Below are 57,063 nucleotides of genomic sequence, written 5' to 3'. Positions count from 1 at the left end.
TCTGATCCGGGAGGATACCGACGCTGCCACCGGCGGCCAGGCGCTTGTACAGGCTGCGCACGCCGGCGCCGTCGGCGCGGATCTGCTCCGGCGCCAGCGCGCCGCGCACCTTGCGCAGCAGACCCTCGATCGCGGCGATCCGCGGTGGCCGGTACAGGATCGCCATCGGCGTCTTGCGGCACAGCCAGTAATTCAGCAGCTCCCAGCAGCCCAGGTGCGGCGCCGCGATGATCACCCCCTTGCCCGCCGCCAGCGCGGCATCGAGCAGCGCCTCGCCGCGCACTTCGCGCACCAGCTCCAGGGCATGTTCGGCACCGCCGCCCCAGACCTTGACGATCTCGCTGATCGACTTGCCGCTTTCGGTCATCACCTGGCGCAGCAAGGCGGCCTGGGCGGCGTCATCCAGTTGCGGCCGCACGATGCGCAAATTGACCGCGGTGTTGTGCGCCGTGCGGCCACGCCGCCACAGCACCAGCCGGCCCAGGGTGCTACCCATGCCGTGCAGGACCCGCAAGGGCAGCAACGCCAGCAGGCGCAGGAGCAGATAGATCAGATAAATGTCGACACGCATCTCCGAAAGTGTAGACGAGCGCGCCCTCCGCCGGGCGCCGCCCTGCCGATCGAGGCGGGCGTGCAGGTTCTCGACCGGCCTGCGACGCCAACCGGACTTCGCTATGCTCTGCCGACTCCCGACTCTTCCACCGGTAGCGGCCCCGAATGATTGCCCTGATTCAGCGCGTCCTGTCCGCCAGCGTCCGCGTCGGTGACGAGACGGTCGGCTCGATCGGCCCCGGCCTGCTGGCGCTGGTGGCCGTGCAGCCGGACGACGGCGAGGCGCAGACACGGCGCATGCTCGAACGCCTGCTCGGCTACCGCGTGTTCGCCGACGACGCCGGCAAGATGAACCGCTCGCTCGCCGATACCGGCGGCGGCCTGCTGCTGGTCAGCCAGTTCACCCTGGCCGCCGATACCCGTTCCGGCATGCGCCCCGGCTTCAGCCATGCCGCAACACCGGAACACGGCCGGCACTGGTTCGAACGGCTGCTGAAACTCGCCCGCGAGACCCATTCGGGAGGGGTGGAAACCGGCCGCTTCGGTGCCCATATGTTGGTCCAGCTGGTGAATGACGGCCCGGTGACTTTCTGGCTCGAGACCGGCTGAATGGCGAAGCCTGTGCAGCAAACGGCCTTGCAGCCCTCCAGGTACGCCAATACCGTGATTTGGCGCGATTTTTGCCTGTCACAGCATAAGTTCTTTCCACTTGAAAACTGGCCAAAAAAGCAGCACATCGCTATAATGTCCGGTTCTTGCACCCCTCGGCGGTCGGTTAATTAATGAACAGCAAAGCTCCCCACGAGCAACAGTCGGAAATCAAGGCGCTCATCTCCAAGGGTCTGGAGCAGGGCTACCTGACGTATGCCGAGATCAATGACCACCTGCCCGACGACATCGTCGATCCGGAGCAGATCGAAGACATCATGGCGGTGCTCAAGGGCGTCGGCATCGAAGTGCACGACGCTGCCCCCGACACCGACACCATCGCCGATGGCGCCGCACCCGGCAGCAGCTCGGGCGATGACGATTCCGCCGCCGAGGAAGCGGTGGCGCTGCTGTCCGCGGTCGACGCCGAAGTCGGTCGCACCACCGATCCGGTGCGCATGTACATGCGCGAGATGGGCACGGTCGAACTGCTCACCCGCGAGGGCGAAATCGCCATCGCCAAGCGCATCGAGGAAGGCCTCGGCCAGGTCCAGACCGCGCTGGCCAGCTTCCCGCTGACCATCGAATTGCTGCTGGAAGAGTACGACCAGCATCTGGACGGCAAGCGCCGTCTCAGCGAAATCCTCGCCGGCTTCCTCGATCTGGAGGAAGCCGCCGACATCGCCCGCAAGGAGAAGGAGGCCGCCGCCCTGCTGGCGCCCGAACCCGAGCCCGGTGACGACGCAGACGGCGACGACGACGACGACGATGCGGAAGAGGAAGAGGCTGGCCCGACCGGTCCGGACCCGGAAGAGGTCAAGCGCCGCATGGAACTGCTGCGCGACTACTACGGCAAGTTCCAGAAGGCCGCACCGAAGGCCGCCAGCATCACCGACAAGAAGATCGTCAAGCTGCGCGACCAGATGGCCGAGGAGTTCCTCAAGCTCAAGCTGCCATCCGCGCTGATCGACGGCTTCGTGCGCAAGCTGCGTGAAGTGGTAGGCGACATCCGCCATCACGAGCGCGTGCTGCTGGACATCTTCGTCAAGCAGGTGAAGATGCCCAAGGCCGAGTTCATCAAGACCTTCCCCAGCAACGAGGGCAACCTCGAGTGGGTGGCCGAGCTCAGCCGCAAGCGCCAGAAATGGTCGCCGAACATCAAGACCCACCGCGAGGCGATCGACGCCGAGCAGGAGAAGCTCGCCGCGATCGAGCGCAAGCTGTTCCTGCCGCTGATCGACATCAAGGACATCAACCGCGCCATGGCCAGCGGTGAGGCCAAGGCCCGTCGCGCCAAGAAGGAAATGGTCGAGGCGAACCTGCGCCTGGTGATCTCGATCGCCAAGAAGTACACCAACCGCGGCCTGCAGTTCCTCGACCTGATCCAGGAAGGCAACATCGGCCTGATGAAGGCGGTGGACAAGTTCGAGTACCGCCGCGGCTACAAGTTCTCGACCTATGCCACCTGGTGGATCCGCCAGGCGATCACCCGCTCGATCGCCGATCAGGCCCGCACCATCCGCATCCCGGTGCACATGATCGAGACGATCAACAAGCTCAACCGCATTTCCCGCCAGATGCTCCAGCAGTTCGGCCGCGAGGCCACGCCGGAGGAGCTGGCCAAGGAAATGGAGATGCCCGAGGACAAGATCCGCAAGGTGCTGAAGATCGCCAAGGAGCCGATCTCGATGGAAACCCCGATCGGCGACGACGAGGATTCCCATCTGGGCGACTTCATCGAGGACGGCAACGCCAGCTCGCCGGTCGACTCGGCCACCGAGACCGGCCTGATGGAAACCGTGCGCGACGTGCTTGCCGGGCTGACCCCGCGCGAGGCCAAGGTGCTGCGCATGCGCTTCGGCATCGACATGAACACCGATCACACGCTGGAGGAAGTCGGCAAGCAGTTCGACGTCACCCGCGAGCGGATCCGCCAGATCGAGGCCAAGGCACTGCGCAAGCTGCGTCACCCCAGCCGCTCCGAACAGCTGCGTTCGTTCCTCGACGTCGAGTAGGCCGGCCGATCGTCAGCGACCCCGGACAACGCCCGCCTCAGCGGGCGTTGTTTTTTCCATGATTGCCACGGGACTGCCCGTGGCGATCCCGGTCCGTGAGTGCACTTCGTGAGTCAGCAACCCGCCCATGCCAGGGCCTCCCGCGCCGGGCTGATCTTCGGCGTCACCTGCTACACGGTGTGGGGCCTGTTTCCGCTCTACGTGGTGCAGCTGGAATTCGCCTCGGCGCTGGAAATCGTCGCCCACCGGATTCTCTGGTCGCTGCTGCTGTGCCTGGGCCTGCTGGCGGTGACGCGGCGGCTGCCCGAATTCGTCGCCGTGCTGCGCGCGCCGCGCCAGTTCGGCGCGCTCGCGCTGGCGGCCGCGCTGATTGCCTGCAACTGGCTGGTCTACGTCTATGCCGCCACCAGCGGCCAGATACTGCAGGCCTCGCTGGGCTACTTCATCAACCCGCTGCTGACCGTGATGCTCGGTGTGCTGGTGCTGCGCGAGCGCCTGCGCCCGGCGCAATGGCTCGGCGTCGGCATCGCCCTGGTGGCGATCGTGGTGATCGCCGTCGGCCAGGGAGGTCCGCCCTGGCTGGCGCTGGCACTGGCGGTCAGTTTCGGCTTCTACGGGCTGAGCAAGAAGCAGGCCGGCCGCAGCATCGCGCCGATCCCCAGCCTGACCGTGGAAACGCTGGTGCTGGCGCCGCTGGCCCTGCTCGCGCTGGCCTGGCTGGGCTCCCGCGGCCAGACCCACTTCACCGTGCACGGCACCCGCTCGGCGCTGTGGCTGATGTCCACCGGTGTCGCCACCACGCTGCCGCTGATCACCTTCGCCGCGGCGGCACGGCGGCTGCCGCTGAGAACCCTGGGCCTGCTGCAGTACATCGGCCCCAGTCTGCAATTCGTGATTGCCGTGGTCATCGCGCACGAACCGATGTCGCCATCGCGCTGGATCGGCTTCGCGATGATCTGGGCGGCGCTGCTGCTGGTCAGCATCGACGCGCTGCATGCCCAGCATCGGCGCCGCCGACAGGCCGCCGCGAACACCCCCGAGCTGGAGCCGCTCGGCTGATCGGCAGGTGAAGATATCGGGCGACGAGCCGCCCGATGGCGGCCGGCTCGGTTACCATAGCGGCACGGGCCTGTAGCTCAATGGTTAGAGCAGGGGACTCATCGAAAGGTGCCGCCACGCAGGAATGCGTGGACGGGAACGGGATGAATTCAGGGAAACCTCAGCGGCGCGCGATGCGCGGACGGTGGCAACCCTGAGCCAAGCCGGCGGTACACCGCCGGAAGGTGCAGAGACTACCTGAGGGCTGCAGTGCCCTTGATCACAGGCTCGAGCGTCCCGCACCCCACCCGCCCATGCGTCTTGCGCATCGGCGAAGGGTGAAGAGATAGTCCGCTCCGGAAGGAAACCTCCGGGACAAGCGAATCCCTTGGTTCCAGGTTCGAGTCCTGGCGGGCCCACCACATACGCTCGCACGTCATTGCGCGTTTTGGTCATCCCAGCGATTACTGTCAGTTTTGACACTTTTCGCTGGTAATCCGACTGACACTTTTCGCTGGTAATTGGCTGCAGCGAGCCAGGCAAGAGTTTGCGCGTTTGTGCAAATACGGTGTTCACGGAACACGTTTTTCTCGCAGACGGCTCTAATCTAGCTGTTCAGACGAGCGTATCGGCTCGCGGCCCCCATTTTCGCCTTCCGGGCCGCCCCTCCTGGGGTCGATCTACTGCACAGTGCACTGCACTGGCAACGTACCGTCGCTGGATCATCAGGTCGAGAGACCGCTCCCGACCCTAAGCAGACATTGTAATAACGGGTTCTACCCCGTTTTCGCGGACAGTTGAGTTAAGGCCCGATCCCGAATTTCGATTCTGCGTTGCATTCGGGGATTGTGGAAGCGCTCGATGTAAGCAAAGACATCGGACCGCGCCTCGGCCAGCGTCAGGTAGCGGCGGCGATGGACCCGTTCGCGTTTGATCATGCCGAAGAAACCCTCGGCCACCGCATTGTCAGCGCAATGACCGTCGGCGGTCCGCGCTGCTGACATGGCGGCCTCGGAGGAAGGCAGGGGTCGATGGGCAATCCGGACTGTCTGCTCAGTGCACGTAGTTGATGGCGATGGCCGGCGTCACTGATCGGCGCGTGTTGTGGCCCCCGGCCAGTACGCGCACACCCAGCAGCACGCCGATGTTGGGCGTCCAGCTGTATTCCACTGCAGGGGCGAAGCCCACGGTGTCGCTGGAGCCGGAGTCCACTCTCACGGGCAGCGGCAATGTGGCCGGGTCGAGCGAGTCGTCGATGCCAGTCACGTGGGTGCTGTCGTTATGGCTGTAGAGCAGGTCCATGGCCAGCACCCACCGCGTGGTGAGGCTGTATTCCAAGGATGTGTCGACGTAGAAGTTGTTGCCCGGATGCGCGCGGCCGCGGAAGGACGGGCCAGTGCCGTACACGCTCACGCCGTCCACGTCGGCATGGCCTGCCACCGTGCCCGAGACGTTGAGACGCATGCGCAGGATGCGTCCGTTGGGCATCCAGAAATAGCTCTGCGCGTTCACACCCAGGGTGGTGGCGTAGGCGCCGCGGCCCATGCCGTTGGCGGGCCGCGAACCCAGGCGGTCATAGCGGCCAGTGGGCAGCGCCTGCTGAAGCATCAGCGACACGGTGGGCACCCAGCTGCCCTCGTGGTAGCGGATCAGGCGGTACTGCGCCTGCAGGATCTGGTCGCCCAATCGAATACCCGAGCTGTTGGGCCCGCCGCTGACGCGGTTGTAGCCGATGATCGGGATGAAGCCGACGGTGAAGTCGTCGGTGACGCCATAGAGTACGTAGGCGCGTGAGCCGAAGGCATCCACCTTGTGGGACATCGCGTCATAGACGTAGGGCTCCACCAGTATGTGCCCGGGGGGGAGGGTTTCAGCGGAATTGGCCAGCATGGGTCCAGTCCACCAGGCGTCGTCGCGCGATTGGCGCTGCAGTGCGGCCGTGGTGACGTCCTGCGCCATGGCCAGCGGCGCCACCAGCGCCAGCAGCCATGCCCCATGGCACAGCCAGCATGCCGCGCCTTTTGCGTTGTCAATCCTGCTCAAGCCACGCCTCCACCGGATCGGCACCATGTCAGACGAACAGAGTAGGCAGCCAGGTGGTCGCTGCGAATAGCCACTTCGCTATGATCTGGCATGACCACTTGGAGTCTTCCGCCATGCCCCGTGCGTCCGCTTCGTTCCTGCCGCCCATTGCGCTGAAACCGGACAGCGGGGTGCCGATCTACCAGCAGATCTCCGACTGGTTCCGGCGCGCCATCGCCGGCGGCCAGCTGCGACCGGGACAGCGCGTGCCGTCCACACGCAGCCTGGCCGGCGAATTGCGTGTGTCGCGCCTGCCGGTGCTGAGCGCCTACGAACAATTGCTGGCCGAGGGCTACCTGCAGAGTTTCATTGGCGCGGGCACCCGAGTGGCGGCGACCATCCCACAGGAGGCGGCGAGATCCGCGCGACCGAAGACCCAGGCCGTGCTTCGCATCACGCCCAACGGCAGCGCCCTGCGCCGCGTAGCGCAGCGAGCAGCGGCGATGCGCGCGCCGGAGCAGACCTGGCTGGACAGCCAAGGCGCATTTCGCGTGGGCCTGCCGGCGCTGGAGCACTTCCCTCATGCCTTGTGGGCGAAGCTGCTGGCACGCCATGCACGCTCGCCGGATGTGGCGACACTGACCTACGGCGACACCCAAGGCTGGCTGCCACTGCGCGAGGCCATCGCCGACTACCTGGGCGCCGTGCGTGCGGTACGCGCCGATGCCTCGCAGGTGCTGATCACCACTGGCGCGCAGCATGGCGTGCAGTTGTGCGCGCATGCCTTGCTGGATGTCGGCGACAAGGCATGGGTGGAAGACCCCGGCTACCCCGGCGCAGGGCAGGCGCTGGCCGCCGTCGGCGCTCGGGCGATACCGGTGCCGGTGGACACCGAGGGACTGGACGTCGCCGAGGGAATCATTCGTGCGCCGGAGGCGCGACTGGCCTACATCTCGCCCTCGCACCAGTTCCCGCTGGGCATGACCATGAGCGCAACACGGCGCATGCAATTGCTGCAGTGGGCCGCCCACCAGGGCGCGTGGATTGTGGAGGATGACTACGACAGCGAGTACCGCTATGACAGCCACCCGATCACATCACTGCAGGGGCTGGATACGGACGCGCGGGTAATCTACGTGGGCACCTTCAGCAAAGTGATGTTCCCTGCCCTGCGCCTGGGCTATTTGGTGGTGCCCCGAGACCTGGTGCCCGCCTTCCGCGCTTGCCGTGACGCGCTGGACACCTGCACCGCCACGCTGACCCAGCTGGCCCTGGATGACTTCATCCGCGAGGGACACTTCGCGCGGCACATTCGCCGCACGCGCATGCTGTACGCGGAGCGACGAATAGCCCTGCTCAAGGCCGTCGCCCGGTACCTTCCCGGCACGCTGGAACCGGTCGGCGCCGAGGCCGGCATGCAACTCACGGCATTGCTGCCACCGGGCGTGGATGACGTGGCGTTGTCGCGGCGAGCCGCACGAGAGGGCGTGTCGGCGCGGCCCCTGTCGCCGTGCTACTTCGAGCCGCCATTGCGGGGTGGCCTGATCATGGGCTTCGGCGGGGTGGACGCGTCCGCATTGGACGAGGCAATGTGCCGGCTCAGGCGCTGCCTGTGAGTTAGCAGCACCCTGCGCCACGTTTTCGTCCACGGGCGCATCGGGCAACTCTTCAACCCAAACCCACAGCACCAGTTTCTTCTTGAGACCATCGTTCTTGTCCGCGCCCATACCGGGGGCATGGTGCTAGAACCTGACTCGGGCACCGGAACCCAAACGGCCAACTGCAAAGATGGGGTAGAACCCCCCTTGCGGATGACCAACTAAAGGGTTGGTGCCCATCTGTGCCGCTGAAGTCGCCCGAATATCGATCCAGGCGGGCGTGTGAACGGATGCGCGTCGCTACGCTCGATCTGCAAGCTCGCATTCAGCCCAGCACGTTTCATCACCCGAATCCATTCCGTGGAGTCCATGCCCCGGCTCACCTGCGCACAACCTCCGCCTCCTGTCTCGTCCTGCTGACGATCGGCAGCCTGTACTCCACGGAAAACTCTGCTCGTAACGATTTCGCCGTCGACTTCGTCAAAGTAGATGACAGCGGCCACATGACAGATGGCGACCCCGATCTTGTCGTCGATGCCTTCGGTTACGGGAACGATGTACTAGCAGCAGCCGACGCAACTGGTGCAGCAGTACACGACATAATGAACAGCACCGCAGAGACATCTTCCACGCGGCTTGCGAACACATTCGAGCGCGGCGTCTGTCACTCCAGTGCCCAGATCCCCACCCTAGCCGAGCTCCTGTGCGACTTCCCAAACATGGCCGGACGGGTCCGCGAAGGCTGCTGTACGGCGTCCCCAAGGCCGGTCGATAGGGCCGTTCAACAACCTTACGCCACGGTCCCGGAGAACGGCGCATGTAGCGTCCACATCGGCGACCTTGATCGTGAGCAAAACACGAGCACCCGCGGCCGCCGGAGCCACGGGTACGGGCACGACCAGTTCTGGCGCCTGCGAGATCTGGAGCAAGTTGACCGCTGTCCCCTCGAAATCCAGGACGCAGGAAACCTCATCCTCATAAACCACCTCGGGCTCGAAGACGCTTTCGTAAAAGGTCTTTGCCTGCGTGATGTCGTCGACAAACAATGTCACGACTTCGATTGCATTTGGAACTGACACCGATTTCTCCCTCTCCAAGGTCCCTTCACAACAGGTTATCCCGCTCTCGTCCCGGTGATCGACGGCGATCATGATGAGCCGCCGGATGGACCGAACGGAATCATCTCGGCTGAATCCGCAACATATTTCGCATGCCGGAAATCGCGGATAGACCGGATTTGATCCTTGCCCCATTCCAGCAAGACGAAGTAGGACGGCGTTACCGCGGCATCGTTCGGATCGAACACCAGTAGCGCTGGCCGGCCATCGACCAGGCCTGGAGCCAAACGCCAGTCGTCTACCCCGCTGTAGTTGTGGAAATAGCGGGAGACCTGACGCCGGCCTGCCATCCGTGTCTTGGCGACCAATTCGAGTCTGACGTCGTCTGCCAGCATGTCCCGAACGGCATCAAAGTCGCGGTCGTTGAAATGCCGGACATATCGGGCAAGCCTGCTCAACTCTTCCTCACTCAGCCGTGGGACGCTCTCATTCGGTGCCCCGGCAAGCTCGTGAATCCTGTTCCTGCCGCGATGCAAACTGGACTTGACCGCAGGGATGCTCGACTCTGTGATGTCGGCGATTTCCTGGAGGGAGTAGTCGAGGATGTCCTTGAGAATCGTGCACGCGCGCTGCGCGGCGGGCAAATACATGAACGTTCTGAGTCCCGCGGCAGCGACAAACGGGTCCGCTTCGGAGGCTGCGCTGTCGGCGATCATGTCCGGATCTTCCTCCGATTGCAGGTCGTACCGACGCCGCCGGCGCCGCAGGAAGTCAATGGTGATGTTGTGCGCAACGTGGAAAAGCCAGTTTTCAACGCTGTCGATTTGCTTGCCTGGAAGGACCTCGAGCGCCTTGACAAGCACATCCTGCATGAGGTCCTCGCCGTCGATCGCCGAACCCGCCATCCGAGCGCAATAGCGGTGAAGCTTCGGGCGCAGAAGACCGAGCGTCTCGTTGATGGCCCGGTGCTCTTCGTCGTGCCGGGGGATCGGATACGTCATCTGAAGAACCATATCAATCCGTTTTTGGCGCCATGCCATACGAGCCCACGACCTCGACGTCGGCGACCACTGGCCTTTCGCGCCAGCGCTCGCTGACGGCCTGCTGAAAGGCACGGAACGATTCGAGATCCGAAAGGCCCGTCGCCCCGTCGTCCTGTTGGACGAAGTGCATGAAAGTGCCATCGCCGCGGCGGAGAACCACATAGTGAAGCCCTCGGGGCGCGCGGGCATGCAGTTCGGCGAAAACCTCGCCGACAAGGCGCGCATTCTCTTCCGCGCACTCGGGTTTTGTCGCGTAGGTCACAAGCACCTGTTTCATCGTCCGTCCTCTTTGCAACACGTGAGACCTCATGGGGCTGTCGCCTCCCGACAGCATCATGGCGCCCATCGGTCAGGAAGGATGCATGCCCTCCTGTATAGGAAGACGTACGACACGAGTGAAAGGATTCGCTCTGAGTTGGATCGTCACTCCAGCCGGTGCGACGACCTCCCGCTCAAGCCTGCTCGGCCCGCAACGCGTTCTTCCTGCGCTCGATGGCCTTGCTACCTCCCGCCTTCAACCGCTTGGCGAACCGGGCGAGATCGTCGTCGGCGCGGCGATGTTCACTGCCCCAGACACCGAGTTCGATCAGCAACGGCAACACATCCATTCCCGCTTCGGTCAGCCGATAGACCACCTTCAACCTGTGCGCGGGATCATCATGGCGCGAGACGATCCCCTCGTCCTGCAGGGTCTGCAAGCGCTCCGCCAGTGTCCGCGACGAAATCCCCTCGTCCGACTGAAGAAACTCCCTGAAGTGCTTCTTTCCACCGAAAGCCAGGTCACGAATGATCAGGAGTGTCCAGCGGTCTCCCAGCAGCTCCAGGGACAGGTTGATCGGGCAGCCGGATCTTTGCTTGGTCGACATGTTCGGTTCCGTTTGTACATCACTTTACTATTGCAACCATTTTTCCTGCGTGTCAAATTCTCCGCCTGCAATTCACCTCCAGTGGCGAGGATGCCGTCCCATCCGAGCGAGAGGCACGATGAAAAGACTCGTTCTTCAGATGCAGATGTCGGTCGACGGCTTTGTCGGAGGCGATGTACCGCACGACTGGCAGGTCTGGGACTGGGGCAGCGATTGCCCGTGGGACGCGGACCTGAAGCGTGACTTCAATGTGTTTTTCCAGACCATCGACACGATCCTCCTGAGTCGCAAGATGGCCGAAGAGGGATATCTGAACCACTGGGCGGGCGCCGCGAAGCGGTTTCCCGAAGACAGGTTCTATGCCTTTGCGCAGAAGATCACCCAGGTCCAGAAGGTCGTGCTGAGCAGCAAGCTCGAAAACTCCCGCTGGGAGAGGACGACAGTGGGCCGCGGCGATCTCCCGCGCGAGGTCGATGTAATCAAGCGCGGCAGCGGCGGCAACATCGCGGTCTTCGGCGGTGTCGGCTTTGCCTCCGCGCTGATCGCTGCGGATCTCGTCGATGAATACCAGTTCTTCATCAATCCGGCAGCACTCGGCAGCGGTCAACGGCTCTTCGCGCAAACCGGCTTCCGCCGATTGAAACTGCTCGGCTCGAAATCCTACGACTGCGGCATCGTCGTCGATCGCTACACCCCGGCAGGCTCGTCGCAATGCCAACCGGAAGTGGATGCCTGAGGAGCGTCGGTCGACCCCTCTTTGGGAGCTGCCGCCGACACGACCGGTTCCTGATCCAGGTGCCGTGGCCTGGTTCCCTTCCCGTGCGTGACCGACTGTCGGCTCCGACCTGGCGCAAACCGTGGCCTCATCCGCATCCTTTGCGATCGCCGGATCGTCTCAACAGGGTGAATGGCGTGGCGTAACCGAGCCGCACCGAGTACAGAGCCCTGAAACTGAGAGGAGAAGCGATGCTGCTCGTAACCGGCGCAACAGGACTGAATGGGCAACTTGCCGTTCGTGAATTCGCCAGAAATGGGTCTCCGGCAAGGGCACTTGTCCGTGACTGCGCCAAAGCCAGGGCGGCAGGGCTCGACCGGCTGGCAGGCATAGAACTCGTCGAAGCGGACATGCGCCGTGCTGCCACACTTGGCGCGGCACTCGCTGGAGTTGAGCGGGTACTCATGATTTCGGGAGCCGCTCCCGACATGGCGGAAACGCAGTGCACCTTCATCGATGCGTGCAAGGCCGCCGGCGTGCGCCACATCATCAAGTTTTCCGGCAGTGAGCCGGGATCCGACCCAACCAGGTTCCGGTTCACGCGGATGCACGAAGAAATTGAAGACTACCTCGAGGGGTCCGGACTTGCCTGGACCCATCTGCGTCCAAGTCAATTCATGCAGGTCTATCTCCGGGAGGCCCACGACATTGCGACTACCGGCACGCTCCGCCTTCCATTCGAAGACATCGCGTTGTCACCCGTCGATGCTGCGGACATAGCCAGGGTGGCGTACCTTTTGCTCCGCGACGGCGGACACGAAGGCGAGAGTCTCGAGATGACCGGCCCCGAAGCCCTGACGATGGATGACATCGCGGGTCACATCTCGACAGCCATAGGTACGACCGTAGCCTATGTCCGCATCACCCCGGACGAGCGACGCCGGGAGCTGCTTGCCAGAGGCTTGCCGGCGTACTTTGTCGACGCGCTCGACGAACAGACGGAGGAGCGCCTGAAGAACCCCGTCGCAAAAGTGCTTGCAGCGACGCATCGGATGTTTGGCGTTCGACCAACGAGTTTCATCGAATTCTTGCAAAGGCATGCGGCCGCATTCAGCGGCAAGCCCACCTAGCCAGGCTTCTCGTCAAGGGTCCGGATCACTTGCCTGGGATCAATCTGCCAGGTGAAACGGCGTTTTGTGCACTGCTTTGCCCCAAGACGCCGATAGAAGCGGGCTGCATCGCGGTTCCACCCGGGCGTCTGCCACTGGACCTGATCGATACCTTCGCCTGCGCAAAAGTCGCGCAGGGCCGCTATCAAGCGAACGCCGATCCCCATCCCCCGATAGTCAGCCCGCACGTACAGACAGTCCATGTGCATGAAGGCGGCCGCTCGCCACGTCGAGAACTCTCGCGTGGCGGTCATATAGCCCACACTTTTATCGTCAACAAGAGCTATCCATGCGCAAAGGAGGCGGGGCGTCCTGAAGATCGCCTCGACCAGGCGCGATTCGTCGGCGTTTGGCGGTTCTGATCGTTCGAATCGTGCATGCTCATGCATCATTTCCAGCATGGCGTGCAGGTCGCTTCGTTTGGCCTTCCGAATTTCAAGCGCCATCGCGTCTTCTACCTCTGTGCCCGTTCGCGCGCCTTGGACAGCGCCGTGACCAGGCGCTCGATTTCGCTCTCACCCGTGTCCGGACTCGTGATACAGGCACGCAGCACCGGGCGTCCTCGAAGGGCCACCGTAGAGATCCAGGCTTCCCCGGACTGCACCACGTCATCCGCAATCGACTGCGAGTCCGCGGACGTGCCGCAAAAACAAATGAGAGGTAACCATGTGTGGTTGCAGATTTTCCAGCCGTCGGCTACCAGTGCGGCGCGCAACATATCTCCCATGGCGACCTGGCGCCTGATCGTGATCGCGTAGCCATCGAGCCCACGGCTGCCCAGAGCGAGGAAGAGCTTCAAGCCGATGAATCGCCGCGACCATTGGATGGAGGCCACGTAAGGCTGAAGGGTCGTTGAGGATGGCGGCATGTAGTCCGTGGTAACGGCGAACGCTCGCGCCAGAGCGGCTTCGTCCTGAGCCAGGTACATGCCTGCTCCCATGGGGACGGCCAACCATTTGTGAGCATCGATGGTGACACTGTCCGCGCGGTCGATTCCCGCATATCGCGATATCAGTTCGGGAACAATAAGACCCGCGCCCGCCCACGCCGCGTCGACATGAAAATGGGCGCCCACATCCCGTGCCACGTCCGCCAGCTCTGACAGGTCGTCAATCGCACCGTGAGCTGTGGTGCCTGCCGTCCCCACGATCAGCACCGGATCGAGGGCCGCTTCCTGATTAAGGGCGCGCCGCAGATCGGCCGCGCGCATGCGCAAGTCGTTCGCTGCAGGAATCAAGCGCACCGCATCGGCCCCCAATCCAGCCATCCTGGCCAGCTTGATCCAGGCCAGGTGCGCGTGTTCCGATGCATAGATGCCGGGGCGCCGGTCGTATCGAGGTACGCCTGCTTCGGCCCACTGCGGGTAGCGGCGCACCAATGCCGCCAACAGTGCGGTGTGATTGGCCTCGCTACCGCCACTGGTGAAATGCCCAACCGTCCTCGTCCAGCCGATGAGCGCCCCAAACTCGTTGATCAGTCGTTTCTCGATGGCGGCGGCGACTGGCGCATGTTCGACCACGGCAAGCTGAGGATTGACCACGCCCACGATCAAGTCACCCAGAACGCCCTCGACGAGCGCCGGAGGGTTGAACAGGCCGAAGTACCGCGGATGGTCGCTATGGACACCGCACGAGGCCATCCATTCCAGCGTATCGCGAGCCAACCTCAGTGGATCCGTGCCGGCATGCAGATCGAGCTTCCCGAGCCAGCGCTCGAACTCGTCGAGTCCACGCGTCGAGTTCACGGGTCGACCCGCTCGACCCTGCAGATAGGCGTCGGCTAGCGACGCTCCCTCCGTGAGCAGACTCATGGGGCGCCTGCGATGCCTTCTTCCAGCATGAAGCCTTCATCCAGCCATCCGGTAATGCCTCCCGTCATGATCTTCACCGGGCGGCCGAGCCGCGCCAGGCGGACGGCGGCACGGACTGCGCCGTTGCAGTGAGGACCCGCGCAATAGGTGACGAACAGCGTGCCCCGCGGCCATTGCGCCATCTTGGACTCGATGATCTTTCGGTGCGGCAAGCTGATCGCGCCTGCCACATGACCTTTCGCGTAGAGATCCGGGCTGCGCACGTCCAGGAGCACGAATCCGGGCTCATCCTTCTGCAGCGCGTCGTGGGTATCCCAGCAGTCGGTCTCAAAGGCGAGCTGCTTCTGGAAATGCTCGAGCGCGATGCGCGATTCCGCGGCTGCGACTTCGGTAACGTTGTTCGACACGGCACGACCTCCAACCAAAGGGTGAGGCCATTGTATTTGGCGGTATCGCGTGGAAAAATTGGCGTAAATGTCATTTAGCGATCATATTTCGCCAATCAACCGCCGCGTAGCCGTACTGGTCTACGACGGGCTCTGCATGTTCGAGTTTTCCAGCGCTGCGGAGGTGTTCGGACTCATGCGCCCGGAGGCCGGCCCGGACTGGTATCGATTCGAGACCGCTTCCATCGATGGTGGCCCCGTGGCGACCCAGTTCGGTGGCCAGATGACGCCAAATGGCGGCCTGCGCAAACTCCAGACCGCGGGCACGATCATCGTGCCGGGCTGGTCGGGGCAGGATGTGGCGGTTCCCGACAGAGTGATCAAGACGCTCAGGACGGCCCACGCCCGCGGCGCCCGCCTGATGTCCATTTGCTCCGGAGTCTTTGTCCTGGCCGCTACCGGGCTGCTGGATCACCAGCGAGCGACCACTCACTGGCGTTATGCGGCTTCCTTGCACGAGCAATATCCTCTGATCGACGTGGATCCGAATGTCCTTTACGTCGACAACGGGAGCGTGCTGACGTCGGCAGGCAGCGCCGCTGGTCTCGATCTTTGCCTGCACCTCATTCGTCGCGACTTCGGAAGCGCCAAGGCAAATATGGTCGCCCGGCGCCTCGTCATTCCCCCTCATCGGGAGGGCGGCCAGGCGCAATATGTTCCCCAGCCCATCGCACGTGACCAGCTGGCCGCGAGCGTCGGGATGACGGAGCGGACGTTCTTGCGTCGGTTCAAGGCAACAACGGGCACATCGCCCGGAGACTGGCTTACTGAGGTACGCGTGCAACACGCCCGTGGACTCCTGGAACGGACCACGCTGCCGATCGACCTTGTCGCCGAGCGCAGCGGATTCGGCAGCGCCATCACTCTTCGCCATCACTTTCGGTCGCGGCTGCAGACCAGCCCCGTCGCCTACCGAAACCGCTTCCACCAAACGGGTGCAAAGGAGTAGCGGTCGCTGGCCTGCGGGCGCGCCCTTCTGCCCGTTGACGTCACCGTGCCCTGGGGGCGCCAATCGCCATCCCTGCTGCCGGCGGCAGGGATGGGTCGTATTGCTCCCCGTGGCGCCCCGTCAGTTGCTTCGCCTGGCGGATCCCGGTTCCCCCATGACTCCGTGTTCCGGCGGAGGCCGACGCTTCGACCGACCGCAGACCCGCAACGACGATGGAGCGCCCTGCGACAGGCATGTCACACCCGTGGCGGCTGACTCGTCTTGGCGTGGAAGGTGGCATCTCCGCCGCCCTGGTGTTATCGACCGGTCGGTCGCTTTCGTCGTTCGAGTTATCCCGGTGACAAATCATGAACAGTGGTAGCGATTCAACCCGCTGTACGAGCGGCCTGTCCCAACGGCAGGTGCTGTCCGTGCTCGCCTTCACACCCCCAGGTCGAAACATTCCCGGAGACCATCGATGAGCAGATATCAGCATCCGTTCGCATCCAGCGCGCGCCCATGGAAGGCAGGTTTGGCAGCGATGATTGCCATGTCGCTGGCCGTGCTCGGCGTGGCGAATGCCGCTGAGGCGCCGCCTGCGCTCTCCGCCGAGAACCTGAAGCACGACACCCGGGTCCTGAGCAGCGATGCGTTCGAAGGTCGCGGACCGCTGAGCGCAGGAGAAGACAAGTCCGTCGCGTACATCACTGCGGCGATGAAAAAGGCCGGGCTCAAAGCGGGCGTTCACGGCAGTTATCTCCAACCCGTCCCGCTGCTCCAGACGGAGACCCTGATGAACCCCGCGCCACGTCTCCAGGTCGTCGGCGCGTCCGGCAGCCTGGATTTCGCCTATGGGCAGGACATCACGCTCAACACGCGTCGAGACACCTCGGAGATCAGCCTGAAAGGATCGGAAGTGATCTTCGTCGGCTATGGCGTCGATGCACCCGAGCGCCATTGGAACGACTACGACGGAACGGATGTCCGCGGCAAGACCGTGCTCATCCTGGTCAACGACCCGGACTGGCGAAATCCGCTGGGCAAGGGGCCGTTTGGCGGCGCCGCGATGACCTATTACGGGCGTTGGATGTACAAATACGAGGAGGCCGCGCGCCAGGGGGCTGCAGCCGCGATTATCGTCCACAGCGATGCTTCGGCCGGCTATCCCTTCTCGGTGCTGACCTCGAGCCTCAGTGGCGCGCGGGATTCGCTCGACCGGGCGGACGGCGGTGCCGGGCTTCTGGCTGTAGAGGCATGGATGACGCATTCGGCAGCCGAACGGCTGGTCGGCTTGGCCGGCCAGAACCTCCTCGAGCTGGAAAAGGCGGCCGCCCGGCCCGGCTTCAAGGCTCGCCCGCTCGGCATCGCCGCGAACTTCACCTTCAAGGTGAAATCGCGGCATGGCGTCTCCAGGAACGTCCTGGGCTTCCTGCCCGGCGAGCGGCATCCCGACGAGTACGTGCTGTATACCGCGCACTGGGACCATCTCGGCCACTGCCCGCCCGACCAGAGCGGCGACGACATCTGCAACGGTGCCGTCGACAACGCGTCGGGCGTGGCCGGCCTGCTCGAACTGGCACGCGCCTTCAGGCACGCAAAGGCGACCAGCCGATCGATCCTCTTCATGGCGACGACCGGAGAGGAATACGGCCTCCTGGGTTCCGAATACTATGCGACCCACCCGATCTATCCGCTGGCAAAGACGGTGGCGGACATCGACATGGACCCGCTCAGCTACATGCTTGGACGAACACGGGACATCTCGCTCATCGCCGATCAAACCGAGCTGGCCGCGGTCGTCCGCCACGTCGCCGCCGCCCAGGGTCGGGTGGTGACGCCCGACTCCTCACCGGAAGCAGGCATGCGCTATCGCTCCGACACCTTGAGCTTCTCACGCGCCGGCTTGCCGGTGGTTGTCCTCGGAAACGGAATCGACGTGATCGGCAAACCGCCCGGCTGGGGAGAAGCGAAGCTCGCGGACTATCTGGATCATCACTACCATCAACCTTCGGACACCTACGATCCCCACTGGGACTGGTCGGGCGCCGTGCAGGATCTCACCCTCTATTTTGGTATCGGCGCGCAGCTCGCCAATGGAACGAGCTGGCCGAACTGGTACGCCAACGACGAGTTCCGCGCCGCGCGCGACGCGGTGCTGTCGGCTGGATGCACAGAAGGGGCCGAGTCGCACGCATCGGCTGCATGCAAGCAATTCGGACATTCGGGACGCTGACATCGGGTTCGCTTCCGGCTTGTTCCCTTCAAGTACCGGTTGCCGGGAGCTGACTCCTCGAGCGCCGCGCACCTTCTGCCCGACCTCACATATTGAGCGACGCATGCACTCCGGCCGGCCAGCGCCAGGGCTGCATGGAATCGGCCGAATCCGTCAGACCCCGGCGCTGACTGGCCAAGGCGCCCTAGTGCGCTGGCGCCGCCGTCTGCTTCAGCAAGGCGAAAACGGAATTCGCCACTGCCTCGGGCTGATCCAGCTGGATGTCATGTGACGCATGGCTGACCACGATTCGTTCGCCGCGCGTCGTCGTGGCCAGGATCTGTGCCTGGGTCTTGTCCCTGGCCGCATCCAGCTTCTTGCGAAGATCGGCGGGGGCATCCGCATAGGTGTCGGTAGCAGCCAGCACGATCATGGGTGTCGAGCCATGGGACTCCTTCGACGATACCGGCTGGCGGTACACCGCCACATTGTCCTTGAGCTCCGACATCAGCGTGCGCCAGAACGCCGGTTTGTACTTGTAGGCGGCAATCGCGGCGTTCACCCTGGCACTGGCAAGCGGATTGGCACCGGCCACGCAATGCTCGAGCGCAGGTGGAGGTGACGCCAGTTGATGTCTCTCTGCACCGGCTTCGCATTGGCGAATGAAGGCAAACCGCTGATTGCTCATCTGTTCCTCCTGCCTGGCCCAGTCTGGAGCGACTGCGGCGACATCCTGCGCGGGAGGATCAATCAGCACCATGCCGCTGACATCGATGGGGTAGCGCTGTGCATATTGCCTGACGATGTTGCTCCCCCTTGAATGGCCCACCAGCACCAGCGGAGTCTTCAGACCTGCGTGATGGATCAGTGCATGCAGATCCGCAACATCGGCGGCGAGATTTCGCGGCAAGGGGCCCTCATCGCTGAAACCATAACCCGCCCGATCGTATGAGCACACTTTGCTCGATGCCGCCAACAGCGGCTGCAGCTTGAACCAGGTGGTGGTGTCGGCATGTGAGCCGGCCTCCAGCAGCACTGTCTGCGCACCACTGCCCTCGCAGCGAAGATTCAACTTGCGGCCAGGCGCTATCGTGATGAGCACTCCCGGCTGCGCGTAGCGATCTGGAATGTGCCGTGGAACGGCGATGTCCGCCGCTCCACGGGCATGTACGCCACCGACCAGCACCATCCACAAAACTGCACAACCCGCCTTCAATCGTTTCAGTTTCAAGGTCATCCCCTCGATGAGCCGCAACTCGGCGAGCTGCCCGGCGTGAGTTTTCATCGACTCGGAAGAGCGGGAAAAGTTCTCCGGAATCTCCGACCGGTTCTCAAGTTTGGCGAACGTCAGCCCACGCATGACCGGTACGCCCCGTAAAGCCCGCGCCGAACCGTGGCGATCAACGACACGGTCGCCACAGCGAAAAGATATCGTCGCTCGCCTTGGTGGAGATCGACTGTCGCGAGCCACACGGCTCCCCGGGTGGCCATCGGTGTGGACTACCGCCGATTCAGCGACTGACGAACGAAGGCATGCGTGACCGATGCATCGAAAGGGTTGCTCAGGCTGCCTGCGCCGCCGCATTCGTCGCGGGCACGGCGAGCTGTCTGAACCGTCGGTCGATCTCCGCGGCTGTCAGATGCGGCTTGTCGTCCAGCCACCAGCCGAGCAGGCCGAAGAACGCACCGGCGACGAACCGGACGACCGGCTCGCGCTGCGCCGGCATGGCCCGCAATGCGGGCAAGGCAAGTTTCACGTCCTCGCGCACGAGCTCGATCAGCAACTCCTGGAGGCGGCGTTGCACGGCGGCGCCGCTGCGCTTGCCGACCATGGCCCGGAACACGTCGCGATGCTCGCTGACGTGCTCGAACATCTCGCGGCTGAAGGCGAACAGCCGTTCGTCCTGCCGGGTACGCGCCTCGCGCTGGCGTTGCTTGAGCAGCACGCGCAGTTCGTCGAAGCCGCACATCAGGAGTTCTTCCTTGTTGCTGAAGTGTGCGTAGAACGTCGTGCGGCCGACGTTGGCGCGGTCGATGATCTCCTGCACCGACAAGGCCTCGAATCCCTTTTCCTTGACCAGCTCCAGCAGCGAGGTGCGCAGGAGTTGCTGCGTACGCTGGATCCTCCGGTCTTCGCTTCTGGTCATCGCCTGCCTCCGGTTTGCGAACAATGTGCCGTGCCGTGTTCGGTTCGGAACACATCCGGCCCGCTTGTACTGGCCCGCCTGGTGGGTCGCGGACATCATGCCTTCAATGAGACATATATTCGATAACGAACACAATGTTTCATTTCCCGAGCCACCGAACATCTCGAATGTGAATGCCTCGCGCCCACCTGACGGCGGCGCGCGTGTCCGGGCAGGCGATCGCCAGCCATCCCGCGAGCTGTTGACGATCCTGGGTGCGCGCAAGAGCCTGCAGCAAGCCAACACGGTCGGCGTGGAAGGCCATGCCCGGGCAGATCCGGACCCGCCAGCTGGATGGCCGGATGCGCTTCGGCAAAGTGCCGGCGCCGATCGCCAACAAGCGCGCACGGAAGCTGTGGGCATCGTCCAGCACCGCGCAGCCCTGACACGCACGACGTCGAAAAGAGGACAACATGATGAGCAGCATCGGCTCGAAAGCTCAGGGCAGCAGTGCCAGGCGCTCGGCGTCAACTGGAAGTCTCTTGCGGAATGACTGGATTTCGGCCGCGGACATCCGTTTCAAACTTTCTTGAGTTGATGGCCCCCACTCGAAAGCGTAGTTTTCGGCGGATATCCCTGCATTTGTGAGGTGAGTGATGAGATGGAGCTGTGTTGCATTGGTGGCCTTCGCGTTGACATGTACTGCCGCGGCGCAGGCGTCGTCGGGTGTGTCGTCGGAATCGTCCGCGCCCGTGATCCATACCGAGGATGTCTACCTCTTCTACACGGTTTACGATGCCGCCGGCGGGCACCCCACGGCCCAGCAACTTCAGCATGAATATATGGATCCAGGTTCGGAAGGGTTGCATCGTCTTGCCGAGCTGCGCAATGTCACGGGCGCTTCGATCGCAAAGACCCTGGCAGGACATCCAGCGCTCTACTCGGATGCCAAGCGCTGCATGGCCGTTCTACCTTCCGTGCGTCGGCGACTGGATGCCGCGCTCGTCAAGCTGCGGCAACTCTACCCACCCGCCGAATTCGCTCCGGTGACCATCGCCGTCGGCCGGGGAAAGCCCGTCGGCGTCACGGATGCGTCCGGTGTCATGATTGGCCTCGAGGCTCTCTGCGCGATCAACTACTTCGAACCAAACGTAGAGGACCGTTTCGTGCATGTGCTCGCACACGAATACGCCCACGTCCAGCAGGCCATAAAGGCGCCGGCGTTCTACGACGATCCGAAGCCCACGGTGCTCAAGGAATCGCTGATCGAAGGGGCGGCCGAATTCACCGGCGAGTTGATCTCCGGCGGTGTCGCCAACACCGATCTCGAGGCGCGCGCGCGGGGGCATGAAATGGCCATCGAAACCGCCTTCGTCGCCGACGAGGACAAGACCGATCTTTCCAGCTGGCTGTACAACGGCACGTTGACCAAGCCGGGCGACCTGGGATATTGGGTCGGCTATCGCATCACCAAGGCGTATTACCAGCATGCCAGGGACAAGCGCCAGGCGCTCCGCGACATTCTGGAAATGACCGACGCCAGGGCGTTCCTGGCCAGGAGCGGCTGGTATCCGGGCATTCGGCTGCACTAGACCTCGAGGGCCCGGCCAAGAACGAGGTAGCCAAGCCGGCCTTGATCGCCGCGGGAAAGCATGCGGCGCCGGCATCAACGCCTGGCGACCGCGGGTCGATAGCGTGGTTCCTGGTCCTCTCCGTGCTGATCAGCGGCATCTTCTGGGTCTTGATGATCGAGGCGGGGCATCCGGGGGCTGGCGGCGGCCATTACGTCGTCGGCCTCATGTGGGCGCCAGCCGTGGCGGCGTTTTTCGCCCTCCGGCTTCGCCGCGGCGACACCCGCTCGCTCGGTCTGTCATCGAGCGGCGGGAAATCCATGCTTCTCGCGTACGGCTTGCCGCTGTTCTACGCCTCGGTGGCCTACGGTCCGGTGTGGGCGCCGGGGCTGGGGTTTTTCCCCGATCCAGCAGCGATGACCCGGCTGTCCGCGCGGCTCGGCTGGCGGCCTCTCGGCGCGGCAGGTTTCGTCCCGCTGTATTTCGTGCCGATCGCCACGACGGGAATCATCCCGGCGATCGCCCACGCGCTCGGGGAAGAGATCGGCTGGCGAGGCTTTCTGGCACCCGCGCTCGTCGGGCGCATGGGTTTCACGGCTGGCGCCATCGTCACCGGCATCATCTGGACGGCGTGGCACGTACCGATCCTGCTTTTCGCCGATTACCACGGTGCGACACCGTGGCGGTTCGGCTTGCCCTGCTTTGCGGTGATGGCGGTGGCGCTGAGCGTGATCCTCACGTGGATCCGCCTGCGGTCCGGCAGCGTGTGGCCTTGCGCGATCCTCCATGCAAGCCACAACCTCTTCATTCAGGCGTTCTTCACGCCGCTGACGGGATCGATGGGCCGGATCACGCCGTACATGATCGACGAGCTCGGGGTAGCCGTGCCCATGGCCGTTCTCGTCCTGGCGGTGCTGATCTGGAATCAACAACGGCGAGTGGCCGGACCGGTTGGCTGACAGGGACCTGAAGGCAGTCGGCCCCATCCAAGGCATGCTTCGCGCGCAGCCGTCGCCTGCCTCCGGTCGGCGAACAACGTGCCATGCGGTGTTCGGCTTGGAACACATCCTGCCCGTTTGTGCTGGCCCGCATGGTGGGGCGCGGACATCATGCCCGTACTGAAAACATCTTCGATAACGAACATCATGTTCCATATCCGAGGCAGCCGAACATGTCCAACATGATTACAGCGCGCGCGCCCGGCGTCGGCACGCGCATCCGGGCAGGCGATCACCTGCCGCCGCGTGAGCTGGTGACGATCCGGGGGCGACGCATCCGCATACCCGATGCACATCGCATGGTGCACCTGCAGTTCCGCCGTTTCGCGGGTTGTCCTGTCTGCAAGCTCCATCTGCGATCGGTCGCCCAGCGTCACGACGAGCTGGCGAAGGCCGACATCCTGGAGGTCGCGGTGTTCCATTCGTCGATCGAGACCATGCGCCGTCACGATCAGGCGCTGCCATTTCCCGTGGTGGCCGATCCGGAGGGGCGGTTGTATCGGCAGTTCGGGGTAGAGGCATCCCTGCGCTCGGTGCTCGATCCGCGCGCCTGGGTATCCATTGCGCGTGGGCTTGCCACGTTCGGGGCGGGGCGCGAAGCGGGCGAGTCGGCGCTGGGCTTGCCGGCGGACTTCCTTATCGGCCCCGATGGCGAGGTGCGGGCATGCAAGTACGGCATGCACGCGGACGACCACTGGTCCGTCGACGAGATTCTCGAGCATTCCTGGGCAAGGGACTGGGAGGACGCCGACCCATTGGCGATCCACGCTGCGGACGTAGCGGCGCCGAAGGGAGGCAGGGTCAATGGGTAACCCGACCTCCGATGCGTTCCGTCTGCCACTGTCGCGCGCGTTCCGGGCGGCCCTGGCGATCCTGCTGCTGACAAGCGTGCATCACGCCTACGGCGCCTGCATCTATCACACCCCCTGGCGCCTTCACGTCGCCCTGGTGGCCGCGCTGACGGCGCTGATGCTCTGGAGCGCGGTTTTCGTGGCTCGGAATCGTCCCGAAGGGCTCGCAAGCGCCATCGCAACGGTGGCGTTCTGCCTTGTCGATGCTCTCATTCCCGTGATCGGGATCGGCTTCTTCGAAGGCGGCTACAACCACGTCCTGAAGAACGCACTGTATTTCGCGGACGCCTCGCCGATGCTTATGACCCGGTTGTTCCCACCACCGGCCTACGAGCTCCCCAACGATGTGCTGTTCGAGGCCAGCGGCGTCATGCAGTTCGTCGTGGGCATGGTTGCCGGCTACCAGCTGTATGGTTTTATCCGGCAGGGATGGGGCGCCTGCGACGGCGTTCCTACCGGTCCGGCCGGATGATGGCCTTCGGGGATGCCGGGGTCGAGGTGACGGATGGCAGGTGGCCCGACGGATTTCACGCGGCATAGTGAACAGCCTCGTCGCGGGCGCCGAAGACCGCAGCGGGGCATCTTTCCTGCACGAGGTACAACGATGATCCGGTCCTTTCTGACACTGCTGCTCGTGTGCTTGTCGGTTCCCGCAAGTGCGTCGGCCTTGCGTCAGTCGTTCGATCTTCGGGTGCCCCAGGCGCCGACGCCGGTGACGGTCGGCGGGCAGCGACAGCTGGTCTACGAGCTGCAGGCCACGAACTATGCCGACGTCGACCTGGTGCCCACGAAGCTTGAGGTGTTCGACGCGGATGCGATGGGGACGCCGCTGGTGTCGTGGGCGGGCCCCACGCTGCTGGCGCGCATGGCGATCGCCGGTACCGACCGGTCGCCGGGCGTGAACGGCCTGGTCACCGGCATGCAGGCGGTGATCTATGTCGAAGTGGCGCTGCCCGCGGGCGCCCGGATGCCACGCCGGCTGACCCATCGGCTGGTCTTTGCGCACACGCGCCAACCGGGCGAGGTGTCGGGCGGCGACGTAGCGGTCGAGCGGCGTGCGCCGGTGACCCTTGCGCCGCCGCTGCGCGGTGGACCATGGGTCGCGATCTACGATGCGTCCGTGCCGCGGGGACATCGGCGCGTGCTGTTCGCGCTCGATGGAAGGGCAAGGATTCCTGCACGTTTCGCGATCGACTGGTTCCGACTGGATGCGCGCGGGCATCACGCACGCGGCGACGAACAGGAGGTGGCGAACTGGCTCGGTTACGGCGAGGCCGTGCTGGCGGTGGCCGATGGCATCGTAGTCGGCACCCGGAACGACTATCCGGAGAGCCGCACGTTGAAGAACCCCAGGCATCCGCTGAGCGAGGCCAGCGGCGACTTCGTCTCGCTCGCCCTCGGCGATGGCCGCTATGCGCACTACGAGCATCTCCGACCCGGCAGCGTCCGGGTGCATCCCGGAGAACGCGTGCGCCGCGGCCAGGTCATCGCCGCGCTCGGTTTCAGCGGCGATTCCACCGGTCCGCACCTGCATTTCCACGTCAGCGACGGCGCCACACCGCCGGCCGGCGAAGGGCTGCCATTCGTCATCGACCGCTACGAGGCGCTCGGCGCTTACCCGGATCTCGACGATTTCGATGCCGGCAGGCCGTGGCGGGCATTGCCCGTGGGCAGCGTGCGCGTCCGGCGCGAGGACATGCCTGCGGCCAGCGCCGTGGTCGACTTTCCGTGAGGCGAGTCGGGCTCCGGTGCAGCCGGCGAGTCCACTCCGGCGCGGGACGGCCAGGCCTGCCGATCGCCCCGCGATTCGGGCGATGCATGAATGGAGCGCCATCGCCGATGTCACGCTGGCGGAAGTTGCCTCGTCATGACTTGTGTATCCACCGGAGGAAGCTCCTCATGACTGAAAGACTCGACCTTTTCGCCGCCGCCCCTGCCCTGATGAAGAGCTGGCAGCAGGCCTCGATCGCCCTCTCCCAGGCCGCCAGCCTCGAGCCGCGCCTTGTCGAGCTGGTAAAGATCCGTGCCTCCCAGATCAACGGTTGCGCCAACTGCATCAATCTTCATGCCACCGAAGCACGTGAGCATGGCGAGGCACAACAGCGTATCGACCTTCTGCCGGCCTGGCGGGAGGCACCGTGCTACACCGAACGCGAACGCGCCGCGCTGGGCTGGACCGAAGCGATGACTCGGCTGTCCGAAGGACGTGGGCATGCGAGCGCCTACGAAGCCCTGAAGACCCAGTTCACGGAGGAAGAGCGGGTCAAGCTCACCATGCTGATCAATATCATCAACGACTGGAATCGGATCACGGTCGGCTTCGGCTTGTGGGCCGATCCGGCTGCGATAAAGGCCGCTGTGAAGGCGATGGCCTGATGGCAAACGCCGAGCTGGAGGACGCGGTAACGGAATACAGCCGGATACGGCCGAAGCTCATGCGCGTGGCCTATCGGATGCTTGGCTCCGTGTTCGATGCCGAGGATGTCGTGCAGGAGGCCTTCATTCGCTGGATGAAGGCCGACCGAAGCGACGTGCGCGAGCCGGAAGCCTACCTGCATCGCACGGTCACCCGGCTGTGCCTGGATCACCTCAAATCCGCCAGATACCAGCGGGAGAGCTATGTAGGTACCTGGCTTCCCGAACCACTGGTGAACGAAGATGACCAGGAGGATGTGACCCTGCCGCTGATGCTTGCGCTCGAACGCCTGTCGCCACTCGAGCGGGCGGCCTTCCTGCTGCACGACGTGTTCGGCGTCGCGTTCGAGGAGGTGGCGGCAACCATCGAGCGCGACCCGGCGGCCTGTCGCCAGCTCGCCGCCCGTGCCCGCACGCATGTCCGCGAGGCAAGGCCGCGGTTCAAGATCGACAAGCAGCGTGGCCTGCAGATCGCCGAAGCGTTTTTCGTCGCCTCCCGCAGCGGCGACATGCAAAGACTGGGTGACATCCTGAGGATCGATGTCAGCTTCCACGCCGACGGCGGCGGCAAGCGGCCAGCCGTGACGGATGCCATCCTGGGTTTCGACGCCGTGATGGAGGCGCTGAAATATCTGGCGACGCTGATCGTCGAAAACCCGTCGACGCTCATTCGGATCGGTCTCATCAACGGCTTGCCCGGATTCATCACCCGCGAGGCCGACGGTGAATTGCAGACGACCGCGCTCGAGATCGAGGACGGCGGGATCGCCGCCATCTATGTCATGAGGAATCCCGACAAGCTGAAGCACCTGCACTAGATCCCCGTGGTTCCCGCAAGCGAGAGGAACGCGGGAATATCCCGGGGGTGGCGCCGCCGTCCGACTCGGACTGACCGATTGCTGCCACGAACGTTCCCTCCGACTACGATTCACGCATCGGTCCCGGCTTGGCCCAGGCGTATTTCACGACGGTCGCCCCCCCTTGAACGCTCACCTGTCGCTCGTCAGGTTTCAGACCGGTCACCATCGAGGCTGCACATGACATTCCACACCTCAGAGGTTCTGTTTGGATCGCAACACGCAGTGGACAAGGCACGCTTGTTGGCTGTCGCGCGCCGGATCTTCAGCGAGACCTTTTCCCACCTGTACGAAGAAGATGCCTTCCGCACCTTTTGCGATCAAACCTGGTCGGAAGATGGACCCATAGCAGGAGATCTTGCCGATCCGACGATCAACTGGCGCGTCGCTACCGAGGAAGGCCAGCCCATCGGATACGCAAAAATGACGCCGCTGCGGGCACCCGCCCGGAACGCGCGGGAAGGCGCGCTTGAGCTCCAGCAGATATACGTGCTCTCCGATTGGCACGGAAAAGGGATCGCCGAAGAACTCATGAAATGGGCGGTGGAGTTGGCCCGCGCGCTGGGCGCGCATGAGCTGTACCTGACCGTACTCGAGCATAACGAGCGCGCCAAACGCTTTTATGCCCGCCACGGATTCCAGGAGGTCGGCAAATGCACATTCAAACTTGGCGATCGGGTCGATGACGACCGCATCTGGCGCAAGGTCCTCTGATCTTGGTCAGACTTTTTCATATGGCAGGCTTCGCCCGTGACAGGTGCGGTTCTCGACTGTCGGGCGATGCCGGGATTCCACCTTGTTGACGCGGACACTTCGGACAGGCGCGGGCTTGCCCGACCCCGTTGGCCGCTGCCGCCCCGTGAATCGCTCAGCCACCGAGCGCGCTGCGCGGGCGCCCGCTCGAAGTTGCCGGGTTGCTCACCTGCCTCGCACTCAGGATTCCCTTGCCTGGTCCAGTACCGGCTTGACGTCGATAATTGGCGTGCCGTCAAAAGCCTCCAGGTCGAGAACCTTGAACTGAACAGGACTGACGATCTGGACGATCTTTACCCGATGAAGCCCCAGCGGGTTTGGCCGATCCGGCGAGCGGGTACTGAAGACACCGCGACGCGGGGCCCTCGTATCACCCCGAGGATGCACGCTCAGGATTTCTCTATTGCCGCGATCGAGCCAGGTGAAAACCAGGACCTCATCTCCGGCGCGCAAATCGCGCAGCCCTTCCTGGAACTCCGGCTGAAACACGAGGCAGGCCTCCGGTGATCCTTCACTTCCCTGTTTTGGAGCGTGCTCACGATCCTGAAGAGGTGAGCGAACATGACCAATCGGCTTGAGATCGAACATTGGATTCTCCGAACAAAACGGGTGGGCCGAAGAACCGCGGGCGAGCCGGCCTGATGACGTCGGCGCATGCATGCGCTCGCGGGGTTCTCCCCAGTTTGAAGCGAACACTTCCAGGAGAACCGATCATGGGAAAATTCCGCTCACCAGCATCTGAAAATCGTCCAACCCGGAAGTGGATGTGAATTGACATGGTCTGCCGCACCGATCATTCATCCAGGCATCCAGTTCCGCCGTCTGCAAGCGAATGACCTGCGCAACCATCGTTCTTCAGCGCAACCGCCATTGCCACGACAGCGGCGTCTCAGCTCCGCGAATGCAATGCATGAAACTCGACAAATAGGCCCAGGTCGTCCAGCGTTGGCGCCAGAAAGGCATGGCCGAAGAGACTCCCATGGCGCAGGAAATGTCGATCGAACCGCTCCTATCCTCGTTCAACCCTTCGTTGGGCCCGATCACCACCGCATAGCCTCGGGCACCGACTTGCGGCAAACGTACCGGAACTGACCTGGAGCGGGCTGGATCAATATTCCTGTTCATGGTTTGTCGCCGGGTTGAGTCGGATGATGGAGGCAATGGGTCGAGTCGAAAAGCACGGGATCCCGGAGGAGCGGGCGTCCTCCGTACCTGGACGAGCCAACCGCTGCCGGTGTGACATGCTTGCCTGCCGGCCCCCCCGGCCAAGGCGCGGTCCGCCTCGTTGACCAGATCGAGCGCTTCCGGGTTCCAGCCCGTCAACACGGACAGCTCCAGGAAGAGGAACTGCCCCGAGATGAAGACACCCTGCCGCCCGACTCCACTGTTGAAGCCCGCCCAAGGCAGGGGTTGCCGCGCGACGGAAATATCGATGTCGCGGACTTCAGGGAAGCACGCGCATGACCATGGATGCGGATTCACGTGTCGTCGCACAGCAGGCGCATGAAGAATGGTGTCGCCCGGATCCCTGCAGGTTGCAGGTGAGGAGCCTGTCGCCATGTGGCCCCACCTGGCGAGACGCCGCAGACACGCCAGGTGAGATCGCGCAGTCGCCTTTGGCGCTGGAAGGCGCAGTCACGACGGCAGGCCTTGAAACCTTCCCACGCGTGGTGCGCACCACCCAGGGCAGCCTGGTCCGCCCCGGCCAGTTTCAGAACTGGTAGTCGACAGCCACGCCGACGCCGTGCGAGGCGAGGCGGATGACATTGCCGTCCTCGCGGCTGCGCTCATCCTGGCCGAAATAGCGGTGGAAGGCGTAGGCCGTCATCTGCCAGTGCTGGCTCAGCTGGTACTCGAGTCCCAACGTTTCCTCTTCATCGGTCTGCGCCAGGCGCACTTGACCGCCCTCGGTGCGCAGGCTGTCGACCCACGGCAGACGTCCCGCGGAGATGTCTGCGGTGAGTTTCAGGGCCGTCGTCAGCGGATAGCGCAGATGCAGGCCGAGCGTCGGTACCGGTAGTTCCTGGACATAGAAGTCCTCCTTGAGCTCGCGCCCGACGCTGTCGGCGGCAACCGTGCCGGCCACCCGGAAGTTCAGCATCACGTAGGTCGCGCCGACGCTGCCCCACAGGCTGCCGCCGTCGCCGAAGTCGCACAAGTGCCGCCACCAGGAGGCATCGAAGGCAATGAAGTCCTGGAAATGGGTGACCGCGGCCAGCCGCCCCGGTGCCACCGTGGTGCCGTTGAAGTACACCGGCGCGCCGGTCGTCGCGTGTCCGTCGAGGTTGCTGGTGGCGAAGCCGAAGTGCAGCTCGCTGACGTCCGAAAGCGGCCGCCAGGCCTGCAGCCTCAGCGTCTGCATGTGCTGCACGCCGAGCCCGTGGTGAATATCCAGTCGCGTGCCCTGGATCGCGTTTTCGCGCACCTGCACCCAGCCATCGGGCACGCCGTATTCGCCGCCGAGCGCCACGTGCCAGCTGTCGGCGGCTTGGGCCGAACCGCCGACCAGCCAGCCGAGCGCGATCAACAGCAGCATCCTGTGCGCGACAGGTAGGCCGTGACGATCAACCATGGGATGCGTTCTGTTCATGAGTCCGCGGCAAGCAAGTCCGACGACGCCCAACCCGGCATGAAGCTGATGAAAAGCACTCTCCGGAAAAAGTTTACGCCGCCCGGCGCGGCGCGGGGCCTGTCCGACCCCGGGTGGGCGCCCCGTCTTTAGTGAGCAGTCATGAATCGGCCGGCCGGCAGGCCATTTCCGGGTCCGGCCTCGCCACATGCGAAGGCCCCGGTTCGCACCGGGGCCTTCGGGTCTCTGACGGTCGAGCGCCCCGTTAGAAGTCCTGCTTGAAGCGGATGCCGATGGTGCGTGGCGGGTTGGTGACGGTATAGACCTGACCGTTGGGGTACAGCGGCGAGCCCGCCCCGGTCACCGGGTCGTAGTGGGCGGCGCAGACCGCTTCGGCGCATTCGGCGTACTTGTACAGCTGGGCGCGCTTGTCGAACAGGTTGTTGACGTAGAGATCGATCGACCAGCTGTTCTTGCTGTAACCGGCGGAGATGTCGACGGTGTTGTAGGCGGCCAGATTGCCGACCAGGCTGTTCTCGACCGTGCGCAGATCCGACCGACGCTGGCCGACATGCACCAGTCCGGCCTGCACGAAGGCTTCGTTCTCGCCCACGTCGAAGGTGTAACGGGCGACGAGGTTGCCCTTGAAGCGCGGCGTCACCGGCAACTGGCTGCCGCTGCGTGCCTGTTCCGCACCGGGGCAGTTGGTGATCGGCGTGCCGTTCGCATCGGTGATGCCGCAATAGTTCGCGGTCAGCTTGGCGTTGTAGAAGGCCACGCCGGCGCTGAGCTCGAGGTTGTAGGTCGCCGCCCAGTTCAGCTCCGACTCCAGCCCCTTGATGCGGGCCTGGTTCGCGTTCTTGATCTCGGTCAGGCCGTTGGCGCCCAGGATGCTGAACTGGAAATCCTTCCAGTCCTGCTGGAACACCGAGCCGTTGAACGACAGCCGGTTGTTGATCCAGCTGGTCTTCCAGCCGAACTCGTAGTTGGTCAGGTAATCCGACTTGTATGGTGGCAACGAACCGCGCCGGTTGATGCCGCCCGGGCGGTAGCCCTCGGACCGGGTCAGGTAGACCAGCTTGGTCGGCGTGATGTTCCAGGTCAGGTTGACCTTGCCGAGCGAGCCGGTTTCCTTCACCGACTTGTTGAAGTCCAGGCACGGTGCGCCACGGTAGGACTGGGGCGAGATGCAGCCGGCCTCGCCATAACTGGAACTGGGCGAGAAACCGCTGCTGAAACCGTAGAACCCGCCCAGGCTGTTGTTGCTGCGGAAGTAGCGCCCGCCGACCGTGGCGGTGAGGGTGTCGGGGATGATGTCGTAGGACAGCTCGCCGAACACCGCCTCGTCACGATCGATGCGAACCTGCTCGGTCAGCCAGATGGTGTCCGGCCAGCCGGTGACCGACAGCGAATCGGCCAGGCCGTCGATCTTGTAGCGCTGCTCGATGTCATGCAGCTGCCGCTGCCAGAACACGCCGGCCACCAGCCGCAGGCGGTCCTCGCTCGGCGAGGCGATGCGCAGTTCGTGGCTGTCCATCGAATAGTGGTCTTTGCCGACGATGTACTGCGACGGATTGATCAGGGCGCCGCTGTTGTCGTAGATGTAGCTGCCGTAGGCATACGGGTACTGGTCGTACCAGAACGAGTAGTCGCTGTAGTCGTTGTGCTCTTCCTGGTTGCGGTTCAGATGCGCATACGAGTAGGTCAGGTCGAAATTGCCGATCTTGCCTTCCAGCGTCAGCGCCGCCTGCCAGAAGCGATCGGACGTGTTCTCGGGATAGAAGTGGGTGAGCGCCAGATCGCCGACCACCGGATCCGAGGCGATGTTGCCGTGGGCCTTGGTGTTTTGTCCCATCAACGTGCCGTTGATCGACCAGTCGTCGTTGAGATCGACCTTCAGCGCCGCGCGGGCACCGTCGATGTCGACGTCGTTGTAGTGGCTCTTGGCGGTGTGCTTGCAGACCAGCAGGCTGGTCGACGTGCAGTCCTTGGCATTGCTGACGGTGATGCCGGACGTCGGGTAGGTCCGCGTGCCGGTCTTGTTGTCGATATAGCCGGCGTCATGCTCATGCCAGCCGACCAGCCGGATCGCCGCGGCCTTGCTGAGCGGGATGTTGACCATGCCTTCGGCCACGTAGCCGACGCCGCCGTGGGAGACCGAGTCGGTACCGACGGTGTAATTGGCCGCGAAACCGCTGGTATCGGGCTTGTTGGTGATGATGCGCAACGCACCGGCTTCCGCGCTGGCGCCGTACAGGGTGCCCTGCGGACCGGCCAGGGCCTCGACCCGGGCGATGTCGTACATGTGGATGTCGAGCGGGCCGGTGATCGTGGTGACCGGCTGCTCGTCCAGGTACACGCCGACGCTGGGTGACGAGCCGGAATGGTTGCCGTCGCCGCCGCTGGCCACGCCACGCATGTAGATCAGCGCGAAACCCGGTCCGAACGTCTGGTAGGACACGCTGGGCAGGTACTTCACGTAGTCGTCGAAGTTGTTGACGTGGAGCTGCTCAAGCTTTTCGGTGCCCAGCACCTGGATGCTGATCGGCACCTTCTGCAGGTTTTCGGTGCGTTTCTGCGCCGTCACCGTCACCGTGGACAGCGTGGCGACCTTCGGCTTGGGCTGCTTGCCCGTCGCTGTCGTGGCCGGCGGCTGGCTCTGCCCTGCATCCTGTGCGATCGCCGGCGAGGCCATCGCGAAGCAGATCGCCACGGCCAGCGGCAACCGGTTCAATCGCACCCGCTGAATTCTTCCCGCTTTTCTGGAGCTAGTCCCGTGCATGTGTTTCCCCTCTCTGATAATGACGATCAATCGGCGGTGACTATCGGCTCAAATTCCGGCACCTCGGGGTACTGTTCCAGTACCACCCCGAGCGCCGACTCCAACGGCACCAGCCATGGTGCGTAGTGCTTCCAGTGATCCACCCCTTCCCGGTAGATCGGTTTACGCACCTGTTCGGAACTGGCCGTGCGCACCGGCCGTTCATTCTCGAAGAAGCGCAGGCAGGTGTCCTCGAATGGCAGGCCGCAATGATCGAGCAGCCGACGCACCTCGCCTTCGGTGTCCTCGACCATACGCTCGTAGACGACGCGATGGACGCGTCCGGGCAACACCTGGTCGAAGTGCGCCATCAGCGCGACATAGTCGCGGTAGTAACGACCCATGTCCTCCAGGCTGTAGCTGAAGCTCTGCCCGCGGGCAAAGTGCTGCTTGAACCCGGAGAAGCAGCAGGCCAGTGGGTGCCGCCGGGCGTCGATGATGGTCGCGTTCGGCAACATCAGGTGGATCAGCCCGATGTGCATGAAGTTGTTCGGCATCTTGTCGATGAACAGGGGTGCCGCGGTCTTGCGCTGGATGCGGGTGTGCGCGAGGTAGCGTTCGCCGAGGGCGCGCAGGGCGTCGGTGTCCAGCCCGGCAAGCGCCTCGTGGTACGGCATCGCGCTGTCCTCGTCGCCCTGCCCGCGCAGCATGCGCGTGATCGAGGTGACCTCGGGCAACTCCATGGTGCCTTCGACCTGGCTGTGGCTGGACAGGATCTGCTCGATCAGGGTGGAGCCCGAGCGCGGCAGGCCGACGATGAAGATCGGGTCGCGCGCGGGACTGCCGGCGCCGCGGCGGGCGGCGAAGAAGTCGGCGGTGTAGTGCTCGCGGATGTGACGCACGCGGGCGCTGGTGTCGTCGGCGCGGTAATGCAGCTGGGCGCGGCGGATCGCATTGCCCTGCGCATAGTGCCGGAACGACGGCTCGAACTCGCCCTCGTCCTCCAGCGCCTTGCCCACCGCGAACTCCAGGTGCAGGCGATCCTCGTCGGACAGGTCGGTACGCGCCAGCTGTCGGCGCATCGAGGCAAGCTCGTCGGCGCTGAAGCGGAACGTCTTGAGATTGGCCAGGCTCCACCAGACTTCGCCGAAGGACGGCTCCAGCTCGAGGCTGCTGCGGTAGGCGCTGATCGCGCGCTCGCCCTGCCCGGCGGTCTTCAGCGCGTGGCCGTAGCTCATCCACACCTTCGGATTGCCCGGATAGCGCCGCAGCAGGTCGGCGTAGATATCGATGGCCGTCGCGTAGTCGCCGGTCCGGCACAGCACCACGGCCTTGAGGTTGCGGTAACCGGGATGGTCCGGCTCCGCCGCCAGCAGTTGCTCGATCTGGGCCAGTGCCTGCCCGGGCTGGTTGCTGCGATGCAGGACCAGGGCGTAGTTCTGGCGTGCCGCGTGGAAGCTCGGTGCCAGTTCCAGGCAGCGCGCCAGCAGATGCAGGGCCTCTTCGTTGCGGCCGACGCGCGCGGCGACTTCGGCGAACATGCGGATCGCGGCCACGTCGGTCGGTGCCTGCTTCAGGTGTTCGCGCAGCAGCGCCTCGGCCACCGGGATGCGGTTCTCGACCAGCGCGGTGGCCGCCTCGAGCAGGCGCGGGTCGCGGGTGGAGTGACGCACGTGCAGCGCATAGGCGGCATCGGCGGCGTCGAATTCGCCGGCCGCCATCAGCTGGTCGCCGAGCTCGCGCCAGGCCTGCGGCAGGTCGGGTTTCAGCGCCACCGCCTTGCGCAGCGCCTCGATCGCCTGCTGGCCGCGTCCGCTGCGGGCCAGCACCACGCCCAGATCCAGCTGGGCGGCGGCCCAGTTCGGCTGGGCGCGGGCCAGCGGCAACAGGATGTCGAGCGCGCCCGGCAAGTCGCCCTGTGCGGCCCTGGCCGCCGCCAGCAGGCGCAGCGCGGCCGGGTGGCCGTCGGCGACCCGCAGGATCTCGCCCGCCTGTTCGCCGGCCAGCACCGGATCGCTGTCCAGCAGGCGGGTGGCGTGGGCCAGCGCCTGTTCCAGCGTGCCGGTGGCGCCCGTATCGGTCACGGTACGCCCCGGAACGGACACGGAACCAGACGCTCTGGCGGGGTCTTGACGCAAGGCATGGGGGCACGGCTCCTTACAGGTCTTTCAGCAATTTATAGTTGAATTCCAATGACTGATAGTAGGAATTGATCAGAATGCGTTCGTCCTGACCGTGGGAGCGGTCATCGTTGACGTCATAGGCGATGCCGTTGAAGACGTAGGACGGTATGCCGGCCGCGCGCAGGAACACGCTGTCGGAGGCGCCCGCCGACATGTAGGGCGATACCGGCATGCGTTGGCCCCATGTCGCCATGGCCGCCTCACCGATGTGCGCGAACAAGGCCTGGTTGATCGGACTGGGCGGGCTGGTCGGCGCCGGCGCCACGGGCGCGACCTCGATCTGCGGATCGGCCAGCGCCTGCTTGATCATGGCCTCGATGTGGCCCGGCTGCTCGTCCGGCATGATGCGGCAGTTGACGGTGGCGCGGGCCATCTGCGGCAACGCATTCTCGGCATCGCCACCGGCCAGCAGGGTCGGCACGCAGGTGGTGCGCAGGTGGGCGTCGTTGTACGGCGTGGTCGCCGCCAGCCGCTTCACCGCGGCCGGGTCGGAGGGATCGTGCGCCACCGCGCGCATGTCGGCGGCCAGCGCGCCGGTGTAAAGCGTGGCGAGCCGGGCGTAGTAGCCACGCGTGGTCGCGTTGGTGTGCAGCGGAAACTTCAGCGCGGACAACCGCACCAGTCCATTCGCCAGCCGGTAGATCGCATTGTCCGGGGTCGGCAGCGAGCTGTGCCCGCCGGGGTTGTGCACGGTCAGCGTGTAGCTCGCATAGATCTTCTCGGCGGTCTCCACCGCGACCACCTCGGGTCGGCCGTTGCGGATTTCCGGCCCGCCGCCGTCGACGTTGATGGAGAACTCGGAGCGGATCAGCTCCGGGCGGTGCGCCAGCAGCCACTGGACACCGTTGGAGACGCCGTCCTCCTCGCCCGCGGTCAGCGCCAGGATGTAGTCGCCTTTCGGCTTCAGGCCCTCCTGGTGAAAGCGCAACAGCGTGGCGATCAGGCCGGCGCCGGCGCCCTTGATGTCCATGGTGCCGCGGCCGTAGTAGTAGCCATCCCGCGCGGTCAGCTTGAACGGGTCGACGTGCCAGTCTTCGCGGCGCGCCTCGACCACGTCCAGATGCGCCAGCAGCAGGATCGGCTGGCGCTCGCCGCGCCCGCGCAGGCGGACCACCAGGTTGCGCCGCTTCGGATCGTCGCCGACCACCTGCACGTCCGCCTTCGGAAAGCCGGCCTCGAGGAATCGTCGGGCCAGCTGCTCGGCCAGGCCGGTGGTGCTGCCATGCTCCGAGGTGGTGTCGGTGCCGATCATCTGCGCAAGCAGATCGTGGGCGAGCACGTGTTCGCCGCCGCGCACCGTGTCGGCGGCATGCGCGCCCAGCGACAGCAGCAACGCCAGCGCGGCAAGGGTTCGGACGATCGGTGCACGATTCATGCTTGCTCCAGGACCATGGCCAGGCCCTGGCCGACGCCCACACACAGGCTGACCAGGGCACGTTGTTGCCGATGCCGGCGCAGCGCCAGCGCGGCCGTGATCACCAGTCGCGCACCGCTGGCGCCGAGGGGATGACCCAATGCGATCGCGCCGCCGTTGGCATTGACGTGATCGGCATCGTCGGGCAGGCCGAGCGCGCGGGTGCAGGCGAGCACCTGGGCAGCGAACGCCTCGTTGATCTCGATCCGGTCGAAGTCGGCCAGGCCCAGCCCGTGGCGCGCCAGCAGCTTGTGGATCGCCGGTACCGGGCCGATGCCCATCACCCGCGGCGCGACGCCGGCCGACGCCATCCCCACGATGCGCGCCAACGGCTGCAGGCGATGCCGCTGGAGTGCCGCGGGCGACGCCAGCAGCACGGCGGCGGCGCCGTCATTGAGGCCCGCCGCGTTGCCGGCGGTGATGCTGGTGCCGGCGCCGAGCAATGGCTGGAGCGCAGCCAGCCGGGCGGCGCTGGTGTCGGGTCGCGGGTGTTCGTCCACCCGCACATCGGTAGAGTCGCCGCCTTGAGGCGCCTGCACCGCGGTGATTTCCTCCGCCAGCCAGCCCTGTCGCTGCGCGTGCGCGGCACGTTGCTGGCTGCGCAGCGCATAGGCGTCCTGGCTGTCGCGCCCGATGCCGTGCTCGCGGGCGAGGTTCTCGGCGGTCTGGGTCATCGAGTCGACGCCGTACGCCGTACGCATCCGCGGGTTGATCAGGCGCCAGCCCAGGGTGGTGTCCTCGAGCTTCTGCTCGCGGGCCCAGGCATCGGCGGCCTTGGCCATCACGTAGGGCGCGCGGGTCATGCTCTCGACGCCGCCGGCGACGACCAGCTCCGCCTCGCCGCAGGCAATCGCGCGCGCGCCCTGGCCGATCGCCTCCAGGCCGGACGCGCACAGGCGATTGACGGTCACCGCGGGAACGCTGTCCGGCAGACCGGCCAGCAGCGACGCCATGCGCGCCACGTTGCGGTTGTCCTCGCCGGACTGGTTGGCGCAGCCCAGGATCACCTCGTCCAGCATCGCCCAGTCCAGCGTCGGCTGGCGCGCGATCAGCGCCGCGATCGGCAGCGCCGCCAGGTCGTCGGCGCGCACGCCCGCCAGCGCGCCGCCGTGGCGGCCGAACGGGGTACGCGTGGCGTCGACCAGGTAGACGTCATTCATAAGCGTGCTTCATCGCCATGTGCGGCAACCAGCCGCCACGCTGGATCGCCTGCTCGATCGCCTGCCGCGACTCCTGCAGGGCCGGCAACATCTGCTTCACCGCGCGGCGAAGCACCTCCTCGCTATACGGCATGCCGATGTTCAGCCCGGCGATGACGCGGCCGTCGCCGGCGCGAACCGGTACCGCGAGCGAACACAGCCCGGGCTCGAGCTCGCGCGCGACCAGCGCATAACCCTGCTTGCGCACGCGCAACAGCTCGGCCTTCAGCGCGCCGGCGGTGCGGATCGTCTGCGGCGTGTAGGCGCGGAATTTCTGCTCCCCCAGCCACGCATCCAGTGCGTCGTCGGGCAGATCCGCCAGCATCACCCGACCCATCGAGGCGGCGAACGCCGGCAGCCGCGCCCCCACGCCCAGCGCCACGCTCATCACCCGGCGCACCGGCACGCGCAGCACGTAGACGATGTCGCTGCCGTCCAGCACCGCCATCGAGCAGGATTCGCCGACGCGCTGCGACAACTGCTCCAGGCACTGCTGCGCCAGCTCGGTGAGATCCAGCGAGGAGAGGTAGCTGTAACCCAGTTCCAGCACGCGCGGGGTCAGGAAGAAGCTGCGGCCGCGGCTGCCGACATAGCCGAGGTGCTGCAGGGTCAGCAGCGAGCGGCGCACCACCGCACGCGACAGCCCGACGCGTTCGGCGATTTCGGACAGGCTCGGACTGGCCAGCTCGCGATCGAAGGCGCGCAGCACCCGCAAACCGCGCGCCAGCGACTGCACGTAGTCCGCGCTCTCTTCAAAGGGTTTCGAGGTCATGACGCCATGGAATTCGATTGACAGGGCGAGCGTAGGAGGTTTCAAATGAGTTCGCAATACGAATTGTTGTTCGATTACCGAACATAACGGATACGGGGTGAGCGTGTGGCAAGCGAGGGTGACAGCGTCCTGCACAGCTGGTGCGTGCAGTCGGAATGGCGGCCGCCGACCGTGGTCGGCGGCCGCGGCGCGTACCTCGAGCTGGAGGACGGCCGCCGCATCCTGGACATGAGCAGCCTGGCCGAATGCAGCAACCTCGGCCATCAGCATCCGGGCGTGGTCGAGGCGATCCGCCGGCAGGCGCAGCAACTGTGCTTCGTCACCTCGGCGTGGGGCGCGCAGCCACGCGCCGAGCTGGCCGAGGCGCTGCTGGCGAAGGCCGGTTTCGACGGCGGCCGGGTGTTCTTCACCCTGGCCGGCGCCGACGCCAACGAGAACGCGGTGAAGTTCGCCCGTCAGGCCGGCGGCAAGCCGCGCGGCCACATCGTCACGCGCGACCGCTCCTACCATGGCGCCAGCTACGCCTGCATGGCGCTGTCCGGCGATGCGCGCACCCGCAGCCAGGTCGATCCCGAGGCCTTCGGCGTGCTGCAGGTGCCGCCGCCGTACGCCTATCGCTGCCCGTTCGGCAGCGACGATCCGGCCACCTGCGGCGAGCGCGCGGTGGCCGCCGTGGCCGAGACGATCGACCGCCACGGCGCGGCCACGGTGGCGGCGGTGCTGATGGAACCGAACGCCGGCACCAACGGCATCGTCGCACCCGACAGCTACTGGCCCGGGCTGCGCGAGGCGACCCGGGCGCGCGATGTCTGGCTGATTGCCGACGAGGTCATGAGCGGCTTCGGCCGCTGCGGCGAGTGGTTCGCCTGGCAGCGTTACGGCGAGGCCGGCAAGCCCGACCTGATGACCCTGGCCAAGGGACTCACCGGCGCCCACCTGCCGCTGGGTGCGGTGCTGCTGTCGGCGGAGGTCGCCGCGCGCCTGCAGCACCAGATGCTCTACACCGGGCTGACCTACTGCGGCCATCCGCTGGCCTGCGCCGCCGGCCTGGCGGCGCTGCGTGCCTACGAGAACGAGGGCCTGATCGCGCGCTCGCGCACCCTGGGCGGCTGGATGTATGCCGAGCTGCAGGCGCTGCAGACGCGCCATGCGGTGATCGGCGACGTGCGCGGCGGGCATGGCCTGTTCGCGGTGCTCGAACTGGTCGCCGACCGTGCCACCCGCGAACCGCTGGCGCCGTGGCCGCAGACGGCTGCCGCACTGAATGCCCTGGTCGACGCGGCGATGGCCGAAGGCGTGTCGTTCGCCTGCCGCGGCAACCTGCTGCTGCTGGCGCCGCCGCTGGTGATCGAAGGGCATGCCCTGGCCGATGCGCTGGCCCTGCTCGATCGCCTGCTGACGCGCTTCTTTCCTGCCGACCACTGAGGCATTCCCGATGAGTTTCCGTCTCACCTACGCCACCATGTACAACCCGCCCGAGACGATGCACGAACGTTTCGAGCTGGCCATGACCCAGGTCGAGTCCACGCTGGGTGCGCGCCATCCGCTGTTCATCGACGGTGCCGATCGCGACGCCCGCCAGCATGCCCATCGCCGCAGCCCGATCGACACCGGCCTGCATCTGGGCGACTTCGCGCTGGCCGATCCGGCCGACGTCGAGGCCGCCATGGCGGCGGCACGCGCTGCGTTTCCCGCCTGGCGCGCCACCCCGCTGGCGGAACGGGCGCGGCTGGTGCGGCGGGTCGGCGAGATCATGGAGCAACGCGTCTACCAGATCGCCGCCGCGCTGACCCTGGAAGTCGGCAAGAACCGCATGGAGGCGCTGGGCGAAGCGCAGGAAACCGTGGATTTCTTCCGCCATTACGCGGACGACTTCGAGAGCCATGCCGGCTACCGGCACGCGCTGCCGGACGATCCGATCAAGGGCATCGCCTCGCACAACGCCAGCGTGATGCTGCCCTACGGGGTGTGGGTGGTGATCGCGCCGTTCAATTTCCCGCTGGCGCTGGCCGGCGGTCCGACCGCCGCCGCGCTGGTGACCGGCAACACCGTGGTGGTCAAGGGCGCCAGCGACACGCCCTGGGCCGGTCGCCTGCTGGCCGACTGCGTCCGCGATGCGGGGCTGCCGGCCGGCGTATTCAACTACCTGTCCGGGTCCGGGCGCGAGATCGGCGAGGCGCTGGTGCAGCACCCGCTGACCGCCGGCATCACCTTCACCGGCTCGGTGCCGGTGGGTCGGCATCTGATGCGGCAGATGGCCAGCGGAGCGTACCCGCGGCCGTGCATCGCCGAGATGGGTGGCAAGAATCCGTGCATCGTCACCGAGCACGCCAACCTCGACCATGCCGCCGCCGGCATCGTGCGTTCGGCCTACGGCATGGGCGGGCAGAAATGTTCGGCGCTGTCGCGGCTGTACGTGCACGAGAGCGTCGCCGACGCGCTGATCGAACGCCTGCAGGCGCAGCTCGCGGCGATCCGCATCGGCGACCCGCGCCGGCGCGAGTACTGGCTCGGCCCGGTCGTCAACGCCGCCGCGTACGACAACTACCTGCGCTACGTCGACGCCCTGCGTGGCGGCGGCGCGACCCTGCTGGGCAGCGAAGGCCGCGCCGGCGACCCGGCGTTCGGGCATGGCCACTACGTCGAACCGGTGCTGGCCGAGGTGCCGCTGGCCCACCCGCTGTGGCAACAGGAAATGTTCCTGCCGATCCTGATGCTGCACCGCTACGGCGATCGCGCCGAGGCGATGCGGCTGGCCAACGACACCCCGATGGGACTGACCGCCGGCTTCTACGGCGGCGCGGACGAGGTGAGCTGGTTCCACGAGCACATCGAGGCCGGCGTCACCTACGCCAACCGGCCGCAGGGCGCCACCACCGGCGCCTGGCCCGGCTACCAGCCGTTCGGTGGCTGGAAAGGTTCCGGCTCCACCGGCAAGGCGATCGCCTCGTTCTACTACCTGGCCCAGTACCTGCGCGAGCAATCGCGCACGGTGGTGGAGTGAACCGATGATCCTCTCGCTCGGCGACGCGATCGAGCGCTACGTCAGCGATGGCACCAGCATCGCGCTCGAAGGCTTCACCCACCTGATCCCGTTCGCCGCCGGCCACGAGATCATCCGCCAGCGCCGCCGCGGCCTGCACCTGATCCGGATGACGCCGGACCTGATCTACGACCAGATGATCGGCATGGGCTGCGCGCGCAAGCTGACCTTTTCCTGGGGTGGCAATCCCGGGGTCGGTTCGCTGCATCGGCTGCGCGACGCAGTCGAACACCGCTGGCCACAGCCGCTGGAGCTGGACGAGCACAGCCACGCCGGCATGGCCGCGGCGTTCTGCGCCGGCGCCGCGCGGCTGCCGTTCGGCACGCTGCGCGGCTACGTCGGCACCGACCTGCCGGCGCACAACCCGAACATCCGCCGCGTGGCCTGCCCGTTCACCGGCGAGATGCTCGCCGCCGTGCCCGCGCTCAATCCGGACGTGACCATCCTGCATGCGCAGCGCGCCGATCGCGCAGGCAACGTCGCCATCCACGGCATCGTCGGCGCGGCGCGCGAGGCCGCGCTGGCGGCGAAAACGCTGATCGTCACGGTCGAGGAGATCGTCGACGAACTGGCGCCGGCGATGAACGCCGTCGTGCTGCCGCACTGGATCGTCAGCGCGGTGGTGCACTGCCGCGGCGGCGCCTATCCGTCCTATGCGCAGGGCTGCTACGCACGCGACAACGCGTTCTACCGGCACTGGGACAGCATCGCGCAGCAGCGCAGCAGCTTCCTCGCCTGGATGGAAGAGCACGTGCTGGGCACCAGCGATCACCGCGCGTTCCTCGCCAGCCTGCCGCGGGTGGCCGCATGAGCGCGTGCACCCGCGACGAGTGGATGACGATCGCCGCCGCGCGCCTGCTGCATGACCGCGACGTCTGCTTCGTCGGCATCGGCCTGCCCAGCGCCGCGTGCAATCTCGCCCGGCTCACCCATGCGCCCGCGATCGTGCTGATCTACGAGTCCGGCACGATCGGCACGCGCCCGGACGTGCTGCCGCTGTCGATCGGCGACAGCGAGCTGGCCGAAACCGCGGCCTGCGTGGTGCCGCTGCCGGAGATCTTCAGCTACTACCTGCAGGCCGGACGCATCGATGTCGGCTTTCTCGGCGCGGCCCAGATCGATCGCCACGGCAACCTCAACAGCACCGTGATCGGCCCGTACGACGCACCGACCACGCGCCTGCCCGGCGCCGGCGGCGCACCGGAGATCGCGCTGCACGCGAAACAGGTGTTCGTGATGCTGCGCGCCTCCAGACGCAGCTTCGTCGAGCGCCTCGACTTCTGCAGCAGCGCCGGTTACCTCGACGGTCACGGCGCCCGCGCACGCAGCGGCGCCACCGGTGGCGGGCCGCGCGCCGTGATCACCGACTTCGGCATGCTGACGCCGCACCCGCAAAGCGAGGAACTGCAACTCGCCGCGCTGTTCGCCGACGCCAGCGTGGAGGAGGCGCGCGACGCGATCGGCTGGCCGCTGCGGGTGGCCGATCGGCTGGACACCATCGCTGCGCCCAGCGCCCACGAACTCGACACCCTGCGCGCGCTCAACGCGCGCACCCGCGAGGCGCATGCGCGTCCCGTGCACATCCCGCTCCAGACCGAAGGACTGCCGTGAATACCATGCCGAATGCCGCCCACATCAAGACCGCCCTGCCCGGCCCGAAGGCCCAGGCGATGATCGCCCGCGACGCCGAGGTGATCTCGCCGTCGTACCCGCGCGACTACCCGTTCGTGATGTCGCACGGCCGAGGCACCGAGGTCTGGGACGTGGACGGCAACCGTTTCCTCGATTTCGCGGCCGGCATCGCGGTGTGCTCGACCGGTCATGCCCATCCGCGGGTGGTGGCGGCGGTGAAGGCAGCGGCCGATCAGTTCCTGCACATCTCCAGCGATTACTGGCACGAGGAGATGGTCGGCCTGGGCGAACGCCTGGCAAAGGTCGCCCCGATGGGCGGCCCGGCGATGAGCTTCCTGTGCCAGTCCGGCACCGAGGCGGTGGAAGGCGCGCTCAAGCTGGCCCGCTACGTCACCGGACGGCAGCGCTTCATCGGCTTTCTGGGCGGCTTCCACGGTCGCACGATGGGCTCGCTGTCGTTCACCTCGAGCAAGTACACCCAGCAGATCGGCTACGCGCCGACCATGCCGGGCGTCACCCACGTGCCGTATCCGAATCCGTACCGGCCGCTGTTCGCCGGCGCCGACCAGGGCAAGGCGGTGCTCGACTACATCCGCATGCTGTTCGAGCGCAGCGTGCCCGCGTCCGAGGTCGCGGCGATCCTGGTCGAACCGATCCAGGGCGAGGGCGGCTACATCGTGCCGCCGGACGGCTTCCTCGCCGGCCTGCGCGCCCTGTGCGACCAGCACGGCATCCTGCTGATCTTCGACGAGGTGCAATCGGGCACCGGCCGCACCGGCAAGATGTTCGCCTGCGAACACTGGGGCGTGGCACCGGACATCATGACCCTGGCCAAGGGGCTGGGCTCGGGCCTGCCGATCGGTGCGATCGTGGCGAAGAAGTCGCTGATGTCGCAGTGGAAGCGCGGCGCGCACGGCAACACCTACGGCGGCAACCCGATCGCCTGCGCCGCGGCGAACGCCACCATCGACCTGGTCTCCAGCGTCTTCGCCGACAACGCGGCGCAGGTCGGCACGCACTTCATGTCGCGCCTGCACGAGCTGGCGGCCGACCACCCGTGCATCGGCGAGGTGCGCGGCAAGGGCCTGATGATCGGCATGGAACTGGTCGAGGACGACGCCGCGCGCACGCCGGCGCGTACGCTGTGCGATGCGGTGATCACCCGGGCCTTCCACAATGGCCTGCTGCTGTTGTCCTGCGGCACCAGCACGGTGCGCTTCATGCCGCCGCTGAATGTCAGCGTGGCGCAGATCGACGAGGCGGTCGCGCTGCTGCGGCTCAGTCTCGACCAGGCACTGGCCGGGGGCTGAAGCCATGCGCCGTCGCCTGCCCGTCCTGTTCACCCTGTTGTTGTGCGCCGGCGCGGCGCAGGCCGCGCGCGAACCCGTGCTGAAGCAGGTCGACCTGCCGCACAGCTACTACTGGCGCGAGCTGTACCTGCCCCAGCTGACCACCGGGCCGTCGTCGGCGAGCTTCCTCCCCGACGGCGACACGCTGGTCTACAGCATGGCCGGTTCGCTGTGGCGCCAGCGCATCGACGGCGACAGCGCCACCGAGCTGACCCATCCCGCGCGCGCCTACGACTACCAGCCCGATGCCGCCCGCGACGGCCGCAGCGTGGTGTTCGCCCGCTACGACGGCAACGCGGTCGAGCTGTGGCAGCTGGACCTGGCCAGCGGGCACGAACAGGCGCTGACCTCGGGCGGCGCGGTCAACGTGGAGCCGCGGCTGTCGCCGGACGGCAAGCGGATCGCATGGGTGTCGACCCGGGGTACCGGCCACTTCAACCTGTTCGTCGCCGACCTCGACGCGGCCGGCCTGCACCACGCGCACATGCTGCTCGGCGAACGCAAGAGCACGACCGATCGCTACTACTACTCGGCCTTCGATCACGCGATCAATCCGTCGTGGTCGCCGGACGGCAAGACGCTCTACTACGTCAGCAATCCCGAGATCACCCTGGGCACCGGCGACCTGTGGTCGGTGCCGCTCGACGACCCGAGCCATCGCCGCCGCATCCTCAGCGAGGAAACCAGCTGGAGCGCGCAGCCGGAACTCTCGCCGGACGGCAAGCGACTGCTGTATTCCAGCTACCACGGACGCCAGTGGCAGCAGCTGTGGCTGACCACGCCCGAGGGCGCGCCACCGTTGCCGCTGAGCTTCGGCGACTTCGATCGCCGCAACGCGCGCTGGTCGCCCGACGGCAAGCGCATCGCCTACATCGACAACCGCGACGGCAACACCGCGCTGCGCGTGGTCGAGGCGCTGGGCGGTGCCACCCGTACCGTGGCGGCGACGAAGCGCAGCTATCGGCAGCCGCAGGCGCATCTCGTGCTCGACATCGTCGACGAGCACGGCGCACGCACGCCGGCACGGGTCGCCGTGCTGGCCAGCGACGGTCGCGCCCATGCGCCGCGCACGGCGTGGATGCAGGCCGACGACAGTTTCGATCGCGCCGTGCAGAAAACTGAAACGCATTACTTCGACTGCGCGCCGCCGTGCGCGCTGGATGTGCCCGCGGGCCCCACCCGCATCCTGGTGCAGCACGGCTTCGCCTATGCGCCGTGGCAGCAGACGGTGACCGCCGCGGCAGGCAGCGCAGCGCATTTGCGCGCGCAGCTGCAGCCGCAGCGGCTGCCGGCGGCGTTCGGCGACTGGATCAGCGCCGACCTGCATATCCACATGAACTATGGCGGCCACTACCACAACACCCCGGCCCACCTCGCGCAGCAGGCGCGCGCCGAGGACCTCGACCTGGCGTGGGACCTCGTCGTCAACAAGGAGGAGCGCTTCCCCGACATCGCCAGCTTCCGCACCGATCCTGACCCGGCCAGCACCGCGCGCACCCTGGTGCTGCACGGGCAGGAATACCACACCAGCCTGTGGGGCCACCTGGGCCTGCTCGGCCTCGACGACCACCTGCTGATGCCTGGCTTTGCCTCGTACCGGCACACCGCGATGGCGAGCCCGTATCCGACCAATGGCGTGATCGCCGACCTGGCCCACGCCGAGGGCGGCGTGGTCGGCTACGTGCATCCGTTCGACACACTGCCCGATCCGGTGCACGACGCCGTGCTCACCGACGAGCTGCCGGCGGACGTGATCCACGGCAAGGTCGACTACATCGAGGTGATGGGTTTCTCCGACCACAAGGCCACCGCGCAGGTGTGGTACCGCCTGCTGAATCTGGGCTTCCACCTGCCCACCGGCGCCGGCACCGATGCGATGGCGAACTACGCCTCGCTGCGCGGCCCGGTCGGCCTCAATCGCGTGTTCCTCGATACCGGCGGCCAGCTCGACCAGGCCGCTGCGCTGACGGCGCTCAAGGCCGGTCATGGCTTCGCCAGCAACGGTCCGCTGCTCGGGTTGCTGCTCGACGGTGCCAAGCCCGGCGACACCCTCGCCGCACCCGGCAGGCATCACTACCGCGTGGCGCTGCGCTCGCCGGTGGCGGTCGATCATCTGGAACTGGTGCAGAACGGCAAGGTGGTCAAGCGCTTCACGCTGAGCGGCGACCGCCACCGCTTCGACGGTGAGGGCGACATCGACCTCGCCGGCGGCTGGGTGCTTCTGCGCGCCTGGAACGACGGCGCCGACCCGCTGCTGCTCGATCTGTATCCCTACGCCACCACCAACCCGGTCTGGCTCGGCGACCATGTGCTGGCGCCCGGCGCGCGCGACGATGCGGCGTGGTTCGCGCTGTGGATGAAGCGGGTGATCGAGGCCGCCTCGGCGCGCGACGACTACAACACCGCCGAGGAGAAACGCGCCACGCTCGACTATCTCAACCAGGCGCGTGACGCGTACCTGGCGCTGGCCAGCGGCGCCGCGCCCGCACTGCCACGAGGTGCCCGATGAAGCGACTCTACCGGCCGTCCACCGGCCCGACACGGTGGCTGCCGCTGCTGGTGCTGCTTTCCGGCACGGCACTGGCCCACGCCGCCGAAACGCGCTTCTCCGTCGCCGACATGAACCGCCTGGCCGATGTCAGCGAACCGGCGCTGTCGCGCGACGGGACCTCCGTCGTCTACACCGTCAGCAGCGCCAACCTCGCGCGCGACCAGCCGCAATCGGACCTGTGGCGCGTGCGTTACGACGGCAGCGAACGCGCCCGGCTGACCCACACGCCGGACAGCGACGAGTCGCTGCCGCAATGGTCGGCCGATGGCAAGTTCATCGCGTTCCTGTCCGACCGCAAGCGCGAGGCCGACGCGGGCGACGACGCGGCGACCACCCAGGTCTGGCTGATGCCCGCCGACGGTGGCGAGGCGCGGCCGGTCACGAATCTTCCCAGCGGCGTCAGGGATTTCGTGTGGTCGCCGGACGGCAAGCAGCTGGCGGTGATCGCCTTCGATCCGGAATTTCCGCCGGGCGCGAGCAAGCCGAAGAACCCGCCGCCGATCGTCACCGACCGCTTCCAGTTCAAGGACGACGACAGCGGCTGGCTCGGCAGCCGGCACCAGCATCTGTATCTCGTCGACGTCGCCAGCGGCAAGGCGGTCCAGCTCACCACGGGCAAGCACGACGAGCAACTGCCGGCCTGGTCGCCCGACGGCAAGCTGATCGCCTACGTCACCAAGCGCGGCGCCGATCCCGACCGCACGCTGGACTACGACATCTACGTGGTCGCGCCGCACGCCGGCGCGAAGGAACGCCAGCTCACCACCTTTCCCGGCTCCGATCTCGATCCGTACTGGGGCACCCGCCCCGCGTGGAGTCCCGACAGCCGGCGCATCGCCTATCTGCAGAGCGGCGAGGACAAGTGGATCTACTACGCGCCGTGGCAGCTGGCGGTGATCGACGTGGCCAGCGGCAAGGCCACGCTGCCGGCGCCGATCGACCGCTGCGTCACCAAGGTGCACTGGTCGCCCGATGGCAAGAGCATCCTTGCGCTGATCGAGCAGCCGGAGGTGACCCACCTGGCGCGCATCGACCTGCCGAGCGGCGAGCTCACCGAGCTGACCCATGGCGACCGCTTCGACGTCGATCTCGATGTGTCGGCCAACGGCCGCATCGTGCTGCTCGGCGGCGACGACACCCATCCCTACGACCTGGCGGCGCTGGACCACGGTCGGCTGCGCCCGCTGGATGACCAGAATGCCTGGCTGCGCGGCATGCGGCTGGCGCCCAGCGAGACCCTGCATTTCAAGGGCCCGGACGGCACCGCGCTGGACGCGTTGCTGGTCAGGCCGCTGGACTACGTGCCCGGCAAGCGCTACCCGACCATCGTGCGCGTGCACGGCGGCCCGGTGTACCAGTTCAGCCACGAGTTCATGCCCGACTGGCAGGTCTACGCCGCCAGGGGCTTCGCCGTGCTGGCGGTGAATCCGCGCGGCAGCTCCGGTCGCGGCTTCGATTTCGCCCGGGCGATCTATGCCGACTGGGGCAACAAGGACACGCAGGACGTGCTCGCCGGCGTCGACCACGTGGTGGCGATGGGGATCGCCGATCCCGCCCGGCTGGCCATCGGCGGCTGGAGTTACGGCGCGATCCTCACCGACGAGATCATCGCCCGCGATACTCGCTTCAAGGCCGCGATCAGCGGCGCCGGCACCGGCAACATGTACGGCATGTACGGCGACGACGAATACGCCCGCGAGTACGAACTGGAACTGGGCACGCCGTGGGCGAATCGCGCTGCCTGGGACCGGGCCAGCTATCCGTTCCTGCATGCCGACCGGATCACCACGCCGACCCTGTTCCAGTGCGGCGAACGCGACTTCAACGTGCCCTGCATCGGCGCCGAGCAGATGTACCAGGCGCTGCGTTCGCTCGACGTGCCGACGCAGCTGGTGGTCTATCCCGGCCAGCACCACGAACCGACGCTGCCGAGCTACGTGCGCGACCGGATGCAGCGCAACCTGGACTGGTACACCCGTTTCCTCGAACCGGTCGAACCGGCCCGGTGAGGCGGTCGACCTCAGTGCGGCGGCTGGTAGCGCTTGAAGCGCTTCAGCAGCTTGATCAGCGCCGGGTGCGAGATCGCCCTGGCGTAGTGCCCGTCGTCGCCCTGCATGTCGCGCGCGGCGATCATCGCGTTGACGATCGATTCCTCGGCCGCCTGCGCGGTCGCCTCGAACAGCGGGTCGATATGGTCGTTGCCGATGAAGCTCATCTGCTGCACGGGCTTGTCGTGCAGCGCCTGGGCGTTGGCGGTCGAGAACGCCAGGAAGATGTCGCCGGAGCCATTGCCGGCGTAGCTGCCCATCCGCGCCAGGCCCATGCCGGCGCGTTTGGCGATGCGCTTCAACTGGTCCGGCCGCAGCGGCGCATCGGTGGCGACGACGATGATGATCGAGCCGGTGTCGGCGGCATGGGGGTTGGTGTCGCTGTAGATGCGGTCGTTGCGCTGGTACTGGCCGACCGGCACGCCGGCGATGCGCAGGCTGTCGCGCAAACCGTAATTGGCCTGCACCAGTGCACCGATGGTGTAGTCGTGCCCGTCGATGCTCACCCGGCGCGAGGACGTGCCGATGCCGCACTTGAACTCGTGGCAGATCATGCCGGTGCCGCCGCCGACGTTGCCTTCCGCGACCGGGCCACCCTTCGCCTCGTGCAGGGCCCTGGCCGCATCCGCGGCGTGCACGTGGAAGCCGTTGATGTCGTTGAGCTCGCCGTCCCAGGTTTCGGCCACCACCGGCAGCGACCACCAGTAGCCGGACGAATCCGCGCCGCCGGCGCGCACCCGTTCGGCGATCACCGCATCGCGCACCACGCCCACGCTGTGGGTATTGGTCAGCATCACCGGACCTTCCAGCTGGCCGGATTCCTGCAGCCAGGCGGTGCCGGTCATCTCGCCGTTGCCGTTGAGCGCGAACCAGGCGCCGAACACCGGGATGTCGTACGTGTCGTGTCCGCGCGGCAGGATCGCGGTGACCCCGGTGCGCACCTTGTGGCCGTTGGGCAGGTCCTGGATCAGGGTGACCTGGCCGACCGTGACGCCGGCGACATCGGTGATCGCGTCGAGCGGTCCCGGCGTACCATCGAACGGCACGCCGAGATCGCGTGCACGGGGTTCACTGGCCGTGGCAACGCCCCACAACAGACACAGCACGAACGCGAGCGGGAAGCGGGACATGGATACTCCGGAACCGTGGCCGATGGTGCTGCCAGTCTAATCCGCTACGGTGGCCGTGCCGGCCGTCGTGGCGACCGGCACGACATCGGTTTTCGACATTCCCCTCAACTGTTGTGCACGGCATCCACCGACCACGGAGTCACGCCATGAAATCCCCTGCTTCCGCCCTGTTGCCAATGCTTGTGGCGCCTGTCCTGTGCCTGGCCCTGCTCGGCGCCAGCCCGGCCGTCCTCGCGGGCGAATCGCTGGTCGTGCACGCCGGTCACCTGCTCGACGTCGACAGCGGTCGCATGCTCAGCGACCAGGCCGTGCGGATCGAGGACGGCCGCATCCGCTCGATCGCGCCGTGGAGCGCGGCCGCCGCGGGTACCGCGCGCCAGCTCGACTGGTCCGCGTACACGGTGGTGCCGGGGTTGATGGACATGCACACCCACATCTCCGAGGAAGCGGAAACCGCCGACGTCGGCGCGCCGCTGAAGATCAGCCCGGCGCAGCAGGCGTTCATCGGCGCGATGAACGCGCGCAAGACGCTGCAGGCCGGCTTCACCACGGTGCGCGACGTCGGCGTCTACCGCGGCTTCGCCGACATCGCACTGCGCGATGCGATCGACGCCGGCGAGATTCCCGGCCCGCGGATGTTCGTCGCGGGGGCTTACATCACCGTGCCTGGCGGCGGCGGCGAGATCACCGGCCTGCCGCCCGGCACCGGGGTGCCACCGGAGTTCCGCCGCGGCGTGTCGAAGGGGCCGGACGATGTGCGCAGGCACGTCGACCTGATCCTCGACCACGGCGCCGACCTGATCAAGCTGATCGCCACCGGCGCCGTACTCACCGCCGGCACCGAGCCGGGCAAACCCGAGTACAGCGAGGCCGAGATTCGCGCCGCCGTGACCGAAGCCGCCCGGCGCGGCAAGTTCGTCGCCGCCCATGCGCACGGCGCCGAAGGCATCAAGCGTGCGGTGCGCGCCGGCGTGCGCTCGATCGAGCACGGCTCGCTGATCGACGACGAGGGCATCGCGCTGATGAAGCAGCACGGCACCTGGCTGGTGGCCGACATCTACGACGGCGACTACATCGAGGCCGTCGGTCGCCGCGACGGCTGGTCGGCGGAGATCCTGCGCAAGAACGAGGAGACCACCGAGGCGCAACGCGAAGGCTTCCGCAAGGCAGTCAAGGCCGGCGTGCACATGGCCTTCGGCACCGACGCCGGGGTCTACCCGCACGGCGACAACGCCAGGCAGTTCGCCTACATGGTGCGCTACGGCATGACCCCGCTGCAGGCGATCCGCTCGGCCACGATCAACGCGGCACAGCTGCTGGGCAAGGAAAACGAGCTGGGCTCGATCGCGCCGGGCAAGTCCGCCGACATGCTGGCGGTCGCCTGCAACCCGCTGAAGGACATCGCCTGCCTGCGCCAGGTGCGCGGCGTGATGAAGATCGGCCAGCCCGTTTCACTGGAGCCCTGAGCCGATGACGACCGCCACGAGCGACAACAAGAAGATCGGCTTCTGGACCTGCACCGCGCTGGTGGTGGGCAACGTGATCGGGATGGGCATCTTCCTGCTGCCCGCGTCGCTGGCGCCGTACGGATTCAACGCGCTGATCGGCTGGAGCATCACCCTGTTCGGCTGCCTCACCCTGGCCCGGGTGTTCGCACATCTGGCACAGACCCTGCCGGATGCCGAGGGCCCGTACGGCTACATCCGCGAGACCCTGGGCGAGCTGCCCGCCTACATGGCGCTGTGGGCGTACTGGGTCTCGCTGTGGCTGACCAATGCCGCGCTGGCGACCGGCGTGGTCGGCTACATCACGGTGGTGTTTCCGGCGCTGGGCGCGATCCAGCCGGCGCTGTTCGCCGGCGGGCTGCTGTGGTCGCTGGTGATCGTCAACCTGTTCGGTGTGCGCACCGGCGGCGGCGTGCAGATCGTGACCACCGCGCTGAAACTGCTGCCGATGCTGGCGATCGCCCTGCTCGGCGGCTGGGTGCTGGTCACCTCGCCCGCCAGCTATGTCGCCCAGCCGCCCAGCACGCCGATCACCCTGAGTGCGGTGATGGCGGCGTCGACCATCGCGCTGTTCGCGATGCTGGGCATCGAATCGGCCAGCGTGCCGGCGGCGCGGGTGGACGACCCCGGCCGCACGATTCCGCGCGCCACCATGGCCGGCACGGTGCTGACCGCGATCATCTACATCATCGTCTCCACCGTGCCGCTGCTGCTGATCAACCAGCACGAACTGGCCGACGCGAGCGCCCCGTTCTCGCTGCTGATGGATCGCTTCGGCAGCGTCGGCTTCGGCCGCTGGCTGGCGCTGTTCGTGGTGATCAGCGGGCTGGGTGCGCTGAACGGCTGGACCCTGCTGGTCGGCGAGCTGACCCGCACGATGGCAAGCAACGGCGTGCTGCCGGCGGTGTTCTCGCGCAACAACCGGCACGGCGCTCCGGCGGTGGCGTTGCTGGTCACCGGCGCGCTGGCCTCGGTGATGATCTGGATGAGCTACAGCCAGTCGCTGGTGGCCGCGTTCACCTTCCTCACCCGCGTCGTCACCGCGGCGAACCTGCCGCTGTACCTGTGCTGCGCGATCGGACTGGCCGTGCTGTGGCGGCGCGGCGTGGTGACCGGCGTGGGGCGCAACGTGCTGCTCGTGGCGGGCATCGCCTCGCTGTATGTGATCTTCGCCTTCATCGGCATCGGGCGCGAACCGTTCCTGTACGCTCTGGCGTTGGGCGCGGCCGGCCTGCCGCTTTATGCGTTCATGCGGTTGCGCCGCCGGGCCACACTCACCGCCAAGGTCTGACCACGATGCGCGACCCGCGTTACGACATTCTGTTCACCCCGGTCGCGATCGGTCCGGTGACGGCGAAGAACCGCTTCTTCCAGGTGCCGCACTGCAACGGCATGGGCCACGCGATGCCGCTGGCCCATGCGGCGATGCGCGAGATCAAGGCCGAGGGCGGCTGGGCGGTGATCTCCACCGAGGAATGCGAGATCCATCCCAGCGGCGACCTCACGCCTTACGTCGAGGCGCGGCTGTGGGACGACCGCGACATCCCCGCGCTGGCGCTGATGTGCGACAAGGTGCACGCGCATGGCGCGCTGGCCGCGCTGGAGCTGTCGCACAACGGCCCGACCGCGTCGAACCTGTACTCGCGCGAGGTGTTGCTGGCGCCTTCGCACCAGCCGTCCAAATACGGTTATCCCTCGCAGGCGCGGGCGATGACGAAGCACGACATCCGCGAATACCGGCGCTGGCACCGCGAGGCGGCGATCCGCGGCAAGCGGGCCGGCATGGACATCATCTACGTGTATGCCGCGCATGACCTGTCGCTGGCGATGCACTTCCTGCAGCGCCGGCGCAACCAGCGCAGCGACGAATACGGCGGCTCGCTGGAGAACCGCGTGCGCCTGCTGCGCGAGGTGCTCGAGGACACGAAGGACGCGGTCGGCGACACCTGCGGCGTGGCCCTGCGTTTCGCCACCGAGGAGCTGCTGGGGCCCGGCGGCGTGGAGCTGGCCGAAGCGCACGACATCGTCGGGATGCTGGCCGAACTGCCCGACCTGTGGGACGTCAACGTCGCCGCCTGGTACAACGACTCGGTGCCCTCGCGCTTCGCCCCCGAGGGCGCGCAGGAGCCGTTCATCGCCTTCGTCAAGAAGACCACCAGCAAGCCGGTGGTCGGCGTGGGCCGCTTCACCTCGCCGGACACGATGGTGGCGCAGCTCAAGCGCGGCGTGCTGGACATGATCGGCGCCGCGCGCCCGTCGATCGCCGACCCGTTCCTGCCGAGGAAGATCGAGGAAGGTCGCATCGACGACATCCGCGAATGCATCGGCTGCAACATCTGCGTCTCCGGCGACATGACGATCTCGCCGATCCGCTGCACGCAGAACCCGACCATGGGCGAGGAATGGCGCAAGGGCTGGCATCCCGAACGGATCGCGCCGAAGCGCTCGGCCAGCCGCGTGCTGGTGGTCGGCGGCGGCCCGGCCGGACTCGAGGCCGCCCGCGCGCTGGGCCAGCGCGGCTACGAAGTGAGCCTGGCCGAGGCGCGCCGCGAGCTCGGTGGCCGCGTCACCCGCGAAGCGCGCCTGCCGGGCCTGGCCGAATGGGCGCGTGTACGCGACTGGCGCACGGGCCAGATCAACAAGATGGGCAACGTGGCGATCTACCGCGAGTCGATGATGAGCGCGCAGGACGTGCTCGACTTCGCCGCCGAACACGTGGTGCTCGCCACCGGCTGCCACTGGCGCCGCGACGGCTACGGCCGCAGCAACGGCCTGGGCATCGCCGGCTTTGCCGGCAACCCCCGCGTGTTCACCCCCGACGACATCATGGACGGCCGTTTGCCCGAAGGCCGCGTCGTCGTCCTCGACGACGACGGCTTCTATCTCGCCAGCGTGATCGCCGAGACGTTGCGCCAGCACGATTGCGACGTGACCTACCTCACCGCCGACGACAACATCGCCCCGTGGAGCCAGCACACGCTCGACTACCGGCACATCCGCATGCGCCTGGCCGAACTCGGGATCGAACCGATCGTGTCGCACGACATCGTCGGCTTCACCGGCACCACGCTGACCCTGGAAGACGTATGGAGCGGCCACCGGCGCGAGCTTGGCTGCGACGCGATCGTCACCATCACCGCCCGCCTGCCGCACGACGCGCTGTACCAGGACCTGCTGCTGCGAGAAGCCAGCTGGCCCGACGCCGGCATCCGCACCCTGCGCTGCATCGGCGACGCCGAAGCGCCCGGCCTGATCGCGCATGCGGTATACGCGGGGCATCGCTATGCGCGGGAACTGGAAGAGCCGGTGACGGGCGAGGTGTCGTTCAAGCGGCACTTCCACAGCGCGGCGCCGGGATGAGGAGCGTTCGCCGAGCAGACGAGACGGCGCGTCACCCAGGCAGCAAAGGCGCGGAAGTCAGGGGATGAAGTTGTTTGAGTGGACTGGGTATGCGGAACTTTGATCACACACCCGAATCCCGCTCAGACAGCATTTCGGGGGCTGTTACACCCCCACTTCTGCCTGCGTAACTCATACACCCCAACAATTGCCGCATAACGCAGCTACCCCGATACGTCGAAAATACTCCAGCGGCTGCACAAGTCGTTGATCAAGCTGGAAGACCTGAGCCTTGCGCGGCCATTCACAGCCTGCGCATACTCGGCGCAACACCCCACTTTTGGGGTCTACTAAGCGTTGGGTGTCTCGTGAATGTTGCGGTGAAATGGAAAGTCGCGGCACTGACCTTGGTTACCTGGCCAATTGCGTTATGGCTAGCCCCTTCAGACTCGGATTCTGGTGCATTCAAATTCTTGCTTGTGCTGGCTTCGCTGCCCTTGTTCATCGCTCTCGGCATTGAGCTTTACGCTCAGTGGCGGCAGCTATACGAGAGGCCAGAGTCATACGTGGCGGGCAGCCCCGTGGGTAACAAAATTGCCGTAGTCTTAGCTGCGCTACTTATCGGGTTGGTGGCCTGTCTGGCGTATTCCGTCGCTCGCTAGCACACCTAACTACTCGTTCAAGGCGGACGCCGTACCGGCGCCGCTTAACTCCAGCGTTAGGCACTGCATGAGTCTTCCCGAATCGCCAATCGCAGACATCGACCTGTTCGATATCATCGGTGTCCGCAAGGATGGAGGCATCGATACTGTCGTTGCATGCAGCGGACCTCTCGACAATTCCGCGGAAACTCTTTCACGCCTCGCCAGAAAGGTTCGTGGCTACCTCAGCGCCATCACCGGCAGCGACTTCATCGACCAGTACGGCAAAGGTCAGGTTCGCATCTTTGTGAGTTGTTGCGAAGGTGTATCCGCTGAAGCTCTAGATGTCATCAACTCGTTAGGTCACGAGGCGGCCGATCAGAACGTACACTTGTCCCTAGGTGACCCTGTTGCCTAACTACTCGTCCAAGCGGACGCGCGTACCGCGCGCCGCTTAACTCCAGCGTTAGTCGGTAGCCGTGTAGGTCTTTTGTTTGGTGTTCTTCGTCCAGCCTCGCGGCAACGTGCAGTGTTTCGCTTCAGCAGCTTTTTTCCGTAGCATCGCGGCAAGCCGGCAGCTTTCAGAGCTGGTTGTTTTGGGGTAGTCGGTTGCTCATGCTTTTCGCTCGTCGGCTCGTTGTTGTCGCCCGAGCGTGCAGCGTCGCAACCGTCTAACATCTCGTCCAAGCGGACGCGCGAAAAGCCGCGCGCCGCTTAACTCCAGCGTTAGGCCTCATATGCAGTTTGTACGCAAAGGTGATCTTCTCAGCGTGGCTCGCATCACAGGCTCGCACGACAATCTGCTGCAGCTGCGCCTCAGCACTGGCGCCGCAGCATCTCCAGTCGTGGAGTGTTTGCCTGGTCGCCGCTCCTTCAACCACGAGACTCTCGATCTCAACAAGGTTTTAGTGGCCGTTCTTGAAGGGCTTGCAGCAGTCAACCAAGAGCTCGGCACTTCGTACTCCGCCACACACATTCGCTACGTGCCCAACGACTCTCCACCCGAGACAGTTTATGGTTTTCTTGCCATGTCACTTGTTCGCCACTTCGCTACGGGCGGCACATTCGTCGAGGCCTAACATCTCGTTCAAGGCGGACGCGCTGACGCGCGCCGCTTAACTCCAGCGTTGAGGCTGTAGAAAAAGTCCTTTTCGCGAACGGATAGACGGCCAAAACGGCGGCAGTCGAATCGCGTTGTTCGACGAGGCCATTTTGGTGGTTCCGTGTGATCGGATG

At 66.0% G+C, this 57,063-nt stretch carries 49 protein-coding genes and 1 pseudogene (1 of these 50 only partly in view); 29 read left to right on the top strand and 21 right to left on the bottom strand.

Annotation, left to right across the window (positions count from 1 at the left end; genetic code table 11):
* Positions 1-571: the 5' portion of an LpxL/LpxP family acyltransferase gene (locus ACFPPA_RS00250; RefSeq protein WP_377316107.1), read on the bottom strand. Its footprint begins 323 nt before the window's first position; the window shows 571 of its 894 coding nt (coding positions 1-571); its start codon is at positions 569-571; its stop codon lies beyond the left edge, outside the window.
* A gap of 146 nt (positions 572-717) precedes the next feature.
* Between ACFPPA_RS00250 and dtd the strand changes: the two genes are divergently transcribed.
* From dtd to rarD, 3 genes are all read left to right on the top strand, one after another.
* Complete coding sequence (gene dtd, locus ACFPPA_RS00245; RefSeq protein ID WP_377316105.1) at positions 718-1,161, top strand: D-aminoacyl-tRNA deacylase; 444 nt, start codon at positions 718-720, stop codon at positions 1,159-1,161.
* Between the two features lie 173 nt (positions 1,162-1,334).
* A complete protein-coding gene (gene rpoD / locus ACFPPA_RS00240; protein WP_377316103.1) occupies positions 1,335-3,215 on the top strand; it encodes an RNA polymerase sigma factor RpoD in 1,881 nt (626 codons plus the stop codon).
* 108 nt (positions 3,216-3,323) lie between these two features.
* Complete coding sequence (gene rarD / locus ACFPPA_RS00235; protein WP_377316101.1) at positions 3,324-4,274, top strand: EamA family transporter RarD; 951 nt, start codon at positions 3,324-3,326, stop codon at positions 4,272-4,274.
* Positions 4,275-5,029: 755 nt separating this feature from the next.
* On the opposite strand, the pseudogene ACFPPA_RS00230 reads toward rarD, so the two are convergent.
* A pseudogene (locus ACFPPA_RS00230) lies at positions 5,030-5,242 on the bottom strand (IS3 family transposase); the annotation flags it as partial.
* 64 nt (positions 5,243-5,306) lie between these two features.
* A complete protein-coding gene (locus tag ACFPPA_RS00225) occupies positions 5,307-6,296 on the bottom strand; it encodes a transporter (RefSeq protein WP_377316099.1) in 990 nt (329 codons plus the stop codon).
* Positions 6,297-6,409: 113 nt separating this feature from the next.
* Here ACFPPA_RS00225 and pdxR point away from each other — a divergent pair, with 113 nt between their 5' ends.
* The gene (pdxR, locus tag ACFPPA_RS00220; RefSeq protein ID WP_377316097.1) at positions 6,410-7,891 is read left to right on the top strand and encodes a MocR-like pyridoxine biosynthesis transcription factor PdxR; all 1,482 of its coding nucleotides are present in this window, start codon (positions 6,410-6,412) and stop codon (positions 7,889-7,891) included.
* Positions 7,892-8,562: 671 nt separating this feature from the next.
* On the opposite strand, the gene ACFPPA_RS00215 is transcribed toward pdxR, so the two are convergent.
* The 4 genes from ACFPPA_RS00215 to ACFPPA_RS00200 form a co-directional block, all read right to left on the bottom strand.
* Positions 8,563-9,024 (bottom strand): VOC family protein, encoded by a 462-nt coding sequence (locus tag ACFPPA_RS00215; protein WP_377316095.1) that lies wholly within the window; start codon positions 9,022-9,024, stop codon positions 8,563-8,565.
* On the bottom strand, positions 9,021-9,932 hold the full coding sequence (locus ACFPPA_RS00210) for a sigma-70 family RNA polymerase sigma factor (protein WP_377316093.1): 912 nt from the start codon (positions 9,930-9,932) through the stop codon (positions 9,021-9,023). Before ACFPPA_RS00210 ends, ACFPPA_RS00215 begins: the two co-directional genes overlap by 4 nt.
* Positions 9,933-9,945: 13 nt before the next feature.
* The gene (locus ACFPPA_RS00205) at positions 9,946-10,251 is read right to left on the bottom strand and encodes a hypothetical protein (RefSeq protein ID WP_377316091.1); all 306 of its coding nucleotides are present in this window, start codon (positions 10,249-10,251) and stop codon (positions 9,946-9,948) included.
* A 175-nt stretch (positions 10,252-10,426) separates the two neighbouring features.
* On the bottom strand, positions 10,427-10,840 hold the full coding sequence (locus ACFPPA_RS00200; protein ID WP_377316089.1) for a winged helix-turn-helix transcriptional regulator: 414 nt from the start codon (positions 10,838-10,840) through the stop codon (positions 10,427-10,429).
* A 118-nt stretch (positions 10,841-10,958) separates the two neighbouring features.
* Here ACFPPA_RS00200 and ACFPPA_RS00195 point away from each other — a divergent pair, with 118 nt between their 5' ends.
* Positions 10,959-11,576 carry a dihydrofolate reductase family protein gene (locus tag ACFPPA_RS00195; RefSeq protein ID WP_377316087.1) on the top strand — a complete coding sequence of 206 codons (618 nt, stop codon included), beginning with the start codon at positions 10,959-10,961 and terminating at the stop codon, positions 11,574-11,576.
* A 230-nt stretch (positions 11,577-11,806) separates the two neighbouring features.
* Positions 11,807-12,685 carry an SDR family oxidoreductase gene (locus tag ACFPPA_RS00190; RefSeq protein ID WP_377316085.1) on the top strand — a complete coding sequence of 293 codons (879 nt, stop codon included), beginning with the start codon at positions 11,807-11,809 and terminating at the stop codon, positions 12,683-12,685.
* On the opposite strand, the gene ACFPPA_RS00185 is transcribed toward ACFPPA_RS00190, so the two are convergent.
* The 3 genes from ACFPPA_RS00185 to ACFPPA_RS00175 are packed head-to-tail and all read right to left on the bottom strand — an operon-like array spanning position 12,682 to position 14,941.
* Entirely contained in the window at positions 12,682-13,170 is a 489-nt protein-coding gene (locus ACFPPA_RS00185; RefSeq protein ID WP_377316083.1) for a GNAT family N-acetyltransferase, read from the bottom strand. The two genes, ACFPPA_RS00190 and ACFPPA_RS00185, sit on opposite strands and share 4 nt — an antisense overlap.
* Before the next feature lie 8 nt (positions 13,171-13,178).
* Positions 13,179-14,534 (bottom strand): pyridoxal phosphate-dependent decarboxylase family protein, encoded by a 1,356-nt coding sequence (locus ACFPPA_RS00180; protein ID WP_377316081.1) that lies wholly within the window; start codon positions 14,532-14,534, stop codon positions 13,179-13,181.
* A complete protein-coding gene (locus tag ACFPPA_RS00175; RefSeq protein WP_377316079.1) occupies positions 14,531-14,941 on the bottom strand; it encodes a rhodanese-like domain-containing protein in 411 nt (136 codons plus the stop codon). Before ACFPPA_RS00175 ends, ACFPPA_RS00180 begins: the two co-directional genes overlap by 4 nt.
* Positions 14,942-15,008: 67 nt before the next feature.
* On the opposite strand from ACFPPA_RS00175, the gene ACFPPA_RS00170 reads away from it, so the two are divergent.
* Both ACFPPA_RS00170 and ACFPPA_RS00165 read left to right on the top strand, forming a co-directional pair.
* On the top strand, positions 15,009-15,929 hold the full coding sequence (locus tag ACFPPA_RS00170) for a helix-turn-helix domain-containing protein (protein ID WP_377316077.1): 921 nt from the start codon (positions 15,009-15,011) through the stop codon (positions 15,927-15,929).
* A 457-nt stretch (positions 15,930-16,386) separates the two neighbouring features.
* Positions 16,387-18,141 carry a M28 family peptidase gene (locus tag ACFPPA_RS00165; RefSeq protein ID WP_377316075.1) on the top strand — a complete coding sequence of 585 codons (1,755 nt, stop codon included), beginning with the start codon at positions 16,387-16,389 and terminating at the stop codon, positions 18,139-18,141.
* 184 nt (positions 18,142-18,325) lie between these two features.
* Here ACFPPA_RS00165 and ACFPPA_RS00160 read toward each other — a convergent pair whose 3' ends face one another.
* On the bottom strand, positions 18,326-19,480 hold the full coding sequence (locus tag ACFPPA_RS00160; RefSeq protein WP_377316073.1) for an alpha/beta hydrolase: 1,155 nt from the start codon (positions 19,478-19,480) through the stop codon (positions 18,326-18,328).
* A gap of 202 nt (positions 19,481-19,682) precedes the next feature.
* Complete coding sequence (locus ACFPPA_RS00155; RefSeq protein WP_377316071.1) at positions 19,683-20,366, bottom strand: TetR/AcrR family transcriptional regulator; 684 nt, start codon at positions 20,364-20,366, stop codon at positions 19,683-19,685.
* A gap of 7 nt (positions 20,367-20,373) precedes the next feature.
* Here ACFPPA_RS00155 and ACFPPA_RS00150 point away from each other — a divergent pair, with 7 nt between their 5' ends.
* The 9 genes from ACFPPA_RS00150 to ACFPPA_RS00110 all read left to right on the top strand — a co-directional run bounded on the left by ACFPPA_RS00150 (position 20,374) and on the right by ACFPPA_RS00110 (position 27,652).
* A complete protein-coding gene (locus ACFPPA_RS00150) occupies positions 20,374-20,799 on the top strand; it encodes a hypothetical protein (RefSeq protein ID WP_377316069.1) in 426 nt (141 codons plus the stop codon).
* 199 nt (positions 20,800-20,998) lie between these two features.
* Complete coding sequence (locus tag ACFPPA_RS00145) at positions 20,999-21,838, top strand: DUF2268 domain-containing putative Zn-dependent protease (protein ID WP_377316067.1); 840 nt, start codon at positions 20,999-21,001, stop codon at positions 21,836-21,838.
* Positions 21,839-21,879: 41 nt separating this feature from the next.
* On the top strand, positions 21,880-22,776 hold the full coding sequence (locus ACFPPA_RS00140) for a CPBP family intramembrane glutamic endopeptidase (protein ID WP_377316065.1): 897 nt from the start codon (positions 21,880-21,882) through the stop codon (positions 22,774-22,776).
* Between the two features lie 119 nt (positions 22,777-22,895).
* On the top strand, positions 22,896-23,627 hold the full coding sequence (locus ACFPPA_RS00135) for a peroxiredoxin-like family protein (protein WP_377316063.1): 732 nt from the start codon (positions 22,896-22,898) through the stop codon (positions 23,625-23,627).
* On the top strand, positions 23,620-24,138 hold the full coding sequence (locus tag ACFPPA_RS00130; protein ID WP_377316061.1) for a hypothetical protein: 519 nt from the start codon (positions 23,620-23,622) through the stop codon (positions 24,136-24,138). The genes ACFPPA_RS00135 and ACFPPA_RS00130 overlap by 8 nt, the downstream gene beginning before the upstream one ends.
* Before the next feature lie 219 nt (positions 24,139-24,357).
* Positions 24,358-25,398: a M23 family metallopeptidase gene (locus tag ACFPPA_RS00125; protein WP_377316059.1), complete on the top strand. Its 1,041-nt coding sequence runs from the start codon at positions 24,358-24,360 to the stop codon at positions 25,396-25,398.
* 167 nt (positions 25,399-25,565) lie between these two features.
* Positions 25,566-26,042: a carboxymuconolactone decarboxylase family protein gene (locus ACFPPA_RS00120; RefSeq protein ID WP_377316057.1), complete on the top strand. Its 477-nt coding sequence runs from the start codon at positions 25,566-25,568 to the stop codon at positions 26,040-26,042.
* Positions 26,042-26,899, top strand: coding sequence for a sigma-70 family RNA polymerase sigma factor (locus ACFPPA_RS00115; protein ID WP_377316055.1), 858 nt, complete (start codon positions 26,042-26,044; stop codon positions 26,897-26,899). The genes ACFPPA_RS00120 and ACFPPA_RS00115 overlap by 1 nt, the downstream gene beginning before the upstream one ends.
* A gap of 219 nt (positions 26,900-27,118) precedes the next feature.
* The gene (locus ACFPPA_RS00110; RefSeq protein ID WP_377316053.1) at positions 27,119-27,652 is read left to right on the top strand and encodes a GNAT family N-acetyltransferase; all 534 of its coding nucleotides are present in this window, start codon (positions 27,119-27,121) and stop codon (positions 27,650-27,652) included.
* Positions 27,653-27,871: 219 nt separating this feature from the next.
* On the opposite strand, the gene tsaA is transcribed toward ACFPPA_RS00110, so the two are convergent.
* From tsaA to ACFPPA_RS00070, 8 genes are all read right to left on the bottom strand, one after another.
* On the bottom strand, positions 27,872-28,279 hold the full coding sequence (tsaA, locus tag ACFPPA_RS00105) for a tRNA (N6-threonylcarbamoyladenosine(37)-N6)-methyltransferase TrmO (protein WP_377316051.1): 408 nt from the start codon (positions 28,277-28,279) through the stop codon (positions 27,872-27,874).
* Positions 28,280-28,546: 267 nt separating this feature from the next.
* Complete coding sequence (locus ACFPPA_RS00100) at positions 28,547-28,816, bottom strand: hypothetical protein (protein ID WP_377316049.1); 270 nt, start codon at positions 28,814-28,816, stop codon at positions 28,547-28,549.
* A 586-nt stretch (positions 28,817-29,402) separates the two neighbouring features.
* Complete coding sequence (locus ACFPPA_RS00095; RefSeq protein ID WP_377316047.1) at positions 29,403-30,227, bottom strand: hypothetical protein; 825 nt, start codon at positions 30,225-30,227, stop codon at positions 29,403-29,405.
* Positions 30,228-30,525: 298 nt separating this feature from the next.
* On the bottom strand, positions 30,526-33,042 hold the full coding sequence (locus tag ACFPPA_RS00090) for a TonB-dependent receptor (protein WP_377316045.1): 2,517 nt from the start codon (positions 33,040-33,042) through the stop codon (positions 30,526-30,528).
* 26 nt (positions 33,043-33,068) lie between these two features.
* Positions 33,069-35,105 (bottom strand): tetratricopeptide repeat-containing sulfotransferase family protein, encoded by a 2,037-nt coding sequence (locus ACFPPA_RS00085; protein WP_377316043.1) that lies wholly within the window; start codon positions 35,103-35,105, stop codon positions 33,069-33,071.
* A gap of 73 nt (positions 35,106-35,178) precedes the next feature.
* Positions 35,179-36,579: a M20/M25/M40 family metallo-hydrolase gene (locus tag ACFPPA_RS00080; RefSeq protein ID WP_377316041.1), complete on the bottom strand. Its 1,401-nt coding sequence runs from the start codon at positions 36,577-36,579 to the stop codon at positions 35,179-35,181.
* Complete coding sequence (gene pcaF, locus ACFPPA_RS00075) at positions 36,576-37,778, bottom strand: 3-oxoadipyl-CoA thiolase (protein WP_377316039.1); 1,203 nt, start codon at positions 37,776-37,778, stop codon at positions 36,576-36,578. Before pcaF ends, ACFPPA_RS00080 begins: the two co-directional genes overlap by 4 nt.
* Positions 37,771-38,589 (bottom strand): IclR family transcriptional regulator domain-containing protein, encoded by an 819-nt coding sequence (locus tag ACFPPA_RS00070; protein ID WP_377316037.1) that lies wholly within the window; start codon positions 38,587-38,589, stop codon positions 37,771-37,773. The genes pcaF and ACFPPA_RS00070 overlap by 8 nt, the downstream gene beginning before the upstream one ends.
* Before the next feature lie 105 nt (positions 38,590-38,694).
* Between ACFPPA_RS00070 and ACFPPA_RS00065 the strand changes: the two genes are divergently transcribed.
* The 7 genes from ACFPPA_RS00065 to ACFPPA_RS00035 are packed head-to-tail and all read left to right on the top strand — an operon-like array spanning position 38,695 to position 49,173.
* The gene (locus ACFPPA_RS00065; protein ID WP_377316035.1) at positions 38,695-40,014 is read left to right on the top strand and encodes an aminotransferase family protein; all 1,320 of its coding nucleotides are present in this window, start codon (positions 38,695-38,697) and stop codon (positions 40,012-40,014) included.
* Positions 40,015-40,024: 10 nt separating this feature from the next.
* Positions 40,025-41,593 (top strand): aldehyde dehydrogenase family protein, encoded by a 1,569-nt coding sequence (locus ACFPPA_RS00060; protein ID WP_377316033.1) that lies wholly within the window; start codon positions 40,025-40,027, stop codon positions 41,591-41,593.
* 4 nt (positions 41,594-41,597) lie between these two features.
* The gene (locus ACFPPA_RS00055; protein ID WP_377316031.1) at positions 41,598-42,443 is read left to right on the top strand and encodes a CoA transferase subunit A; all 846 of its coding nucleotides are present in this window, start codon (positions 41,598-41,600) and stop codon (positions 42,441-42,443) included.
* Positions 42,440-43,243: a CoA-transferase subunit beta gene (locus ACFPPA_RS00050; RefSeq protein ID WP_377316029.1), complete on the top strand. Its 804-nt coding sequence runs from the start codon at positions 42,440-42,442 to the stop codon at positions 43,241-43,243. The genes ACFPPA_RS00055 and ACFPPA_RS00050 overlap by 4 nt, the downstream gene beginning before the upstream one ends.
* 5 nt (positions 43,244-43,248) lie before the next feature.
* Positions 43,249-44,574, top strand: a complete 1,326-nt coding sequence (locus ACFPPA_RS00045; RefSeq protein ID WP_377319408.1) for an acetyl ornithine aminotransferase family protein — start codon at positions 43,249-43,251, stop codon at positions 44,572-44,574.
* Between the two features lie 4 nt (positions 44,575-44,578).
* Positions 44,579-47,122 carry a CehA/McbA family metallohydrolase gene (locus ACFPPA_RS00040; protein ID WP_377316027.1) on the top strand — a complete coding sequence of 848 codons (2,544 nt, stop codon included), beginning with the start codon at positions 44,579-44,581 and terminating at the stop codon, positions 47,120-47,122.
* Positions 47,119-49,173 carry a S9 family peptidase gene (locus ACFPPA_RS00035; RefSeq protein WP_377316025.1) on the top strand — a complete coding sequence of 685 codons (2,055 nt, stop codon included), beginning with the start codon at positions 47,119-47,121 and terminating at the stop codon, positions 49,171-49,173. Before ACFPPA_RS00040 ends, ACFPPA_RS00035 begins: the two co-directional genes overlap by 4 nt.
* 11 nt (positions 49,174-49,184) lie before the next feature.
* Here the strand turns inward: ACFPPA_RS00035 and ACFPPA_RS00030 are convergent, their stop codons facing one another.
* Positions 49,185-50,342, bottom strand: coding sequence for a DmpA family aminopeptidase (locus ACFPPA_RS00030; RefSeq protein WP_377316023.1), 1,158 nt, complete (start codon positions 50,340-50,342; stop codon positions 49,185-49,187).
* 146 nt (positions 50,343-50,488) lie between these two features.
* Between ACFPPA_RS00030 and ACFPPA_RS00025 the strand changes: the two genes are divergently transcribed.
* The 5 genes from ACFPPA_RS00025 (at position 50,489) to ACFPPA_RS00005 (ending at position 56,906) form a co-directional block, all read left to right on the top strand.
* Complete coding sequence (locus ACFPPA_RS00025) at positions 50,489-51,808, top strand: Xaa-Pro dipeptidase (protein ID WP_377316021.1); 1,320 nt, start codon at positions 50,489-50,491, stop codon at positions 51,806-51,808.
* A gap of 4 nt (positions 51,809-51,812) precedes the next feature.
* Positions 51,813-53,138: an amino acid permease gene (locus ACFPPA_RS00020; protein ID WP_377316019.1), complete on the top strand. Its 1,326-nt coding sequence runs from the start codon at positions 51,813-51,815 to the stop codon at positions 53,136-53,138.
* A gap of 5 nt (positions 53,139-53,143) precedes the next feature.
* Entirely contained in the window at positions 53,144-55,207 is a 2,064-nt protein-coding gene (locus ACFPPA_RS00015; protein ID WP_377316017.1) for an oxidoreductase, read from the top strand.
* Between the two features lie 708 nt (positions 55,208-55,915).
* Positions 55,916-56,245 (top strand): hypothetical protein, encoded by a 330-nt coding sequence (locus ACFPPA_RS00010; protein WP_377316015.1) that lies wholly within the window; start codon positions 55,916-55,918, stop codon positions 56,243-56,245.
* A gap of 319 nt (positions 56,246-56,564) precedes the next feature.
* Positions 56,565-56,906, top strand: coding sequence for a hypothetical protein (locus ACFPPA_RS00005; protein ID WP_377316013.1), 342 nt, complete (start codon positions 56,565-56,567; stop codon positions 56,904-56,906).
* The last annotated feature ends 157 nt before the right edge of the window (positions 56,907-57,063 follow it).

The sequence above is a fragment of the Rhodanobacter ginsengisoli genome (genome assembly GCF_042657065.1).
Classification (GTDB): Bacteria; Pseudomonadota; Gammaproteobacteria; order Xanthomonadales; family Rhodanobacteraceae; genus Rhodanobacter; species Rhodanobacter ginsengisoli.
The sequence above is the reverse complement of the archived record's forward strand: the minus strand, read 5'-3'. Positions and strand labels throughout refer to the sequence as shown.

Excerpts from the sequence above, each read along its gene's own strand:
- ACFPPA_RS00005 (WP_377316013.1), top strand. The coding sequence starts at position 56,565 with ATGCAGTTTGTACGCAAAGGTGATCTTCTCAGCGTGGCTCGCATCACA.
- ACFPPA_RS00070 (WP_377316037.1), bottom strand. The coding sequence starts at position 38,589 with ATGACCTCGAAACCCTTTGAAGAGAGCGCGGACTACGTGCAGTCGCTG.
- ACFPPA_RS00185 (WP_377316083.1), bottom strand. The coding sequence starts at position 13,170 with ATGGCGCTTGAAATTCGGAAGGCCAAACGAAGCGACCTGCACGCCATG.
- ACFPPA_RS00215 (WP_377316095.1), bottom strand. The coding sequence starts at position 9,024 with ATGATCGCCGTCGATCACCGGGACGAGAGCGGGATAACCTGTTGTGAA.
- ACFPPA_RS00210 (WP_377316093.1), bottom strand. The coding sequence starts at position 9,932 with ATGACGTATCCGATCCCCCGGCACGACGAAGAGCACCGGGCCATCAAC.
- ACFPPA_RS00025 (WP_377316021.1), top strand. The coding sequence starts at position 50,489 with ATGAAATCCCCTGCTTCCGCCCTGTTGCCAATGCTTGTGGCGCCTGTC.
- ACFPPA_RS00200 (WP_377316089.1), bottom strand. The coding sequence starts at position 10,840 with ATGTCGACCAAGCAAAGATCCGGCTGCCCGATCAACCTGTCCCTGGAG.
- ACFPPA_RS00115 (WP_377316055.1), top strand. The coding sequence starts at position 26,042 with ATGGCAAACGCCGAGCTGGAGGACGCGGTAACGGAATACAGCCGGATA.
- ACFPPA_RS00100 (WP_377316049.1), bottom strand. The coding sequence starts at position 28,816 with ATGAACAGGAATATTGATCCAGCCCGCTCCAGGTCAGTTCCGGTACGT.
- ACFPPA_RS00130 (WP_377316061.1), top strand. The coding sequence starts at position 23,620 with ATGGGTAACCCGACCTCCGATGCGTTCCGTCTGCCACTGTCGCGCGCG.
- ACFPPA_RS00035 (WP_377316025.1), top strand. The coding sequence starts at position 47,119 with ATGAAGCGACTCTACCGGCCGTCCACCGGCCCGACACGGTGGCTGCCG.
- ACFPPA_RS00205 (WP_377316091.1), bottom strand. The coding sequence starts at position 10,251 with ATGAAACAGGTGCTTGTGACCTACGCGACAAAACCCGAGTGCGCGGAA.
- ACFPPA_RS00020 (WP_377316019.1), top strand. The coding sequence starts at position 51,813 with ATGACGACCGCCACGAGCGACAACAAGAAGATCGGCTTCTGGACCTGC.
- tsaA (WP_377316051.1), bottom strand. The coding sequence starts at position 28,279 with ATGTTCGATCTCAAGCCGATTGGTCATGTTCGCTCACCTCTTCAGGAT.
- ACFPPA_RS00170 (WP_377316077.1), top strand. The coding sequence starts at position 15,009 with ATGTCATTTAGCGATCATATTTCGCCAATCAACCGCCGCGTAGCCGTA.
- ACFPPA_RS00015 (WP_377316017.1), top strand. The coding sequence starts at position 53,144 with ATGCGCGACCCGCGTTACGACATTCTGTTCACCCCGGTCGCGATCGGT.
- ACFPPA_RS00045 (WP_377319408.1), top strand. The coding sequence starts at position 43,249 with ATGCCGAATGCCGCCCACATCAAGACCGCCCTGCCCGGCCCGAAGGCC.
- ACFPPA_RS00195 (WP_377316087.1), top strand. The coding sequence starts at position 10,959 with ATGAAAAGACTCGTTCTTCAGATGCAGATGTCGGTCGACGGCTTTGTC.
- ACFPPA_RS00110 (WP_377316053.1), top strand. The coding sequence starts at position 27,119 with ATGACATTCCACACCTCAGAGGTTCTGTTTGGATCGCAACACGCAGTG.
- ACFPPA_RS00160 (WP_377316073.1), bottom strand. The coding sequence starts at position 19,480 with ATGCGTGGGCTGACGTTCGCCAAACTTGAGAACCGGTCGGAGATTCCG.
- dtd (WP_377316105.1), top strand. The coding sequence starts at position 718 with ATGATTGCCCTGATTCAGCGCGTCCTGTCCGCCAGCGTCCGCGTCGGT.
- ACFPPA_RS00155 (WP_377316071.1), bottom strand. The coding sequence starts at position 20,366 with ATGATGTCCGCGACCCACCAGGCGGGCCAGTACAAGCGGGCCGGATGT.
- ACFPPA_RS00165 (WP_377316075.1), top strand. The coding sequence starts at position 16,387 with ATGAGCAGATATCAGCATCCGTTCGCATCCAGCGCGCGCCCATGGAAG.
- rpoD (WP_377316103.1), top strand. The coding sequence starts at position 1,335 with ATGAACAGCAAAGCTCCCCACGAGCAACAGTCGGAAATCAAGGCGCTC.
- ACFPPA_RS00080 (WP_377316041.1), bottom strand. The coding sequence starts at position 36,579 with ATGAATCGTGCACCGATCGTCCGAACCCTTGCCGCGCTGGCGTTGCTG.
- ACFPPA_RS00055 (WP_377316031.1), top strand. The coding sequence starts at position 41,598 with ATGATCCTCTCGCTCGGCGACGCGATCGAGCGCTACGTCAGCGATGGC.
- ACFPPA_RS00120 (WP_377316057.1), top strand. The coding sequence starts at position 25,566 with ATGACTGAAAGACTCGACCTTTTCGCCGCCGCCCCTGCCCTGATGAAG.
- pdxR (WP_377316097.1), top strand. The coding sequence starts at position 6,410 with ATGCCCCGTGCGTCCGCTTCGTTCCTGCCGCCCATTGCGCTGAAACCG.
- ACFPPA_RS00095 (WP_377316047.1), bottom strand. The coding sequence starts at position 30,227 with ATGCTGCTGTTGATCGCGCTCGGCTGGCTGGTCGGCGGTTCGGCCCAA.
- ACFPPA_RS00090 (WP_377316045.1), bottom strand. The coding sequence starts at position 33,042 with ATGCACGGGACTAGCTCCAGAAAAGCGGGAAGAATTCAGCGGGTGCGA.
- ACFPPA_RS00190 (WP_377316085.1), top strand. The coding sequence starts at position 11,807 with ATGCTGCTCGTAACCGGCGCAACAGGACTGAATGGGCAACTTGCCGTT.
- ACFPPA_RS00060 (WP_377316033.1), top strand. The coding sequence starts at position 40,025 with ATGAGTTTCCGTCTCACCTACGCCACCATGTACAACCCGCCCGAGACG.
- ACFPPA_RS00030 (WP_377316023.1), bottom strand. The coding sequence starts at position 50,342 with ATGTCCCGCTTCCCGCTCGCGTTCGTGCTGTGTCTGTTGTGGGGCGTT.
- ACFPPA_RS00010 (WP_377316015.1), top strand. The coding sequence starts at position 55,916 with ATGAGTCTTCCCGAATCGCCAATCGCAGACATCGACCTGTTCGATATC.
- ACFPPA_RS00050 (WP_377316029.1), top strand. The coding sequence starts at position 42,440 with ATGAGCGCGTGCACCCGCGACGAGTGGATGACGATCGCCGCCGCGCGC.
- pcaF (WP_377316039.1), bottom strand. The coding sequence starts at position 37,778 with ATGAATGACGTCTACCTGGTCGACGCCACGCGTACCCCGTTCGGCCGC.
- ACFPPA_RS00180 (WP_377316081.1), bottom strand. The coding sequence starts at position 14,534 with ATGAGTCTGCTCACGGAGGGAGCGTCGCTAGCCGACGCCTATCTGCAG.
- ACFPPA_RS00040 (WP_377316027.1), top strand. The coding sequence starts at position 44,579 with ATGCGCCGTCGCCTGCCCGTCCTGTTCACCCTGTTGTTGTGCGCCGGC.
- ACFPPA_RS00150 (WP_377316069.1), top strand. The coding sequence starts at position 20,374 with ATGAGACATATATTCGATAACGAACACAATGTTTCATTTCCCGAGCCA.